Source organism: Idiomarina aquatica, assembly GCF_003987185.1.
Taxonomy (GTDB): Bacteria; Pseudomonadota; Gammaproteobacteria; order Enterobacterales; family Alteromonadaceae; genus Idiomarina; species Idiomarina aquatica.
This window is the reverse complement of sequence record NZ_PIPS01000002.1, coordinates 344,411-402,081: the sequence shown is the minus strand read 5'-3', so window position 1 is coordinate 402,081 and position 57,671 is coordinate 344,411. Positions and strand designations below refer to the sequence as shown.

The following is a 57,671-nucleotide window of genomic DNA, read 5'->3' as shown; positions in this document are numbered from 1 at the left end:
AATTCAATCTTAGGACCGTAGAAAGCCCCCTCACCCGGTAAATAATCAAACTCGATGTCGTGCGCTTTGAGTGCATCCACCAGTGCTTTTTCACTGCGATCCCAGGTCGCGTCATCGCCAAGACGTTTTTCCGGACGCGTTGACAACTTCACATCGATCTTATCAAAACCGAAGGTTTCGTACGTTTCGTAGACCATCTTAATGCAAGCGGCGACTTCTGACTGCACTTGTTCTTCGGTACAAAAAACGTGAGCGTCGTCCTGCGTAAAGCCCCGCACCCGCATCAGGCCGTGTAACGCACCGGACGGCTCATTACGGTGACAGGAACCAAACTCGGCCATACGCAACGGTAAGTCACGGTATGACTTAAGCCCTTGGTTGAAGATCTGCACGTGGCCCGGACAGTTCATCGGTTTAACCGCATATTCACGATTCTCCGAAGCAGTAGTGAACATCAGTTCGGAAAATTTCTCCCAGTGCCCGGATTTTTCCCACAGCACGCGGTCCATCATCATCGGACCTTTAACTTCCTGGTAGTCGTATTCGCGCAGTTTTTCTCGAATAAAGGTTTCTAGCTCGCGGAAAATGGTCCAGCCGTTGTGATGCCAGAACACCATACCCGGAGCTTCTTCCTGCCAGTGGAACAAATCCTGGTTCTTACCAATTTTACGGTGATCGCGTTTTTCCGCCTCTTCCAGGCGCTTCAAATAAGCTTTTAATTGCTTTTTATCCGCCCATGCGGTGCCGTAGATGCGTTGCAGCATCTTGTTATCTGAATCACCACGCCAGTACGCACCCGCCATTTTCATCACTTTAAAATGCTGGCAGAACTTCATGTTCGGTACGTGCGGCCCACGGCACATATCGATGTATTCCTGGTGATGATACAAACCCGGCTTAGCGTCGGTCGGGATATCTTCGTCTAAAATTTCAACTTTATACGGCTCGTGGCGGTCGACAAAGGTTTCACGCGCTTCTTTCCAACTGACTTTTTTCTTAATGACCTCATACTCGGTCTTTGCCAGTTCCTTCATCCGTTTTTCAAGTTTTTCTAAATCTTCCTGGGTGAAGGTGTGGTCAACATCGATGTCATAATAAAAGCCGTTATCAATCACCGGACCAATCGCCATTTTCGCGTCAGGCCACAACTGCTTAACCGCATGGCCAAGCAAATGCGCACACGAGTGACGGATGATGTGCACCCCATCGTCATCTTTGGGCGTTACAATCTCGACCTTCGCATCGTGCTCAATCACATCACAGGCATCGACCAACTCGCCGTCGATACGACCCGCAACGGTCGCTTTCGCCAGACCTGGCCCGATATCCATAGCGATATCCATGATTGAGACCGGTTTATCAAATTCGCGTTGACTTCCGTCAGGGAGAGTAATTACAGGCATGAACTATCCTTTCCAACCAGTGGTGACACCTACCAAGTGCCACGTGCTCTATTTTGGCTCAGCTGAACATCGCAGCCGAACCCTACGAAACGTGTTGCGTTCGGTACCATCGAACGCGCATCGCTACTATAATCGACCGCTTACATTTGAGCAACCACAGAGCCTGTTTTGATGTCAGAGATGATCGGTCAGTTCGCCGCCTTGTTAGCCGCCAGTTTTTGGGCGGTTGCCACGCTTTTATATCATCGCGCCGGCAGTCACTTTTCACCGTTGCAGATGAATCTGGTGAAAGGCGTTATTGCCACCCCGTTATTATTTTTAGTGAGTTTATTACTCGGCACTTCATTGCAGCTAAGCGCCGGTGTGGTGATCCTGGCCCTGAGTGGAGTCATTGGTATCACCATTGGTGACAGTTGCCACTTCGCTGCGCTGAGGCGGCTCGGCCCCTGGCACGCCATGCTGCTGGAATACCTGGCACCGCCGTTAGCGGCATTTATGGCTTGGGCCTTTTTAAGTGACCGATTATCCATCATCGAGAGCACCGGCGCCGTGGTGACCTTAAGCGGCGTCTTGTTTGTGGTCACCGAAAAGGCACCGGACAACCAACCGGCGCTCTCGCTGTCGGGCATGTTATTCGGCAGCGGCGCGGCGCTGTGCCAGGCCACTGGACTGGTCATGGCATTTTCGGTTTTGCAAACCGAGTCGCTCCATGCCATCGACGCCGCCTTTGTCCGGTTAGCCGCGGGGTCGGTGTTACTTGCGGTCATCGTCGGCTTGTCAAAACGCAACGCTTACGCCGCGATTATTCGCCAGTTTAAATCGATTAACCCTCTGCCATTACTCGGCGCCATCGTCTTTGGTACCTTCCTGGCGATCTGGTTGCAACAGGTTTCCATTGCGAACATTAACCCCGGCCTCACCCAAACGCTGCTGTCGACCGCACCGCTTTTTCTTATTCCAATTTCTTTATTGAAAAAACAAAAGATTACACCACGTTCCGTCATCGGCGCCTGCATTTCATTGGGCGGAATCGGCATTCTTTTTCTATAGTTTGAGTAAGCGTGCAAGGCGTAACGGTGTCGTTCGCCTGGAGCTCGGTGGGGCTGACACAGACACACGACAAGTTCATCCATGAACGCTTATCTCAGGCCATCCCTGGCCTTCGATAGTCTGCCCCCACCGAACTCCTGTGCGAGAACGGCACCGCTAGGCTTTGCGGAAACATCTTTCCAGAGGAACTCTCATGCACGAAGAAGATCTTAACAGCGTTGTGGTTCGTTGCCCGCATTGCGGGCAGACAACACAACTGGATATTGATACCTCAGCGGGCAATCAGGATTATCAGGACGAATGCGCTGCCTGCGGCGATTTAATTCACGTGCAATTGCAGGTTGACGAAATGAATCAAAAAACCCGCGTACGCATTGACGGCAACGACGAGCAGTTTTATTAGTTCGCCGACTCGCCGCGCTGTTTTAGGATACGCTCTACCGTTTCAACAATGGTAATGGTTTGCTGATCAAACTCGATATTAAGCTGGGTTCCTGGCTGTGCCTGCGATAAATTGGTGAGCCGCAGGGTTTCGGGTATTAAGTGCAGACTAAAACGGTTGTCTTCGACGGTGCCGATCGTCAGACTGGCGCCGTTCACGGCAATAAAACCTTTGGCAAACAGGTAAGGGGTAAACGGCTCGGGCACTTCAACCCAGCCTGCCCAGTTGGTATCGCTTTGTTCCACTTCCAGCAATGTTCCCTGACAATGGATGTGTCCCGATACATGGTGACCGCCAATTTCATCACCCACTTTCAACGAGCGCTCCAGATTAACCAGGCTACCTTTGCCAAGGTCACCCAAATTGGTCAGTCGCAACGTCTCGTCGATAACGTCAAACTCAACCGTATCTTCGGTATAGTGAACCACCGTTAAACAGCAGCCGTTTATAGCAATACTGGCACCTATCTCTAAATCGCGCAGAAACTGCGGTTCGACCCGCAGCGTTAAGTGACGAAAGTCGTCATTGTCTTTAATATGGGCAACTTGTGCTTGTGTCTGAACAATACCAGTAAACATAAAACACCTAAGCATAGTAAGGATTAAGCAATGCGTGGCAGTGTACTGAGGATTGGCAAAAGTTACCAGCGTTTGCGGGCATTTCAGGCCGGTTTATTGATCGTTGCCGGACTGGTCGTTGGTGCCTGTTCGCGTCCTCAGACAGTGGTCGACTCGGTACATACGCTCAATCAACGAATTGCCAACACGCTCTCCTCGGAAGCGGCACAACTGAGCTACCAGCCGCGCCCGGCACCCATGCCGACGATACGTTCATTGAAACCCGTTGGCGAGCCAGCGGCGATGAATTTTTTAACCAGCCTGCGACTGGGTCATTGCGAGGCCGGACAACTGATCGCTCAACGTAACAGCTCACTGGGTCGACTGGAGGACGGGCTGATGCGCTATCACGATGACGTGCAGCTATTGAGCGCATTAAGAACGTGCGCGCAGCACCCGCAGTCTGAAACCATCAAAGCAGAGTTGCAACGCGCCATAGCCGACAAACACGCGCAACTGAGCTTCGATAAGGCACACGCGATCGCCACCGACAAAGCACTGCGGCACGCCCTGAGCATCGGAGCCAAAAGCTTAGTAACCCTTGATGACAACGTTTTTAACCACCAGTTAAACGCCCTCCTGCAACTGGTCGAATGGCTTGCTCAGGCTCCACAGCAACCAGCGCCTGCCGAAACTAGCTTAGCCCGCTGGCGACAACAGCTCGCACAAGCGGATTACCTACCACGATTGCTGCGCAGTACCATCGAGATGCGGTTGCTGCTGACTCAGTTACAGCAACAGTTGCCCCCGTTGACCGCAGCTGCGGGCTGCGACGGCAAAGGAGTGCCTGAGCGGGCTAAGGTTCTGCAACGGGTGTTTATGCGATTTTTTATTGACGCAACGCAGTCAAAGCTGGCGCAATTAACCACTCAGTACCAGCAACTACAACCGGTGTTACTGACGCTGGCCGAAGCGGTGCCGCAGCCGGCGCTGCAAGACTACTTACGCGAGCTGAGCCGGCAGGGAGAAAAGCTGAACCAAACCAGTAAAGCGTTTGTACAACCATGGCAGCAGTTGTTTATGGACTGTGGCTTTACATCCGGCCAAAACTCGTTCTAAGCTTAGGTTATCCAAACAGGTCAGGCCGGAGCGTCAACCTAATGAGTAAGCAACAGCACAACTATTATGCCCAAACCCACGAGGTGACCAATCAGCCGCCGGCACTGGAGAACTATAACCTTTATGCCGAGGACAAGGCGTTGCAGGAGGCCGTGCAGCGCGAGGGAGCAGCCTGGGCTGAACAGGATATTGCCCGGTTTGGCGCGGAATGCGGACTCAGTGAGCGGATTAAACTGGGGTTTGACGCCAATGCCAACAAACCACAGCTACAGACTCACGACCGTTTTGGCCATCGCATCGATCAGATCGACTTTCACCCCAGTTATCACCAACTCATGGATATCGCCATCAGCGAGGGCCTACACGCCAGTCCTTGGCGCAATCCCCGCAGCGGCGCGCAGGTAGCGCGAGCCGCTAAATATTACTTGCACACTCAGGTTGAAGCGGCGCATGGATGTCCGATCACCATGACCTTTGCGGCCGTCCCGGCACTGAAACATCAGCCGCAACTGTTTGAGCAGTTTGGTCACAAGATCCTGGCGCCCTACTACGACCCCGAAAATATTCCCGACACGCGTAAAAACGGCCTCACGGTTGGTATGGCTATGACCGAAAAACAAGGTGGTTCTGATGTCCGAACAAACAGTACTGTAGCACACCCGGTCGGTGCCGAAGGTCCGGCGCAAGTCTACGAGCTGGTGGGTCACAAATGGTTTGTCTCGGCCCCCATGTGTGATTTGTTTCTGGTGCTGGCACAAGCTCCGGGCGGGCTTTCCTGTTTTCTGGTGCCGCGCTGGCGACCTGACGGTAGCAAAAACCCGCTGCAGATCCAGCAACTGAAAAATAAAATGGGCAATGTCGCCAATGCCTCCAGCGAATGTGAACTGCGTGGTGCACTCGGTTGGATGGTTGGCGAAGAAGGACGTGGCATACGTACCATCATTGAAATGGTCGCCATGACCCGTTATGACTGTATGATTGGCTCCTCGTCGGGAATGCGCCAGGCCAGCGCTCAGGCGCTGCATCACTGCCACTACCGTCAGGCCTTTGGCGCGCGGCTCAGCGAACAACCACTGATGCAGAACCTGTTAGCCGATCTGGCACTGGAAAGCGAGGCGGCGATGACGCTGACTCTGCGTATGGCGCGCGCGTTCGATAACCAGGATGACGAACATGAGCAACTTTTAGCCCGAATCGCCACCCCCATCGGCAAGTATTGGATCTGCAAACGCACACCCAACCATGCGTACGAGGCAATGGAGGTGATCGGTGGTATGGGGCTAATGGAAAACACCATCATGCCAAGGTTGTTGCGCGAATCTCCGGTAAACGCTATTTGGGAAGGCAGTGGTAATGTCCAGTGTCTGGATATTCTGCGGGCGATACAAAAGGAACCTCGGGTATTAGACGCGTATTTTAGCGAAATCAGCAAAGCCAGCGGCCGTGATAAACGACTGGATGACTTTGCCAATGCGTTAAAGCGTGACTTCAAGCAGACGCCCCGCGACCACTGGCCGTATCAGGCTCGCCAGTTTGCCGACCGCATGGCATTGGCATTGCAGGCCGCACTGCTGTTACAACATGCGCCGGATTTTGTCAGCGAAGCGTTTTGTGCCGGTCGCCTGGCGCCACGAACCCACATGAACTATGGCGGACTGCCGGCCAATGCTAACGTTGTTGGCATCATCAACCGGGCAACGCCGTCGCTTTAATGAGCAACACAGCACCATCTGTCTGAAAACTAGCCATTTGAATCACTGACGCTGAAAAAAGTCTTGCGTCAGTGATTCGAAATGAATAATATAGCGCCCGTCTTCACGACACAGCACTTCAAAATGTGCGTCCTTAGCTCAGTTGGTTAGAGCGCTGCCTTGACATGGCAGAGGTCGGTAGTTCGAGTCTACTAGGACGCACCACTTTTTCTTCCCCAAAAAACCATGTAGTCAATATTGGCATCAAAATCACGTCGGCGGCAATTATTTTCCGCAGTTATCTAACTATGTGATTCGTTGTTTGCTTTCAAATAAAAAACGAAGGCAGTCGCCTCCGTTTCTTAACTAACTGTATGTACATTCAAGAATTTATGACGTTGGCTTTTGCCGTTCAATCACTTCGTTTTGTGCCTCAATCGCTTTATCAATTACCCGAGCATACACGCGCTTCTTATCGCGCGATTTTGCATTTCGCACGAATTCTGACAGGTTCGAATTTTCAGGTGCTTTGCTACCAAAAAGACGACTAAGCATTTGTGTTTCCTCAATATTATTGCTGCGCTAACTGTATCCACACTATTACATGGCACAAACACGACTTATGTTATCAACTGTTCCAACTCATTGCGAGTGAATTTCTCAGCAAGCAAATTTTCAATGTCCGTAACGTTATCGTGATAGAACCGTGTATGGCCTCGGTTATTCTTGACCAATAAATCTACCTGAATTCGACCACCAAACTTCCTTTTCAGTTTCCGAACAACTTCCTGAGCCCCCAAAAATTGCTCAATAAACGTTTCAGGAAGAATTCGTCGCCCCTCTTCTTTTTCCCGAGCTTGAACAAACTCCCAGGCCATTGCTGGCGATTGATAAACAAACAAAATCAAAACGCTCCGTTTACGATCAAGACAACGTTGAATATTTTTCTCAGCAATGTCCAACTTTGATAACGTGCCGTCTAGCAAGAATGATTGTTTCCCTTGGAATGCAAAGTCTAGTGCTCGTTCGATAACCACCGAAATCGCCCGTTGAAACAAGTATGAGTTTGAGCCGTTATACCCAGGGAACTGGCACCGAAGATCGTCTGGATCCAGTCGAATTACGCTATCCGAACCAATCTCTTTCAGAAATATTTTGGATGATTCCGTTTTCCCTGCACCTGGCGAGCCACACATAAATACTGATACCGGATCTCGCTCCTTCGCGTAGATTGTTTTATCAGTAAGTTGACGTGCTAACTTCGTTTTATGTTTCTTTGCGTAAGCTACTGCTTGCAGCTCTACTTCCTTGTCCTCTGCCAACACGCATAGTCCTTGATGCTAAACCTAACACAATGTTAGCTCACCATTTTAAGTTAAACCAATTTCTATAAGCTTCGTTTAAACGCCTGGTATACGCCATTGCTCCACCCAAAGCCCAGTTGTACTTCATATTCGCCACCAGTTGCCGCTTTACGGGGATCACACACGTCATACTTCTCCAACACGACGTGATTGGCGTCATAATAATCAGCAACCAAATTAACCCAACGTTGTTTGATATCCTGCGCTAGCGCATTAACACCGTAATGTTCTAATCCTTTAACGGCAAACCACTGCAACGGCGCCCAGCCATTCGGCGAGTCCCATTGCTGCTGCGTTGCCGTTAAGGTGGTAACCAAACCACCCGGGCGCAAAAATTTGGAGAGGTTATCGGCCACCGCATCGGCTTGATGTTGGCTCGCTAATTGAGTGAATAACGGCACCACCGCTGCCAGCGACCATATCGGCGTCTGCCGTTGTTGTTGATGGTCGTAGTCAAAATAAAACCCCTGTTCGGCGTTATAACAATACTGATTAAGCGCCTGCTGACGCTGTGCCGCGGCTTCGGCATAAGCTTGCTGCTGCGAACTCTCGTCAACCAGTTGGCTTAATCGGAACTCCAAACGATACAACAGTGCATTTAAATCAACCGGCACAATATCGGTGGTTTTAATGCTGGTAAAATCATTGGCATCAGCAAACCAGCGAGAACTGAAATCCCACCCGGATTCACAAGCGGCACGGATATGGCGCATAAACTCATGAGCCCGGGTGTCATTTAATCCACTCACTGCATTCAAATCTTCGCGATAGGATTCCGGGCGTGGAGTCGCGTCATTATCGTAGTAGCGATTTAACAGGCTACCGTCGGCCAGTCTCAGCGCTCGGTTTTGCATCCAAAACTGATGTTCTGCCTGCAACCCTTTAATCGCCCGCGCCCGCTGAACCTCATTTAACTGGTGTTGAACCAAATCAAAAATGAGCACCAGCACCGGCGGCTGACTGCGGGTGTGGTAATAAGCACGATTACCGTTGGGGATACAGCCGACCTGCTCCTGAATATCCAGGAAGTTTTCCAGCATACTGACCACCACATCACTGTGGCCGTCGCACAGCAGGCCTTCGGCAGTGAAATAGCTGTCCCAGTAATAAATTTCACGGAACCGCCCACCGGGTACCAAATACCGGTGTTGCAGCGGAATTAAGCTATCATGCTGGCGCTGATCCGGCGCTCGCTGCAATACCGACCACATGGCCGCGATGTACTCATCGACATCATCACACTGAAGCGCGCTAAGGTCCGGTTCAGCCGGCAGTTCGAAGTGCTGTTCAACAAACGCCGCCAACTCAAAACCCGGTTGCTGACATTGCTGTCGGTAGTGTTCACAAATGCTCGCTAAGGGTTGTTTACCAATGGCATCAGCAAAGGTTTTGCTGTCCTTAAACAACCCCGCCATCTGCACATCATGAAACAGCTCGCTGTTAAATAATGTCAGTGCTTCGGTCCATACGCTGGTGGTCATGCCAGTTCCCCCTTCGCCTTAACCTGCAGCGATGAACGACGGAAGAAAAACAGCGTCACCATGATCAACGCAATCGGCACCAACAATAAGTAGAACGCCTGCTGACCGCCCATGGCATCAAAAATCAGTCCGGTAACAATGGACCCGGTGGTGCCACCCAGCGCGGAAAACACTACGATCAAGCCAGTCATTGGCGCATGTTGGCTTTTCGGCAACGAACTTAGCATCACCGAGTTGATGACCGGGTAAATCGGCGCCATAGTTAGGCCGATCAATGGCACCAGAAATGCCGCCAGCGGCGCGTCCAGCCAGGACGCAATTGGCGTGTCGCCAACGTGCTGTGCCAGCGGCAGACTCAGTAACATGGTTGCGCCCATCGCGATCAGGCACAACATTAAAAACGGATACCAGTTCATCCGTGCCAGCACCGCACCCGCAGCCAGCCGCCCAATCGCCAGCGATACCGCAAAAATGCTGGTGATCTGCACACTGACATTCACCGGCAGCCCCAACACCTCACGGTTAAACGTCGGTAACCAAGAACCGATGCCCTGCTCGATTAAGACGTAAAGGAACACCGACAGAATGAAAATCAGTACCAACGGCTGATAAACCATCTTCAACATGGTCACGAATTCCAGCATCGCCTTAGCTGGCTCGGCACGGGGTTTTTCTACCGGTGCAATTAACACCAATATAAAGGTTACCGCCACCACGGCAGCCAGCAAATAATACACATTAAGCCAGCTCAGCGACGCTGGGTTAGCCTCGTCTATAAACGCTGCAAACACCCAATAGCCGGACAACACCCCGAGCATGAAAATGCCTTCGATGACATTCATCAATGACGAGTGTGAGCGCGTATCCGGGGACAACTGTCCGATGATGGCGTAAACCGACACCTTTACCAGCGCAAACGCGGTACCGACACCGGCAAACAACAACTTCACGGACCAGAATTCCGCAATACCCGGCGTTATCGCACACAGCACCGCAACCAGCCCCAGTCCACAGAGCAGCGCCAGTTTATAGCCGACCCGCGGGATAAAAGATGCAACCAAAAAAGACACTATCGCAATTGAGAGATCTTTAAAGCCTTCTAAGATGCTGGCCTGAGGTTTCGATACCTCAAAACTGGTGATCGATTGTAAGATGACCGTTCCCACACTGTTCAACAGAATGGCAAACACATAATAGCTCGCTGCAATCGCAGCTATAATCAACAATCTGGACATTAGAAAGTAACACTTTGTTAACGATAATCGCTGAGTCTATCTTTCGGCATGAAAAAATGCAAACGATTGCATAATCCATTTACTGAGCGGTTGAGCGACGCACAATCAAACGAGTTTCGACCACTTGCGAAGCTGCACTCTGCCCTTCCAGCTGTTTGATCAGTTCGTTAACCATCATCTCAGCAGCCTGTTGGGTATTCTGCCTTACGGTGGTTAACGAGGGATGCATCAGCTCTGCTAGCGCAATGTCGTCATAACCAACAATGCTGACGTCCTGCGGAATACCGACATAGCGTTCCTTTAGGGCTTTAAGTGCGCCCAACGCCACCATGTCACTGACACAGACAATGCCGTCAAAGTTAAGCCCGTGCTCGCGAATGTGTTGATTAATAAAATCATAAGCGGCGGTTGAGGTAATATCGATGCTGGCCGTGAGTGCCGGGTCGGGCTCAATGCCATGCTCTGTTAATGCGTTGAGGTAGCCTTGATGACGGTGACGCATTTCCGCATGCTCGGGGTCGCCAAGAAACAAAATACGGCGGCAACCATGGTTAAGCAGATACCAGGTACTCTCGTGACCGCCAAATAAGTTATCACCGCCAACCACCGGATAGCGCGCCGCCGTTTTCGGTTCACCCCAGACCACCAGTGGCACCCCGGCGTCCGCGGCCGCATCAATTTTGGCGCTGGTTTTACCCTGACCGATAACAATGATGCCATCGGCACGCTGACTTCCGATAAAATAGTTGGCCCAGTCGTCGGTAGCCATAAACGAGTTCGACAGCAACAACTCGTAGCCGCGCGCGTTAAGCGCCATATTCAGATCGCCGACAATCTTCAGCAAGAACGGATCGGTAACGCTCTGTTCAGTATGTTCGATAAGGTTAAGAATTACGGCGATAACGTGAGTTTTACGCGTGCGCAAGCGGCTGGCCGCTGTATTGATACTAAAGTTATGCTGGCGTGCCAGCGCCTTAACTTTGTCACGGGTCTGTTGTTTGATCAGCGGATTGTCTTTGAGCGCCCGCGAGGCGGTAGAGGTAGACACCCCTGCCAGCTCAGCGAGCTTCGCCAACGTCAGTCTTGATTGCTTTTTGGCCATTCGTCTTTATCGTTGTTTTTTCTTCACTATAGCGGTTTAATCCCGCTGTTCCTAGCCTGCACGGTTAGATTCGCGCGGCAGTCCGGCTCGGTTATAATTTCATCAACCTATGTAAACGATAGTTAACAACATTGAAACAAAAAAGATGCAATCGTTTGCATTTTTGTTCTTGCAAACGATTGCAAGGCATTCTATGTTGGCCTCACGGTCAAGGTGGGCGACCAAAAATTAAGCAGATAAACGCCACCAAACAGAATAACAACTAAACGAATTCGAGTCAGGAGCACACCATGAAGACGATGTTCTCAAAAGGTTTACTTGCGACCGCAGTTTCTGTCGCGCTCGCAGGTACTGCAACCGCCCAGGACACTAGCTCAAACCAAACCGATAACGGCAGCAATAATCAGGCTGAAAAGCCTGAAGTCATCGTCGTTAGCGGTACTCCCGGCGGCGCCGGCATCCGTAAGATCGATGCCAGCTTTGCCGTTACCAACATCGACAGCGTCGATATCGACAAGATTTCCCCTAAATCGACCGCTGACCTGTTAAAAGCTATACCCGGTGTCTGGGTGGAAAGCTCGGGCGGCGAGTCGGGTGCTAACGTCTGGGTGCGGGGCTTTCCCGGTGGCGGTGATGCGCCATTCCTGACCATCGCGCTGGAAGGTTCACCGGTCTACCCACCCTCTACACTGTCGTTCTTAGAAAACTCGCAAATATTCCGCATTGACGAAACCATTGAAATGGTCGAAGGCCTGCGCGGTGGGCCTAACCCTATCGTCAGCAACGGACAACCCGGCTTAACCACCAACTTCCGTTTGAAACGTGGCAGTGACATGACCGAAGCCGTGGCTAAATACTCGGTTTCTGACTATGGGCTTAACCGCCTCGATCTGGTGATGAGCGGCGAACTCGCTGACGACCTGTATTACATGGTCGGTGGCTACGTGAAAAGCTCAGAAGGCATTCGTGAAGCCGGTTTTAACAGCGAAGAAGGTAATCAATTTACCCTTAACCTGACCAAGAAATTCGATAAAGGCGAACTGAATGTTTATACCCGCCAAACCGATGACCACGGCACCTGGTACCTTCCCACTCCGCTAAACATTGATGGCATCGATGCCAGCTACACGCAAATCGGTCCGCTAAATCGCCAGGCCAATATCAGTTACGGCCCCGATAACGGCACCACCGAAATGTTCGACTTTGGCAACGGTCGTGGCTGGGACGGTCACATCAGCGGCGGTAGCCTGAAACTGGAATTACCGAACGGCTGGCGTTTGATTGATCGCTTTAATCTCACCAAGGGTGAAGCCAATACCTACGGCCTGGTGCCGGCGGGCGGCGCAACCACCGTCGCTGCGGTTGCCGATAATGGCGCCACCGCAACCGGCACCGTCACTGGTAATGAGTACGCCGGCGACACCGCGGTGCAGCAAATTGGTCGCTGGGTGGTATTGAAGGACATCCAGTCGTTTACGAACGACTTGGCTATCTCTAAACGCTTTGACTTATTCGATGTGTCTTTTGGTCTTTATACCGCCAACACCAAAGCCGACGATTGGTGGAGTATTGGTAACGAAGCCTACTACGTATTGCAACCCGGTGGCGAAATGCTGAGTGGCATTGCCTGTAATGACGACCCGACGGTAAGTTGCGGTTTTGACTACGACATCAGCTCGGTTGGTGACGCCGACACCACCGCTTATTACGCAACCGGTTCTTGGTTTGCCACCGACGATCTGACCATCGATGCCGGCCTGCGTCGCGAGAACCACCAAGTTAATTACACCGTTGATGAAGGACTGGACGGCAGCATCAACAAGCCGGTTGAATACGATGAAGACAAAACCTCCTGGACGGTCGGTGCTAATTACGCACTGAACGACTTCAGTGGCGTATTCATTCGCGCCAACCGCGGTTACAAAATGCCGTATTTTGACGACTTCCGTGATAATTACGGCGCTTACAGCGACGGTAACCCGTTGATCAAAGAAGTCACTCAGGGTGAATTCGGTTATAAATTTATGAACGATGACATTCGCTTCTTCGCGACCGCCTTTACCAACGAAGTCAAAGGCGATACCTTCGTTCGTCGTCCGGGTGTGCCGGCCGAGATTCTGACCAATGAGGCCTATGGGATCGAACTGGACGGCCGTTATGATCATCGTTCGGGTTTCTCGTTAGCGCTTAACGCGACCATTCAGGAAACTGAAATCACAGAAAGCCCAACCAATGAAGGCAATGAAGCACAGCGCCAACCGGGCTGGCAACTGCGTGTAACGCCGAGCTACGCGTTTGATTTAGCCGATATGCCATCATCGGTTTATGCCACACTGACTGCCGTTGATGACCGCTACGGTAACAACGAAAACACGGTAGTGCTGGAAGGTTACGAGAAAATCGATTTCGGTTTGATGGTTGAGCCGACTGACGCACTGCGCCTGCAATTGGCGGTTGATAACCTGACCGACGAACTCGGTGTTACCGAAGGCGATCCGCGCAACCCTGATGCGCCAAACGGACGTTACATCATGCCTCGCAGCATCAAACTCAGTCTGTCGTATCAGTTTATGTAAACGGGGTTAGGTAGCTTGCGCCTTTGGCGCAAGTTACTTTTTTATCCTTTCTCGCTTGCGCCCGAGGCGCAAGCGAGTTACTGAGACATCACAACCACGGCCAAAAGCGCCCCCAAAAAGATACCGGTCACCAACGCCACCATTAACGGCAACGCCTGTAACCACAGCGGCTTATCGTTACCCACATGGGTTGTTTTTTCCGCAGCAATCACCTCATCACGTTGCCTTAGCTCAATCGCCAACACCGCATTTAATGCCTGCACGGTTTCATTCGACGCTTGTCCGTCACGCTCTACGCGCTGAATGGTACGCAAGCTGACCCCGCAGGCATCGGCTAAATGCTGCTGCGTCCAATTGCGACGTTTTCGCTCATCAGTAATTAGGGTTTGATCAACTTGCATCGGCTACCCCATAACCATCAGGACGGCTTTGGCGGCGAAAAACCCGCTTACCAATCCCAAACCAAACAGCAACGCCACCATTTTAATTAGGTCGCTTTTCGTTTCAATCGAGCGTAAATGTTGCGAATCAATCACTTCACCATTTTTGATCAGCTCACAGGTCACTTCACAAAAAAATGACCCGGTGACGATAAAGCGGATTTTATACTCCACGCCATCCAACTCAAAGTTATGCTCACTGCGTTTCGCGATAACCCGCTGCTCACTCATCAGGTTACCGTCGACACGCACGACTTCGTTACCGGTCATGCTATTGCCTGACGCGGTGATGGTGTGTCCGTTGTGCTCAAAACGAAAATTAAATCGAAAAGTCAGTTGTTCTAACGTGCTACGTTTCATTGTTTTCTCTCGCTGGTGAATGTCGGCAAAACATTACCAAGCAGATGGTAGCGTTGATACGACAGTTTTGCGACTGTCAGGTGGCGGGCGGCTTTGACAGGTGAGTTGTGCTTAGAACGCAAGCTACCCACGCGTTCAATCACACGTTATGCTAACGGCACACAATAATGACGTTATAAGGAACAACATGACAACTTATAAAGCGATTAATCTGGTTAAGCGCCCGGAGCCGGGTCCGGTGAGTGCCGATATTTTTGAAGTGGTGGAAAAAGAGCTACCAACGGTTAACGACGGTCAGTTTTTAATTAAGCAAACTCACATGTCGTTAGACCCGGCCATGTTTGGCTGGATGAGTCCCGATACCGAAAGCTATATTCCGCCGGTTGAGCTGAATACCGTGATGCGCAGCTCCGGGGTTGGCGAAGTCGTTGAAAGCAAGCATCCCGACTTTGCCAAAGGCGACCGCGTCATGGGCATGATGGGCTGGCAAGAATACGCGCTAAGCGATGGTCAGGGCATCAATAAAGTCCAGGCTGATGTGCCTGACGAGATGGTGCTGTCGGTATTTGCCCTACCCGGCTTAACGGCCACCCAGGGTTTGTTTAATGTCGGCGAACCAAAATCTGGTGAAACCCTGGTAGTCACCGGTGCCGCAGGTTCCGTCGGCTCTATCGTCGGCCAATTGGCTAAAGCTGATGGCCTGCGGGTAATCGGTGTGGTCGGCAGCGATGAAAAAGCCAATTGGATAACCAGTGAATTAGGCTTTGATGGCGCGATTAACTACAAAACCGACGACTTAAGCGCCAAATTAAACGAACTCACACCCGATGGCATCGATTTGTATTTTGAAAATACCGGCGGCCCCATTCAGCATCATGTGATGCAGCACATGAACGCGCATGGTCGAATCGTTGTTTGCGGCATGATCGCCGACTATGACAAGGCCGAACCCGCACCCGGACCAAGCTGGATCCCGATTATTAAAAAGCGCCTGAAGATCCAGGGCTTCACCATGCCGGATCATTTCCACGAGGTGCCTAGCCTGCTGGAGAAACTCACGCCTTACGTGATGTCCGGCAACATCAAATACCGCGCGCACACGTTAGAAGGGCTGGAATCCGCCATTGACGGACTGAACCTGTTCTTTAGTGGCGATAATAAAGGTAAGTTGTTGGTTAAGCTTTAAACAAAAACACGACCTTGCGCCTAGCGCGTAAGGTCGTGGTCAGCGCGGGTTCTCTCGCGGGCAACGAACTAACTTTTGTCAGCCAGAATTGGTTTCTTTGCTTAGGCGCCCGACGGCAATTTTGCGTTTTAGTTGTTAATTATTAATTCTCTCTTTAAAAGTAAATAATAGTTAACCTCAAGAGAGCTTCACCTACCCCCACTCCGCCAACTGCTGGATATCTTTAATGCGGTCGCGTTGCAGCGCAAAGGCTTCGAATACGTCGTCAAAGCTTTGATTACTGTGGTGTAAGTTGGGCAATGCCAAATTGGCTTGCGTAAAAAACTCTCGGCGGTTGTCACTCCAGCCTTGTTGCCACCAATGCAGGATGAGTTCGCGCGACGACAACAGTTTGTCGCTGCTTGGCAGGCGGTCAGATTTGTTCGCGTTTACCGCTGTACGGGTGGGCAGTAGATTCCATAAGTCGTTATTCGGCCAGCGGGCAAACGGGAAGGCATGATCCACGGCGTAGTCGCTGGGTTTGATGTGTTTGCCGGACCAACAACAGGCGACGTCATCGCTGGCGAGCAGTTCGTTAACCCGATGGCGAACGCGGTTGGTGCTGCGGGTATCGTCTTTCCAGTCCAGCGCCTCTAAATAATCATTACGGTTAAATTGTTGTCGATTGACGTCGTAACTGTGCATCAACGCCGCCCATTCGTTCACCAGCGCCGGCTCTATCCACACGCTAAAGCGGGTTAACGAGTCCCAAATGTGTTTGGGCACATAAAAGGTGCCGAGTGAGGCTAAAAACGGCCGATCCAGGGTCAGCCCGGCGGTTGGTTTGGTGGTGCGATTAAGCTCAACCTCAAATACGGCGGTATTGCTACCGGGCAAAGTGGTGTAAGTCGCCGGATTCTTTTTAATGGTCGCGGCAATGTCTTTGAGTGTCTGATACAGCGCTTGTGCCTGCTCTGCGCCACTGTAGTACGCGCCAATAGCGTAATCGGCGGCCGTGGTATGTTGTAATAACCGCCATCCTCGCGACTGCACAAAGCCCAGTCCGGCCGACGTATTATTGTTCTGGTGCATGCCATAATGATCCACCAGAGGCTTATAAAGCTTTAGCCAATACAGAGCCACCAGTCCCATCGGCAGTGCGATATGATCTTCGGTTTGATCCAACACCGCACCAGGATGGCCTTCGGCGATGCGCAGCAGACTTCTTAACAGTGCAACTTTGTAGGTGGAGGTCTTTCTGTCATTAACGACGATGTTGCGCAGCAGCGGAAAGGCACCGGTGCCGTCATCGGGTAAGGTCAGCAGCACGGTTTGCCAACTGACATCGCCGCGGCCGAGTTCGTCGGTTTGTTGTTCGGGCGTCAGTAACTGATAGGTTAAGCCAAAGCGGCTGGCTAATTGCGCCAGTTCGTCGGCAGAAACTTCGTACATGGTGCGTTCGTCGTGGCAGGCACCGTGACGCAGCGAAATCACCAACTTGCCGTTGGGTTTTAACAGAGAGCTTAACTTGCGCAGGCTGCGATCGCGTTGTGACAGCGGGATGTGCATCCATACAGCGCTTAATAAAATAAGATCAAACTTGGTTTGCAGTGCAAACACCTGGCTGAGATCGGGCAGGCTGTCGTTAAGCCAATGCACCGGCTTGCCGACGGTGTAGCCTTGTGCGACTTCACGAATACCCTCGGCAGGCTCTACGGCAATGACGTTTAAACCCTTGGCGGCCATAAAACGTGCATCGCGCCCGGATCCGGCGCCGACATCCAACACCATGCCCTCTTTAGGCAGCTCGTGCAGCCAATCTTTATGCACTGACTCAAACGGCACACTGTTGTAATTGTCCGCCAGGGTTTCGGCGTTTTTGGAGTAGTAGGTGATGTTTGTGGACATAATCCTTTTCCCGTTTACCCGTGGCTTGCGCCTAAGGCGCAAGTTACGTCACCTTATACCCCGGTGCGATGGCCAGGTTACTGGTATTCATTAAACTGGTGCGGTTGCGCAGCCAAAGTTGGTATTCGGGACCATTGAGACTGGCATCTTCGGTACAGTCGACGTTCCAGCGTCGCAGCAAATAGCCGGCCATGGCGGCGCGCACGTCGATGGTCAGCACACCGTCGGTCATACCATAGTCCATCTCAATGGCTTTGCTGTGGGTCACATTATGCGGATGAGTAACCAATTGTAACGGGATCTTCCGATGCCATTCATGATCACTTTCACTGCCTTCCTCAACACCGGCGTTATCGGTAATTTCCGCCTCGCTGATGCGAGTCAGCACAAAGTCACGGAAGCTTTCGGTTTTGCGATCGTAACCCCGTACGTGCCAACGCTGACCGTTATCCACAATGGTATGCGGCACCACTTCGCGGCGACTTTCACCACTCGACAGCGATGTGTAACGGATCATCACAGCTTGCTGCTTAAGCATCGCCTGTACCAGCCGCGCAATCACAAAAATGTCCGGCACATTGAGGCTGGTCGGCGCTTCCACCGGAAATTGCACGTCGCCGATGGCATCGAAACCGTCGCTGATGTCGTTGGCCAGTTTCACCAGTGTGCGTTTAGGATCGTGTTCGAATACCGGCTCAAAGCTGTCGGTTTGAAAATAACGTTTTAATTGATGATCGTACACCAGATTCTGCGGAGCGACTTCTTTGTAGAGATTGAAATCGCGCGAACCGGCCGACAACCCTACCTCAAATCGCTTAATCAGATCGTTGCGATAAATTTCGCCTTTAAACAGCAAACAAAAATCGATGTAAGCCAACCGCTGGCGTTGGGCATAAGACAATTTTTCCAGCATCGACTCGTTAATGCGTGTTTTAGCAGTTTCTGACATCGTTAACTTGTTATTTTTATGTGAACTCTTGCGCTAGTGTGGTTTGTTTTGAAGTGGATGTAAAGGGGGTTAATTGCAACGAATTTACTGCGACATAAAATGACGCTCCTACCGGTAAACTGGCTTTAAATTAATAACTTGGTAGGAAGATGGAAATGCTTAAAAAGACACTAAACGGGATATTTAATCACCTCCTCGAACTACCTTGGTACGTCAACATCATAGTGGGTATTGCCTTCAAAGTTATTTTAACCCTGTATCATGCGCAATTATTCCCGCACGAGCTCTGGATTAGCGAGCTGTCGCCCTACTCGCTTAGCGAAAAATTGGCTGCGGGGGCGTTGGGTGCGGTTAATCTGCTGGTGCCGTTTGTCTTTATTTGGGCCGGCGTAATAGGTTTGATCTTTAAATTGCGTGAAAAATGACGCTGTTCCTGAAGTTAAGCATGAACCAGCCGCGCAGTGTAACGATACTGGCGGCTGAGTACATTTAGTTAACGCTATGCGTGGCAGGGCGATTTTTATCGGCACTGCTTTTGCTATCCAACATTTGCAAATTTCGCACGATAATCTCCGTGCTGTATCGGTCAGTGCCGTTATCGTCTCGCCATTTATGGGTCTGCAACTGACCTTCGATATAAACCTTACTGCCTTTATGAAGGTACTCACCGGCGACTTCCGCTAACCGCCGATACAACACGCAGCGGTGCCATTCGGTTTGCTCCCTGGTTTCGCCGGTGACTTTATCCTTCCAGGATGCAGAAGTCGCGACATTGAGATTGGCAACTGCGGTATCATTTTGCGTCTGGCGCAGTATCGGGTCTGCGCCTAAATGACCCACAATAAACACTTTATTTATGCCTTTTGATGACATCAGCTTTTTCCTTTTTTGATGAAAGTGAAAAAGCCTAGCCAAACACGGGCGCATTGCTATTAACGATGGCGCAAACAGTTGTAAGCCAACGATAACGCGCTATGTTTGCTTTTAGCGATTGTTTGTCCATATTTATATGCGCGTGGTTAATCAATGAATTATTGAAGAGCAGTATGGCCCGCTATAACACTCAATCGAGTCACAAAAAAGCAGCTAACGTTAGTGCTTGAGTTTTTATCGATACTGATAATTATCGAGTGCTTGCTGCAGGTCGTTGATGATACTGGTGCGCAGCGATGCTGGCTGCAGAATTTCAATTTGCGCTCCCATGGATTTTACCCACCAGTCCAGTTGCCACGAGTCGGCAACAGTGGCACTTAACAAGTGCTTATCCCCATCCGTGGTGATGTGCTGATCATCACTGAGCGGTGTTTCGGTTAAGTGCATGGCGAGCTTATGATCAATTCGCGCTTTAAGTTGCAGCGTATTGCCATCGGAAAACTGCAACCCGCCTTGGTCGATATAGTGTTTTAAGGTAAAGCCCGGCGGCGTCTTTACCGATTTATCGTCGCGCGGCGTGGCTTGCTGCATACGGTGCAAGGCAAACAAGCGGGGATCATCATAGGGGTCAACACAAGCCACCAGATAGGTACTGACGCCACGTTGTACCATCGCTAAAGGGTGTAACGTGTAGCTTTTCAGTGCATCCGGCTTGGCGCCCGGTTGATAGCTAACGTCGATGCATTGGTTGTGCAACAGTGCCAGTTGTACGTTGCTGAGCACCTCATCACTGAGTTTCGGGGTTTGCTGTTGCAATGTGGCCGGCACGTAAGCCACTTTATTTTGCCAGTCGCCGAATGACGCCCCTTGCTGCAGCTTCGTCAGTTTGTCCTTAGCCTGGTTTAAACGCGGTGCCATCGATTTCAGCACGGTCGTCGGAACCAGTGGTTTTAACACTTTTTCGACCATCGTCAATGACAGCGCTTCGGCTGCGGATATTGCCGGCATGTCAGCGCCCGCGCCTTCCATCCAATGCCAGCCGTAGGGCTTGCCTTTGTCGTTACAGATCAGTGCGAAGGAATGCGACAACTGCTCAAGGTCACGCTCAACCTGTCGTTTAGAAACTTCAAAGCCTTCGTCATTGAGCTGCTGACAAATGTCTTTAGCGGTCATTCCCGGTGGCCGGGTAGGCAATAGCTTTAGCATTTCCCACTGCCGAACTAATGTTTGTCGTGAACCCTGTGAGGACATAGCAAACTCCTTTTGCGTGTTTCTTCTGACAACCATGACAGCTTATCAGATGGGTACAGAATAATACCATTGTTTGCAGCGCGTGCTCCGATCAGCTCAGTCTGGCCGTTATGCGCAACATCGATGTCACTGCCGCAGTATAAGCTGAATCTTTTATCCGCAAAAGGAACCTTTATGCATCTGTCACCCTTAACCAAAGTCGCTTGCGCTATGGCGCTGATCTTAACGACCAGCGACACCATGAGTGCGGTTGAGACTCAGCCCGCCAATACCTCAGTACCTGAAGGCGAAATGCGTTATAAGGTATCGGCGTTTCCTGATCGCGTGGCGCTGATTGCGACGGCCTCCCCCGCCCGCAGTCAGACTTTCAGTTGGCGTACCCAGGTAATGTCCGAACCTGCGCTTTTACAAATTACCGCGGCGACACCCTCGCCCGGCTTGCATCTTAAGGCAACGGAATACAGCGCGGAACACGTTCGTCTAACCAGCGCTAACGGCAAAGCACAGCACCACCGTGTCACCGTTGACGGATTAACGCCGGATACTTTGTACGCTTATCGTGTCAGCGGCGACGGTACCTGGAGTGATTGGTACCAGTTCCGAACCCCAGCGGCAACGTTCAGCCCTTACACCGCGCTGTATTTTGGCGACGCGCAAAATGCGGTTTATTCTCATTTTTCACGGACCGTAAGAGAAAGTCTGCGCACCGCGCCTCGGGCCAAGGTCATGTTATACGCCGGTGATTTGGTGAACTCCCGTGATGGCATTCACGATGACGAATGGGGCGAGTGGTTCGCAGCCGTGGACTGGATGGCAGCTACCGTTAACCAGCTACCGGCAGCCGGCAATCACGAATTCAGCAGTGATGATGACAATCCGATTCGTCACCTGCTGCCAAACTGGACAGCACACTATCCGGTGGCGGGTAACGGCCCAGACGCGTTGTCTGACACCGTTTATTTCAGCGACGTCCAGGGCGTGCGATACATAGCACTGGATTCCACCGAAGCGTTACAAGATGAAGCACACGCCAAGCGTCAGGCTGAGTGGCTGCAGAACGTATTAGCCGACAACCCCAACCGCTGGACCGTGGTGTTTCATCACCACCCCATTCAATCGGTATCGAAAGGTCGTGATAATCCGCCTTTACGTAAATACTGGCAGCCCATTTACGAACAATTCGATGTCGATTTTGTCTTGCAGGGACATGACCATACGTACGGACGCCACAGTCAATTGTCCGACCATTCGGGGCCTGTTTACGTGGTTTCGGTTGCCGGACCGAAAATGTATTTGGTCAGCGATGAAGCACAACGGGTGATGCACCGTACCGCGGAAGACACGCAATTGTTCCAGACGCTGGCGTTTTCCGAGCAACAGGTAGCGTACCGTTCTTACACCGCCACCGGAGAGCTGTACGATGCTTTTATATTGCATAAGCGCGCTGACGGCTCCAAGCGCCTGACGGATCAAGTGCCGGATACGGCTGAACGTCGCTGTCAGAACCCAGCGCCAGCACGTGACGATCGCTGCTGGAACGGCACCGACGTTATCTACGCACAACCGATTAAAAAATAGCGCGTTCGAAACCCCACAAAAAAACCGGCTCGAAGCCGGTTTTTTTATGCCGAACCAATAACACCGGCTCAGAGCAGATCGATGATCGCTTGCAGCGGCACCAGCTTCAGGTTTTGCCCGGCTTCCGGCATCCGGTTGCGACCGTCCTGAACAATGAACGCGCCCTGTTCAAAACCTGCGCCTAATGAGTGTGTGGTTACCTCGATACCATCGGTTTCCGAAGCGCCGTCCAAGCCCAACTCAATGTTAGTGCGGATGCGATAATGGGCGCGCTGCGCCCACGGCGCCTGCGCATCGAATACCATATAACTGTCATTACCCTGACTGGACACAAACAGCATGGGCTCTCCGTTAATACGGGCAAAGGCGAGGCCTTCGATGTCATCCACCAGTTGCGGATGATCCGCTACCCGAATAACGATGTCACCGTCGCTGCCGCCGTCGGGTTTAGCATCGAACAACCAGACCGCCACATCTTCCTCACCAACAAACAAACGCTGGCTGGCGTCATCGACCACACAACCTTCCGGTTGCGTCGGCACCTGCATTTCTCGCGCTAACTGCAAACTGCCGTCGGCATTAACCAGGTAATGCTGAATGCGACCGGATTTACCGTTGATGTAAACGGACGCTTGCTCAGTGTTACTGTCATAACCCATGCACAGCCCATAGATTTCTTCGATGTCCGTGGTTTGGTTAGCGGCAGGTGTCAGCACGCCGTCGTCGCTGATGGAAAATAACTGAATGCTGTTGTCATCTCGCAATGTCGCAGCGGCCAGGTTGCCACGCACATCAACGTTGTTTAAACGGCCGACGGCCAACTCCTGCACAATGTTACCCTGCATATCATACACATACAGGCCGGTGCGTTTATCGGTGCCCAATATCCGGCTCGCCGCGGGCTTATTGGGGTGTACCCATACCGCTGGATCATCAATCGCATCACCACGGCGCGGTGATGGCTGCGTTTCCAGCGTCGCCGCAACCTGGGCGACCGGCTGTTGCGACCGCGGCTCTGTCGCAGCCGCAACGTCGATCTGCACAGTCTGCATCGCATTCAGGTTTTCTTCGGTTAGCAACACATCACCATCAGCCGTCAGCGAAATATCGGTAAGCGCGTTAATCCCGTCAAAGCTCATCGCGCGCTCAAATTGATAGCCATTATCGTCGGCACGATAAAGCAACAGCCGCGGTGCTTCTTCTTCCAATGCCAGCAGACTGCCATCGGACATCAATTCCAGCGCTTTCAATTCGGCTTGAATGTCACCGAACGGCGCTTTGGCCGCGATTAAGTCACGTCCTTCGTCGACCTCGGGTTCAGCATTGTATGCCCAGATGGCCTGATCGGCTTCAGCCACATAGAGTTTACCCTGTTCTTGCGATACGGCGCAGGCCGTGCTGTCAAAAGGGACATTCATGGCGCGAATGGTCAGCGGCTGTGGCAGCCATTGACCGTCCTGTTGCAGTAAGCGCTGCTCAGCACCGCCACGGCCACCGAGCAAAAATACCGACAGTTGCCGATTTTCACGACTCTCGTAAAAACACAAGTCTTCAACCACACGAGTAGTAATTTCGCCCTGCCATAACGGCTCTGCTTTGCCGTCTTTAGCCTGCCACAGATGCAACTGCTGATCGTTACCCTCAACGGCCGCAAACACAGTCGCCCCGGACGTTAATTGCAGCGCTTTTAAGTGGAAGAAATCTCCCTCTACCAGTTGTTGCTCGCCGTAATAAACACCGGTATTCGTCGCCACCACGGTGCTATCCCCGACCACAGCCTGATGACGAATCGGTGTCTGTCCGGCATTAGAAGCGCAGGCGGATGTCAGCATCAGCGCCGATAAAACGGCGCCGGTTATCGTATTAAGTTTCACGGTTTTTCCTAATCGGTTTGTCATAATGTCGTTCATTTACCAGTTGATCAGTTGAATACCCAGGGTGTAGCTACGGCCATAGCGCTCGTATTGCGCGTTATAACGACGCTGGCCGGTGTACACATAGAAAGGTTCGTCGGTCAGGTTGTTGGCCGCGAAGCTGACATTCAGGTTGTCATTGATGACCCATTTCGCCGAGAAGTCGACGGTCAGGTTATCGTCTTCCATGATGTCGTAGCGGCTGTCCTCAACGTCGCCCAGCTCCGCCAGGTACTCCGACTTATAGTTAGCGGCCAGACGCAGGCTTAGGCGATTGGTTTCATAACCCAGTGCCAGGTTGGCGGTGGTGTCTGACTGACTGGGTAACGCAATGTCACGGGTTTGCAGTTGCCCGTCATCCAGCCAGTCGACCGTGGCTTCCGAGTCGGTCAGGGTGACGTTGCTGCTGATGAGGACGTTATCCAGCCAGTTATTGAAGCCCGATAATTGGTGCACCACGTTCAGCTCCAGGCCATACAGATAAGCGTCATCGCCATTGATGAAGGTCACCGCTTCGTCGAAGTTTTCATAACCCGGACGACCTGCCAGATCCGCCTCATAAACGAAATTCTCAATGTCCTTATAAAACGCCATCAGCGATACCACACCCAATGACTCATCATAATGCTCGACACCCAGATCAAGGTTTTGCGAGGTCAGCGGTTGCAGTGCCGGGTTACCAAACTCAGACTTTAAGTCGCCGTCGTCGTTTTCCAGGAAGTAACTTGGCCGTACCTGTTCGAAGTTTGGACGCACCAGGCCGGTGCTGTAGGCCATACGCAGGATAGTGGCATCAGTTACGTCATAGCGTGTAACCAGGCTCGGTAGCCAGTTGGCGTCACTGAATTCTGCGTATTCCGGGGTAAAGGTTTCGGTTTCATCGTTATAACGGCTGCCGTTTGCGCTGCGCTTTTCATGTTCATAGCGCGCACCGGCGATGATCTGCCAACGATCAACTCCGATATCAAACATAAAATAACCGGCACTGATGTCTTCTTCGATGCCATAACTGGCAATACGCGATTCTACCTCGTCGAAGAATTCATCCCGCTCCAGCGGTTCCAACATCTGCCACAAAGCACCGGCATTGATACCCGGCCCAAAGCGATCGAGCCCGTAATCAACCTCACCCGTCTGATAATCCGCGAGAGTTAACCCACTCACCCCTAAGTCCGCAAAGTCCTCGTAGATGTATATGTCTTCACGGGCGGTTTTTTCCCGTTGGCTGACTTTTACCCCGGCTTTAAAAGTCGCCTGATAGCTTGGCTGCATCCAGTCGTAAGCAATGTCCACTTTCGCATTGCTTTCGGTTTCCTCAGTATAGGCGTCGCTAACTTCAACTTCGTCTATGTCATAACCGCCGGTCTGATAAGCCGTATCCGGTGCCAGCAACTGCAGTTTTTTCACCCCACGATAGCCGAGGCCGTCGTCAAACTCCTGCACAAACTGAGCGCCACCGATGGCAAAGGGCTGTGACTCGCTGGCTTCACTGGTGCCCGCTTCCACCGTCAGTTGCCAGTCACCCATGCGTTGTTCCGTACCCAGTACATAGGCCTGAATTTTCTGGGTTTCTGTGCGATCCTTCAGTTCACGCACCACCTCACCGGCCCCGGTTGAGCCTTCAGCCAGAGGATCGGCAAATTCAGTAATGATGCCTTGACGGATTTCAGTGTCAGCAAACTCACTGTAGAGCGTGCGTAGGTAATACTCGGCATTTTCAGTTGGCCGATAGTCGAGGTTTAGGGCTAAGCCTGTCCGTTCACGAGTGACGGCATAGGCACGTTGTTCAAACTCTTCCAGACCCGGTTCATCAAAGTCCCAGTTACCGCCGGTTTCGACATTATCCGTGGTAAACGAGCGTTCCTGATGGCTACCGGCGAAGGCAACCCCAAAACTGTCGTCGTTGCCGCCGATATCGAACGTATTGCTGATTACACCAGAAACTTTAGGGTTGGTTTCTGACGCCTGCTGGTTGTAACCCAGATCCGCGCCCAATGAGTAGAACGCTCCGTCACGATCAAAGGCGGTCATGCTTTTCAGTTCGATGTTGCCACCGAGGCTACCGGCAGCAATGTCCGGCGTCAGCGTTTTATTCACCACCACCGATTCCAGTAAGTCCGACGGGATAACATCTAACGCTACCGCACGGCGACCGGCCTCAGGCGCAGCCAAAACGGTGCCATTGTAGGACACCGAGTTAAGATCCGGCGCCAGGCCACGAATGCGGATGAAGCGGCCTTCGCCTTGATCGCGCTCCACCGATAAACCGGGAATGCGCTGCAAGGCGTCACTGACGCTGTCATCCTGCAGTTTTCCCATGTCGTCCTTTTTCAGCACGTTAATGATTCCGCCTGATTCGCGCTGCTGCTGAACGGCCCGCTTAACCGAGTCTCGGTAACCTATGGTCACCACCTCTTCCAGCACCTTCTGCTCGGCTTCGGAGCTTTGTTGTGTTTCGTTTTGCTGCATAGCGGCCTGCGCGGTTCCTGTCGCTGCACAGGACACGGCAATGGCATAGGCCAAATACGACGTTTTCATGATCATCCTCACCTGAGTTGTTTGGGTTAACGCTTGCTACCCTAGGCGGCTTTCATGACACTACAACGGTTGCCGGTTAGCCATTCCGAGCTGTTCTGATTCGGGTCGTATTAGCTCAATCCTGCCATCAGGGTGTCACCGCTTTGTCATTAACGCAGGTTATGGTTACAGCAGTTTTGCACGGTTAACGGAGCCCGAGGTGTATACGAAACAACCATCATGGATAACACAGTTGGCTCACTGGAGAGTGGCATTAATGGTTCTGGTGATGGCTCTGGCGGTGCTGATCAGCTATCAGTTAGGTAGCGCCAAAGCGCTGGTAATCATTGATTTTTATGATGTGCTCGGTGAAGCATCAACCCTGATACTTGCGGTGCTTGGTTTGCTATTGATGGTATCAACACGCCCGCAGGGGCGGGTGACGGATCATTTTTACAGCGGCGGCCTCATTCTGGTATTTTCCCTGAGTCTTGACCTACTTGATGAATTTGTTCACTACCCCGACGATTTACGCCTGGTAAGCTGGCTCGAATCGCTGCCTCAGCCGCTGGGCCTGATGTTAATCGCCATCGGCGCACTGGAATGGCGCAAAGAACACCTGCTGGTTACTCGGCAACTGGCAACACGGGAAAAAGTGTTGCGCGAACACCAATGGCTGGATCCACTGACGACGCTGTATACCGCACGCTATTTCCATTATTTACTGCAACGCGAAATCTCTCATGCCGCAGAATCGGCACAACCATTGTGTATCGCTCACGTTAACCTGATCTGTTTTTCTCGCTTTAATCAAAGCTATGGCAGCCACGCCGGTGATAAGCTGTTGCATCACGTCAGCGAATTGATTTCATTGTTGCTGCGGCCCAGCGATTGCGTCTGCCGCGAACACAGCGACCGCTTTCTGATTCTGTTGCCAAATACCGATTACGCACACGCTCGCCAACTGCTGGCGGGGTTACCTAACGCCATTACCAGTGAACTGAATACGCCCGCTTATCTGGGTTGTCAGGTTACTTTGCACGAAGTAAAAGAACACAGCGCAGAACAGGCTCTTAATGCGCTTACTGAAGCCGCCGCACACACCAGTGCCGACGTCCAGCGAGGGATTACACGTGCAGCCCGGGCGCGCGCTTAACGCACCGCTGCTGTACGCTAAACCGTGGCTGGCAGCTCTGCAGCCGCTGCTGCGGCAGCGGGGTATCAACACTCATGAGTTGCTGCGGGACTTACCTCCCTATTACGACGACATAAAAACGGCTGACTACCGCATTTCCCATTACCAGTTGCAACAATTACTGGGGCAGGTTGAATGCCGGGTTAATGAGCCACAGATATGGCAATTGTTGGCCGAGACCTTTTGTCAGACGGCACTCAACCCACTGGTGGAGTTGAGTTTGCAGGCCGCCAGTCTTGCTGATGCGCTTAAATACGGTTATCGCTACCGCGATCTGGTGCTCCCCAACGTGGTGGTGTTACCGCATCGGCGGACGGACGATCTTGTCCTCGACATCATTCCCTTTTCGGGAAGCCGTAACAAAATGACGGCGGCGGCGCGGCGTGCCAGCATAAAACTGACCATTGCCTTGATGGTGTCCATTGCCAAGCTGCGTGGTCATGATCTTCATCATTGGTGTTTGCACCTACCGCCGGATATCTCTCCCCTGCCGGTGTGGCAAAAGTGGCGAGTACAGACCCATGTGCGCGAGATCCCCCGCCTGGTAATCCCCCGCCAACAATTGAATCAGAGCCGAACGGTGCAGCCCGGGCAACTAAAACAAGCCCGCTATTTCTGTCAAATACAACGGCAGTCTTTAGCAGCTCCCGCACAATTTGAACGTATTTTTCGCTACGTGTTGTTGCGGCTGAACCGCTCGGACGATGTCTCATTAAGCGAGTTGTCAATGGCCATGGGGCTTAGCGTATCATCCTGCAAACGCCTATTCGCCAGTTTTGGTCAGTCGTATCAGGTGTTTTATGATCAAGTGCGGTTGTATAAACTGCTGGATTTGTTGCAGCAACCCGGTGGCACCAACAGCGAACTTGCGCAGCAACTCGGTTACAGTAACCCCAACAATTTTCGGCGCGCCTGTAAACGCTGGCTTGGGCTGGCACCGGACCAATTACGCCAACGCCTGCTCAGTTAACGGTGCACCCGGTTACGGCCGGATTGTTTACCGCGATAAAGTGCTTTATCGGCGCGCCCAAGCAACTGGGTCCAACTATCGCCGGCTTCAGCGGTGGCGATACCAGCTGTAACCGTTATCGATAACGACTGGCCTCCTTGCACGGCGATCGGGGTTTGTTCGATGTTAGCACGCAACTGCTCGGCTATTTGCTCTGCCTGCGATAACGTTGTCTCCGGTAGCAGAATCGCGAACTCTTCGCCGCCGATACGGGCGCAACAATCACTGACCCGGGTTCCGCGTTTCAGCAGTTGAGCCATCGCAATGATGACGTCATCGCCCGTCGGATGGCCATAGGTATCGTTAACCCGCTTAAAGTAGTCGATATCGACCATAATCAGGGACAACGGTGTACCGTGCCGTTTGGCATCGGCTAAGGCTCGCTCTACCTGATCCGAGAAAAAGCGCCGGTTAAACAACCCGGTCATATCGTCGGTAGCCACCAACTTTCTTAGTTTAAGTTCGAGTGCTTTTTGCTCGCTGATATCTCGCACCGCGCCAATCAAGGTAACGCCATCGGCCTGCGGTGTGGCGTATTCCTCAACCCAGATATAGTGACCGTCGGCATGTCGAATACGGTGCTGATAACCTTGCACACCCTCTTCAATGGCGGTCTTTTCATGGTGCAAAACCGTGTCCAGATCGTCCGGGTGTACCAGCTCATTAAACAGTTCAACGCAGGGGGAAACCTTATTTGGGTCCAATCCAAGAATCTGATAAATCATGTCAGACCACATCAGCTCACCGGTTTCGACGTTTTGCTTCCAGTGTCCAACACGCCCAACCTCCTGTGCCAGGCGCAGGTCATCGTAGGCCTGCTGCATTTCTTTTTCGATGGTCTTGCGTTGTGTCGCGTCGGTCAGTATTCCGTACCAAGAGCTGACATCAGTGAGATGTTGCTCGGCGGCGGCATGCATCGACAGCCATTTGATCTGGCCACCGACTTCCACCCGGAACTCACACACAATGGTTTGCGCTGAGGTGCTTGCATCAGCAAAGCTCTGCAACAAGCTTTTGGCATCGTCCGCATGCACTCTCTCGAGCAATACCGCACCCTCTTCTTTTAACTGCAAGGGGCTAAGCTCAAGCAGTTCATTCACCTGATGACTGACGTAGGGAAAATAGAACTCTGTCGGCGAGACAATTTGCAGTTGAAAGAACGCTCCCGGAGCCACCTCAGTAAGGTGCTGTATGCGTGAGCGGGCTTTTACTTCAGCATCAATGACAACCAGGATACCGACGTAAAACTGCACGGATTGAGACACCGCATGTTGCTGGCGAAGGCTATCTTCGACCCATAAATAGCCGCCATTCTGATGCCGAAAACGATACTCTCGACGCAGTACGCCGTCAGCACCGTTTTCATACCATACTTGAAACTTTTTTAACGCAAGCTCACGGTCAACCGGATGGATATTGTCAAACCACCACTGTTCCAGATCATCCAGTTCAGTCGGGTTGTAACCCAATGTGCGCTGCACGTCTGCCGATATCGAAGCGCCGAGACTGGGGTGCCCAAACGCCAGGCGATAAACAATGGCAGGAATGTCATGAACCAATTCATTGAGTTCTGACGCAGAGTCCGTTGCAACCTGCTTCTCCATGGTTTACCGCCTTAGGTCATAACATTGTGCCGTCTAACGCGCCACGTGGCTGTCGTAGTGTGCCAATAATAGTGCGACAGCGTCATCCAATGGCGATTGACTGTTTAATATCGAGTCACTGTTCAATAATAACCGCACCATCACCTCGTTGTCTTCTTCATTTTGCCACATTTTGATGTAGGTACCGTCTTTGTAGCCACGCTGCTGACGCACATGGTTCAATGCGTTTTTGCCAACGTAACTGACATAGACCGCTTCGGCACTGCCGTAGGCTTGGTAAAGCATGCTCAGCAGTTGCGCCAAAGACTCGTTGCCAAAGCACAACGGACGATCAAGTTCGGGACGTCCCTCAAGCGCGGTATGACGTAACAGCCACTTGGCGTTACGGGCGTGCTCCGCATTGGCCTTAACGCTGGCTTCAAGCAGCTTTTCAGCGGCTCGCTCCAGCGGGTTGTCACTGCCTTCCTGCGCCAGCACTTCGATAACGTCGGACAACGCAAAATGCAGGACGTCGATGAGTTCCATATTGGCTTGTTCATGATCCGGCGTCTGTTTTTTCCACCATTTATAACCGAGGTGATCATAGCGCTCGCCCAACTCAACAATGACCGCCGCCATATCATCTCGGGGCAATGTCGGTGCGTGCGGCCAATTAGCGTCAAGTCCCTGGTTAAACTGCGTTTGCAACCTGACGATTTGCTGGGCCTGATTCGGCGAAAACTGCGTGTCTTGTGACATCCATACATCCTTTATTCGTTGTTATCGTGTTTGAGATGGCGTTAACGCCACTGGGCTTGTGTTTCTTTTGAATCGATCTCGGCATAAACCCGACCGCTGCCGTCTTCCAGTAATTCATAAACCACGTAGGGCTGGAAGCGTTCGTCATAATCCATACCGACCGAACCGATCGGCATAGCCGGCACCACCAGGCCTTTGCCATTGGCACTGCGCTCGCCGCCGGCGTAGGCTTCAACCAGTTTCGGCGGCACGTGGCCTTCGTATACAAAACCCTTGTCATCAACTGCGGTATGGCATGATGCAGCCTGCTGCGGTATGCCATACTCGGCCTTGACAGGGCTCATGTCCTGATGATTTTGCTCGGTGATGGTTACCCCATCGTGAAAACTTTCAATCCACTTAACGCAGCAGCCACAGGTCGGGCTTTTGTGCACCGTCAGTGATAATCCGGTGGCCATCGCCATACCCGGTAGCAACGCCAGCGCTGCCATCAACGTTTGTTTTTTCATACTGACCTCTCGTTAAAACCTTGCGGTTATCTTACCCGTTCGTTTCGACCCACAGCAATGGCACGCCTTGTAACCATTGTTGCAGCAATGCCCGCTGTTCATGCAACACCTTGTGATAGCGGCCGGCTTCTCCGGTTGTTTCCAGCGCCTTTAAAAGGTTCGCCTGGTCAATGTTAAACGCCTGTACTGATGCCTGCTGCGCAAACCAACTCAATGCCGGTGCAGCGATATGCGAAAACCCTTCGCTTTGGGCAATATGGAAGCCTTTAATATCCAGATCCCCAAAATACTTTAATGGCTTACCGCTTTTCCGCCATTGTGATAATAAGGCAGCCCGTCCTTTACCGTAGACGCTGTCCCCCCGGTAAACAATCAAAGACTGTGCGGTAATGGGCAGTTCAAAGTCGTTGAGCTGGTAAAAGCAATCCAGGTTTTCAACCACGATGATTTCGCGATATTGCTGCGGCTCAACTGAACGGTAATCCAGATCAATAATCTGCCAATACGAGCCGACACGTTGCGCCGTCAGAATACGATTCGCACGAGGTTGCTGACGAATGGACTTAACCTCAGCACCGCCCTGCTGTGCTTGTTGCAGACTACTGACGCTCTGATCCGCGGTAAAAGGCGCAACACCGAGTTGCGCTAACCGATTGTTGATTTGTTTCAACAACATGTTTGTGTAAACAAATACCGGCGCCTCTGCCGCGGCGGCGCTAATGAGGTCGTGTTCCACACACCACGATAGCAGTTCCTTATCCGTTGCATTAAGTCGGCATGTCAGTTCCATGCTGTAACGCAATTTATCATTGATGGTGCGCAGCCGTTGTCGTTGTTTCGGCGTTAGGTTATCACTCATCGCGATCGCTCCATATTTGCGCCAAGGGGGCAAGCTAGGTGTTAAAACTCAAGGTGATGTCTTCGATGACGATGACCTGATTATAACGACTTAGCGGCTGTTCACTGCGCTCGATGTTAAAGAGCTTTTGTTCGTGGCGCGGCAAGCTGTTGTATTCACCAATCACCTGGAACAGCCAGGCCTCGGCAGGCCATTCAAGTGACTGCTGGTACAGATAGTCCAGCGCCGAGAGCGGTGCTTCGCTGTCACAAACGGCAATAAAATACTGCATGGCGTCGTGTTTGAGTTGCTGTTGTCGCGCCTCGACCGCTTGCTGTTGCTCACGGTTATCCACCGCTTGAGTGTTTGAATCAGCGTCATTGGTTTTGGCTCTTATGGCCAGTTCTTTATAAAGGCCATGTACCATAGACGCAATATCAGTGTGCTGATCGCGACGATCCAATGCTACGGCTGCGGCCGGAATAATGGCGGTAGCCTGGTTTATCAGCGTTGGTACCCGGCTACGGTAGGCATAGTCGCCGACGGTAAAGCCCGGATGCTCACGCAAAAAGCCCGCCATACGCGTCACCAGTAAGCTGCGTTCCTGTTGCTCACGAAACCGTGTCATCAGTTCCACCAGACGCTTTTGTACTTCTAATAAGCTGCCATGATGGCCGTTTATCTGCGCTTGCAACTTAGTCACCAGGAGCTTACGCAGGGTCGGATTACCCTCGGCCAATTCGATCAATTCATCAAAGTCGATCAACGACAAACCTTCGATCAAGCGTCTTATTTGCTGTTGCGCCCGGCTATTTTCGCGGATTTTATCGCTTAAATTACTGACAAAGCCAAAGTTCGAATTCAGTCGATGCCAGAGGCTGAAGATCGCTTCTTCAAACTGTGACGTCAGATCGTAGACGGCCTCTTCGGTACGTTGTAGCTGGTTATCGGCGCGTATCACATCACCACTGCGCTGAGCTTCGCGAAACCCCTGCACAAAACCGCGAATGCTTTGCAATTTATCAGCGATGTCGGCATTCACCTGACGTCGGCTTTCGTCGGTAACCATCGCTGCGATAAGTTGTGTTACCGGGTGGCGCAACTTGAGTTCATGGCTGTCGTCGGGCTGATAAATGACCCGGGCGTTAATGAGTTTTTTAAGCGCTTGCTCACTCAAAGCCGAGGCCTCAATGCCACCGCTCAAATACCCCTGCATTAACACTTGGGCGTGGTTGCCGATCAGTTTAAGGCGTTCAACACCGACGTCGAACACATTGCTTAACAGCTGTTCGTCGTTTGTCTGGGCCATTTACAGCAGCTCCGCCTGGCTTGTGGTTTCATCGAGCGGAATGTTTTCTTCATCTTTGATAAAGCGAACCAATTCCAGCAGGTAATCGATCTTTCCGGTGACGATAAAATAAAGCCGGTTAGTGTGCGGTTGCAACAAATAGCCGTGCTCGACAAGGCGTTTAGCGACTTGTTTAGCCTGGCCGTCAACAGCGTCCGACTGTGAGTTAAAAAAGCGGTCATTAGCGAGGCTTTGCAGCCGTTGTCGCAGACTTGGGTTGTCCTCGGTTTTTACCGTCAGTTCCTGCAGTTTAAGGGTGTCGCCGGCGGTTAAAATGCCGTCACTACCCATGGCTTCCTGAATATAGGTTAACCATTCGAGCAAGGGAAGCATCGAGCCCATTACCACACTGAGCTGTTGTTTGAGGCACTCGCGGGCATCGTCATCAAGGTCGCGATAGGCGAGAAAATACACACTGCCCTCATCATTCGCTGCCAGCCGCCGGTTTAATGGTTTCAGATAGGCGTCTATGTTGTCACGGGTTTGCTCATCCTGCAGTTTGGTAAAATGCGCCTCGTCGGTAATCGCACAAATAAATTCGCCAGCCAACAGCTTTTCGATTAACGGTCCGTATACCGGTGAAATCATGCGTTAACCTCCTTGGTTTGCTGTTGCAGCGACTGCAGTTTCTGGCTCAATTCTGATATCCGCGGTTTAATGCGCTTAAGTTGGCCTTTATTGGCAAATTCCTTGTGCGGCTCAATCAAGTAACGGTGTTTAAAGAGCAGCAGCACATCCGATTCCGGATTTGGAAATGCGCCGACGATATCGATATTGTTGTGATCACAGGCCACAAAAAGCTTTTCCACATTGTGGTACGCCAGTGTGCCTATCTCGTCAATCGGCCAATGGATAGTGACGCCCGCTTGGTCGGGGCGCAGCAAGCGGGTAAAGGCTAACAGAAATTTACACAGAATCAGGTACGCCATGCCATGGCTGGACGAATCCGTCAGTTGCCGATCGTTTCGGATAACCACAGGCTCACCGTTTTCAACCAAGTTCAACTGCAACTTAATCAACGACTCAATACTGTATTCTTGATTGGCTTTTAACAACTCGGCGACATCGGTGAGATGCTCGATATACTCGTTCGGCGGCGTTAGTTCACCTGACTCAATCCATTGTCGATAATGCTGAGTCATCTGTTTCAACGGCTGCCAGAAACTCAGTTCGTCGATGGTAGAACTGATTTTGACTTCGGCTTTGTCAATGCCATCCAGTGTTAATTCATCAGTAACCGCTTGTGTTAAACGGCGACTATAATCCCCCACGCGTTTGTGAATGTCGTTAAACACCGTGAAGAACTTAAATAAACCATTACCAATGGTTTTACCCTGATCAATGGTTTGCTCCCGTTTACCCTCTAACACTTTCAGCAACTCACTGAGGGTATTCACCTGCACGTGCAGATCCGGCGCTTCGCCTTGCTGCGCTAAAGACTGGTCAATAAAGCGCAAAAACTGGGGGTCGGCGTCGGCGCGTAAATGGGTTTGTAACGCCGCAATGTCAGCTTCTAAACGTTTGTCGAGCTTTGTTAAGTCATCCAGTAACTTATAGCTACGGCCTAAATGTTCGCTGACGTCACCCTGAGCGGCAATGTCAGGCGCTGGCGGGTTTACTGCTGCGGGCAAGTCGACCATACGCTGCACCAGCGACTGCAAGTCAAGAACCACTTTTTCAGTGTTCTCGAATTTGTCCTTTAACGCCTGTAAGTTGGTTTTTAACCGCTGTTGCCGCGTTTTAAACTGACTTTCGTGTTGCTCAAGTTGACGGCTGACTTGGCGCAGTTCAGCCTTTGCCTGCTGCTCCTGCTCGAGCCACTGCGGCCGTTGTTTCTCCCAAGTTACTCGCATAAAGGTTTGGTATTCACTGTACTCATCACGACGACCGTCAGTATCACGAATGTGTTTTTGTAACTGAGATATCTGCTGTTTAATCTCGCGCAGTTTATTTTCATCAACCCCTTTATCTGCGAGTTTCTCACTGAACGCCTGCTCCAGTTGCTTAATTTTTTGCTGGGCGGCGTCCTGTTTGCGACCAAGCTCAGCATTAAGATCATCGATGGCTTCCTGCAGTAATTGCGCTTTTTCCTGAAACTCAGCAGTGACTTCGAGCACACGAGCGTTGTGATCCGCTTGTAACTCGGCCAGTGTTTCGCTGCGCTGTGCTTTGGTTTGTTCAAGCTCGCGCTCCAATTCCTCAATACGCTGGCGTAGTTGCTGTTTGCGTTGTTGTTCAAGCTTTTGCTGAGTATGTGCCAAGCGCGCCTTGTTATCTCGGGCGTAGTCAACGTCGCTGCTTAATTGGCGTTGTTGTTGCTTAGCAGCATCTAACGCCTGTTGCTGCGCTTTGGCGTGTTCAACGGCATCAGTAAAGGCTTTATCGGCTTTTTTCAGTTGCTCTTGCTGTTGTTGCCATTGTTCAGTCGCCAGTTCCAACTGCTCGCGTAAACGCTCTTCGCTGGCTGCATATTCAGGCAGTTCGATGGCGTGCAAATCAATCTCAATGCCAAACAACTGTTGACGATTATTGTCTGACACCCGTCTTGGCATTAAATCGGTGCGTTGCAGCAACGGTTCCGCCATCACGCGGCCAAAGGACTGTTCCCACTGTTCAACATGTTGCGTTAAAAACTGCCGCAAACTGCCGGCAGCCGGTTGCAAGCGTTGCTGCAGTTTTTCGATCTGTTGTTCGGCTTGGGCAACCTGCGTGCGAGCCTCTTTTAACTGACTATCAAGTCGTTCCCGCTCACGCAGTGCAACGTTCAACAACTCTTGTTGTTGGCTAACAACCTGCTGATGCGCGTTCAGTTTTTCCTGGGCTTGATCAACTCGCTCTTCCGCGATGCGCCTGTCATTGCGCTCATTGTCACTGAGGGTTGATAACTCACGTTGCGCCCGTTTCGTGGCTAATTCATTTTGTTGTTGTTCAAGTTGTGCTTCGTACTGTTCGCGAACCGCCTGCTGTTGTTGTTGCAACTGCTGATTCAGCTGTTTCGAGGCATCAAGCTCTTGCTGCATCACCGCGGTTTTCTGGGCGGTCTTTTGTTCAATTTTTTCGCGCAGTTTCGCGCCAAGTTGCTCAAGTTCTTCTTTAATGGCCAGTTTGTGACTTTGCAGCTTTTGCTCTTCATCCTTATGCGCATCCATCATCGTGGCGTGGTGCTGCTCCAGCCCCTGTAACTCATTGCGGCGCTCAGGCAAGGCTTCAAGCTCACGTCCGAGACGCTCGATATCGTTATCGCGGTAGTTGTCGTACTGTTGCTGAGCGTCATTAAGCTGTTCTTCACATTTTTTCAGATCGGATTCGGCATCACTCTTACGCTCGCGCAGCTCAGTACGCACGCTCTCATAAGCCACCTGCGCGTCGTTAATGTCGCACTTCAGCGTGTTAATTGCCGCTTCGGTATCCGCCTTTAGCCGTTTTTGTTCACTAAAGTCCTTCTCGACAACCGCTTTTAAATGCCACAGCTGTTCCAGTGTGTGCGTGCGTTCGCCACTGAGCCGCTCGATGTCTGCAAGACTTTTTTGTAGCCCTTCCACTTTTAAAAACTGCTTCATGTCGCGCAGCCAGGCGCGGATCTTTTCGCCGGTAAAGGTATTGTCCGGACGCCCGTACCCGTCCTCTTCCAAAATGGCCGCGAGCATACTTTTGAGGGTATCCATTTTGCCTTCTTTGGCGTGTACGGCAGACACCAGCTTCTCAATATGACGTAAACGGAAGCCGTCGTTGGCCAGCCCGTAACGTGCCGCCAACTGGCGGTATTTAAGGCTGTCACTGCGGTTACTGCGATCGTTTTTAATGTCGTTGAGGATGATATTGCGGTACTCGGTGGTGCTGGAAATTTTGGCGCTGATGTCGATGCCGCGGCCACGCATCTCCTGCGCCCAGTCGTTGTATTCCCGCGCGACCATACCGTCCTGTTTCTCATACAGGTAGTGTTCTGCCTGATAGCCGCAATCCACAAAACGATAATCAACGCCGTCAGCGCGTTTGCTCAGTACCACCTGCGCCAGTCCGTTAGCGGGGCGCTGGTATTCATAAATCACATAGCTGTTTTTATACGGTAGATAGTATTTATCGAAGTTGAGCCGGGTTTTCGGCACTACCCGATTGGGTAATTCGCCATAGAACACCGGTATCATCCGCTGCAACGTGGTTTTACCCGATGCGTTACTGCCGCAAATGTTGGTATGACCATCAAGTTCAAGCTCGACCACTCCGGGCAAATGGCCGTTAATCATGATAATTTTCAGCAGTTTCGCCATGTGATTCCCTATTGTTCTTATCGTTTCCACCAGCAACGAACAAGTATAACCTAATCGTTCCGGCGAGGCATCCGCCGGAACGCTGACGTATGTCGCGCTGCGAAGCTTGAGTAACCGCGTTTGTGCTACTACCGTTTGAGGTACACACACTGATACACGACAACGCGTATGGCTAATACGCGCTACCGAGGTGTTGTATGGGCATCAAGCTGGTCGCGCTGGCGGCGCTGTTTTGGGGAGTTTCCGGTGGTATTGCCGGGATACTTACCGGCAATGGCTGGGATCCACTGGTGGTGTCGTTTTATCGCGGTGCCATCGGACTGGTGTTTATCCTCGGCTGGCTTTGTCTTCGCCCCCGTTATTCCGGTTTACGTAAATCTCGGCTATGGTTCTGGGGAGTGCTGGCCGGGTTGGGCATCGCCGGCAACTTCGCCTTTTATTTTTACAGTATCGTCGAAAGCAGTGTCGCCGTTGCCTCAACCTTGATGTACTGCGCACCTATTTTTGTCTACCTGCTCTCATTTCTGTTAGGCATTGAACGCCCTACAACGGTTAAATACGGTGCGATTCTGCTGGTGCTGTTAGGTGTCGTGCTATTGACCCGCGTTTACGATGTCGGCGGCAGCGGTGTCACGCTCTGGGGAACCGCTGCCGGCTTATTATCGGGGCTGTCATTGGCACTGTTTATCTTTGGTTTTAAATACGCCGTACCCCATGGCAGCGCGCCCGCTATACTTACTATCGCTTTTGTTACCCTGGTAACGGTACTGGCCATTGCCAGCGATACTTTGCAATTGGGCGAGGTATTAACCTCCAGTGACGGGTGGCTGTTTGCGTTACTGGGCACCTTCGGTGGCGGGGTTGCCTTTGTGGTCTACCTGACCGGGCTAAAACGCACGCCGCCGGCGCTGGCCTCGATCATCGCCACCATTGAACCGGTCAGCGCCGCTCTATTTGGCGTTGTGCTGTTGGGCGAGAGTTTACGCCCGATTCAAATTGCCGGGATGAGCTTGATCCTGTTCACCGTCACAGCGCTTGGGGTCTACGCCAGTCGCAGTCGACATTAGTCGATGCGACATTGCGAACAACGTGACTGTCCGGTTAACAACCGGGAAATGCGATTGCGGTGCCTGGCGAAGCCCAGATAGACTTTATCCGCAAGCCAGCGAATTCCCGGCCAGCGCAACGGTGCTATCAGCCAACCTTTGCCAACCTCACGCCAGGCTGCGTGTGTCACATCCAGCCCATAAATCATGCGGCCATCGGCAAATTGCCCATGTAAGTAGGCATTGGCATCGTCAACGTTAACGTGCGGAAAGCGCTCAGCAAAGTCCGCTTCATTGATGTTTTCAAACTGAATGTGATTGCGCTCGTCGAGCTTTTTTAAATGGCGCATTTCTTTCACACACAGTGGACAGCCGCCATCGTAAAATATAATCAGTTGTGTCATTGGTTGGTCTGTTACTCCGCAAGTTACTGACAAATGTTGTTCACTTTCTAGTACGTAAGTTTTTGCTATAGTTATCACCAGAATGATAAAAAAGGCGAACCTTTATGCGCAAGCAACACATCGCTGCCCTGTTGTTGATGATACCAACGGCATTGGCAGCACAGGACATCGCAGAACCATACCGGCACCAACAATATCAGGGCGAGCTAGTGCTCAACGCTTCCGCCTCGTTGCCGCTGCAACTGAATTTGGGCGAGGATAAAGCCACTCTCGACAGCCCGGCGCAAGGCGCCTTTGGTATTCCCATTGATGAGGTCAATATCAACGCCGAGCAGTTGTCATTCAGCTCCGCCACCATTCAGGCTTCCTATAACGGTAAACGCGACGAGAATGCGTGTTACGCCGGCGAATTTACCCAGGGTGCGACATACCAGTTAACCTTATGCCCCGCGCAGCAACAAGCCGTAAAAACGCCACAGCAAGCGTTAGCGGAATTGCCGGTAGCGGTTGCCATTGTCTCCTACACGGATGGTCAATGGCAGGTTGACAAAGACGCGTTTAATATCGAAGCCGGTAAGCAATTTGAGATTGGTTCCGTCAGCAAAACACTGGTTGCCTGGCTACTGGCGGATGCCCTCAGCAAGGGCCTGATAACCGAAGATACCCGCCTGAAGGCTTATTGGCCAGAGGCCAATGAACAGGTTGCTGATATTCGTCTTGTCGACCTTGCCACGCATCATTCCGGCTTACCGCGATTACCGGAAAACCTGACCCTGACCAATATCAACGACCCTTACGTTGACTTTGGCATGGCCGACCTCAAACAAGCGGTTGCGGATGCATCGGTGTCGCTACCGGCGAACTATCAATATTCCAATTTTGGCTACGGTCTGTTGGCCGAAACACTGGCTAAGGTTTACGACACCACCTTTGCTGACCTGATGCAGGATAAGCTGTTTACCGAACTCGGTCTGTCTCAAAGTTACCTGGCGCTTGAGCCAGTGGATAACCCGCAATTAATAGCGGGCACCCGCATCGACGGTAAACCGGTGCCTCATTGGCATTTTGACGCGATGGCCGGTGCTGGTGCGGTGGTGTCCACTCTGGACGACATGGTGCGCTACGTGCAGGCGGTAATGCGGCCGGCGGAGCAACATCGCGAACTGGTACAACAGTTGCTCAAGCCGCGCGAAACGCTCGGCGAAAATAGCCAGCAAGCGCTTGGTTGGCTGATTGACCAGCAGGACGGCCAGCAGCTGATCTGGCACAACGGCCAGACCGCCGGTTTTGCCAGCTTTGTCGGCTTCAATGATAAGGGCACGCGAGCCGTCGTGATCCTAAACAGTCGTGCGCGCAGCGTCACGGAAATGGGTAAATCGCTGCTAACGTCGGATTTATCGCTGTAATACTGATACAATAGGGGTCGTTTCCTTCCTTATATACGCGATCTAACATGTCCGAACAGACCCCTGAATCAATTGGCTTTAACCAGCTAAGCTTAGCGCCGGCGTTGTTGTCCCAACTGGACGACATTGGCTACCACTCCATGACCCCTGTGCAGGCGCTAAGTTTACCGGTCACTCTGGCGAACACCGATGCGGTGGTACAAGCCAGTACCGGCTCAGGCAAAACCACCGCATTTGCCCTTACGTTACTGAACAAACTGGATGTCAAAAATTTTTCGCCGCAGGCTCTGGTACTCTGCCCTACTCGCGAACTGGCGCATCAGGTCGGTGATGAGATTCGTCGTCTCGCCAAGGGCATGGCCAACGTTAAATTGCTCAGTTTGTGCGGCGGCGAGCCGGCGCGGGTGCAGATCAACTCGCTGGCCTCCGGTGCCCATATTCTGGTCGGCACGCCCGGTCGTGTACTCGATCACCTTCAACAACAGCACCTGGAACTGAACGCGCTAACGACGCTGGTGCTGGACGAAGCTGACCGGATGTTGGAAATGGGCTTTCAGGACAGTCTCAACGCCATTGTTGAACAACTTCCAAGGGCACGGCAGACGCTGTTATTCAGTGCCACCTATCCGGACAATATCGCCGCCCTGGCACGCCGGGTCACCCACCGCTCCGTCACCATTAATGCGTTACAGCAACAGACCCGGCCGGACATTGAACAACGCTTTTATTCGCTCACCACTGAAGCAGATGCCGATGTTGCCGTGATGGCGTTGCTGAGCCACCATCGGCCGCAAAACTGTCTGGTTTTTTGTAATACCAAAAAGCAGGTAAATGCCATTTACGACGAGCTGAAAGCGTGTAAATTCAGTGTCCTGGCGCTGCATGGAGAGCTGGAGCAAAAGGATCGCGTTCAAGCCATTGTGCAGTTTAGCAACGCTAGCGCAAGGGTGCTGGTGGCAACCGATGTCGCCGCCCGCGGACTGGATATTGCTGAACTGGATTTGGTCATCAACGTTGCTATGGCCCATGACACCGATACCCATACGCACCGTATCGGCCGCACCGGCCGCGCCGGTCACAAAGGTCTGGCGATAACTTTGGTCACTGCGCAAGATGATTACAAGTTAAGGTTGCTGGAAGACCATTTAACGGCACCGATTACACTGATGCCGCTGCCTGAGCTGAGCATGGGTAAGCCGTTGCGCGCGAACATGGCAACACTGCAGATAAGTGGCGGCAAGAAAGACAAATTGCGCCCGGGTGATATTGTCGGCGCCCTGACTAAGGACAATGTATTACAAGCAACCGATATTGGTCGCATAAAGGTCGCCAGTACCTTTGCCTTTGTCGCCGTTAACACAGCCCTTGCATCACAGGCGCTTGAGCTTATCGCTAATAATAAGATCAAAGGCCGACGTTTTCGCGCAAAACGGCTGTGAGCAGAAGCGCTCTCAGCGGTTTTTGCACAACGCCACCAGCCAGTCGCCGAGTGCCCGTAAGCCTGGGTGTTTACCACTGGCTGAAGCGTACACAAAGTAAAAACTATCGTCGGTCCGAATACCATGAAACGGCAACTCGAAAAGGCTTTCTGCGCGCTCCTGTCGGGTTGTCATAAACTCATTGAGCAGCGCAATACCCTGTCCGTACTTAGCCGCTTCAGCCGCGAGCAGCAAATGACTAAAGTGATGAACTTTTGCGGTGCGCGGTAACCTCACTCCCGCTTTTTCAAACCAGCGCTCCCAGTCAGTTCCGGGCTGACCACTGGCAAAGGCGGAAATCGCTGACAGCAGCGGGAAACGCGTCAGCTCGGCGACCTCTGTCAGGCGACTGGCCTCGTTCCAAAGCGCCTTGGAACAATAAGGCTTTAGCGTTTCATCGTATAAATGGTAACGGACAAAACCAGAACCCGGCGGCATTGTTGTGATAAAACAATCCGCCCACCGACTGTCAAAATGACCATCCTGAGTAAGCATTTGCAGCGTCAGCTCGACATTCGGGTAACGTTCACGAAAATCGTCAAGGGCTGGAATCAGCCATTTTACCGCCAGCGAACCATGCACCGCCAGACGCAACTGGCGTGAGTCGTCCTGCTTAAGATTGCGGGTCGCGTGTTCGATGCTGTTCATCGCGTTAGCGACGTCGTTAAAATAACTTTCCCCCACCGCCGAGAGCAATATTTGCCGCCCTCGCCGGACAAACAACTCGGCCCCTAACTGTTGCTCCAACAAGCGTACCTGATGGCTTACTGCACTCTGCGAAACATGGAGCCGCGCTGCCGCTTTCGAAAAACTCTCGCAACGCGCAACTTCCACAAAATAATGAATGGCTCTGAGGGGTAAACTCATCTATCTAAGTACCTCATGCATTAATGATTATATATCATTTTAGTTAATAACTAGGCTGACCTAAAATACCGGTCCATGCAAGAGCTAGTGAGTGCAGTCAAGGAGGTAAGGCTATGGATCGTTCATTGGTGTGGGCTATTTTGCTGTTAGTGCTGGGCAATAACGTGGTGATTCTATCGGACTCGTTGATCAAATTATTGGACGGTTTTGAAGCCCCCTTTCAATTTGTGCTGTACCGCCAGTTAAGTGCCACATTGATGCTGTTACCGGTCATGCTGTTTTTCAAGCGCCCTTTGTTGCCCAAAAAGTTACGTTGGCACGCAACGCGCGCGCATATTTTTCTGCTGGGCACGGTTTTTATGGTGATTTCCCTGACCACGTTGCCGCTTGCGACGGCTAACGCCATTTTCTACGCGGCGCCGGTCATTACCGTGGTGTTGGCGCGGTGGCTGTTCAAGGAAAAGGTGACGGTGCTATCGCTGGCGACCGCCGCGCTTGGCATGGTGGGTGTTCTGGTCATCATTAATCCCACCTCGGCAAATATTTTTGCATTAGCGGCATTGATCGCGGCAACCACGTTAGCGTTGAACAACCTGCTGATTAAAAAGCTGCCGACCGAACACGGCATTATCGATACCTTATACCTAACCAATTTGTTGGGTGTCCCGACCGCTACTGTGTTAGCGATCGTTGAGGGCGCTGCGTTTGATCGGAATACCTTTATGATTGCGATAGGCTCAAGTCTGTTCGCCATGATCTATGCAGGGACTTGCGTTTACGCCTATCGGGCAGCAGAGAGCAATAAGGTAACCAGTGCTGAATACACCGGCTTGATAGGAGCAGTGCTGCTCGGTATGTTGTTCTTCGCCGAACAGCCTGACGCCCGTTTTTACATCGGCAGCCTGCTGATTGTGGTACCGCTGACTTTGCTGACGCTTAAGTCGCGAGCCTAACGTGCGCCGAAGGCGCACGCTAACAGCCGGATTGTAGCGTGCGCCTTCGGCGCACGCAGTGTCAGATGATCCAGCTACCGCCGACGCAGGCTACGTTCGGCAACGCGAGGTAGTCTTTATAGTTGGCTTCGTTGATGCCACCGGTGGGGCAGAAAGTGATGTCTGCGAGCGGTGCGCTGATGGCCTTTAGCAATTTAACACCGCCAACGGCTTCGGCCGGGAACAACTTGAATTCTGTGTAGCCATACTGCATACCGTTCATAGCCTCGGACACCGTCGCCACGCCCGGGATCAATGGGATGTCTGCAGCAGCGCCTGCTTTTAGCAAGGCATCAGTAGCCCCTGGGCTAATCGCAAATTGCGCGCCGGCGGCAATCACCGATTGCAGTTGCTCGTCGTTAAGCACCGTGCCGGCCCCCACCAGCGCGTGAGGCAATTCGCGACGCATTTCTTCGATGGCATGAATTGCCGCCGACGTCCGCAACGTTACCTCGAGCACTTCAAAGCCCTGTTTGTAAAGCTTGCGGCCAAGCTCTACCGCACTCTCCACGTTGTCCACGGTCATCACTGGAATGATGGTTGCGCGCGCAAAAATATCTTTAGCCGTTAATGTCATCTGTTTTACTTTCCTATGATTTTTGACGTTGCTGTAAGCGTTGTTTTAAATACTGCGCAACACCGCGCATACCGGCATGCTCTGCGGTAATCACATAACATGGGATGGACTCGGCGAGGTTACAGAACCGCCCTTTTTGTTCAAATCGCGCACGAAACTCAGACGCCGCCATCAATGGCAACAACTTAGGCACCACACCACCAGCGATGTAAACGCCACCGCGGGTATTCAGCGTCAGTGCAAGATTGCCGGCAAAGCTGCCTAAACTGGCAAAAAATTGCTCGACCGCCTCGACAGCAATCGCGTCACAGGCACTGAGTGCACGAGCGCCAATGGTTTTTGCCCGCAACGGCGGAACCGCGCGGTCGTGATACGCCGCAATGGCCTGGTACAGATTCTCCAGCCCTGGCCCGGACAACACCCGTTCCGCCGATACCCGACCGTCAAAACGACGCGACAGAAACTCGTATATTGCCCATTCTTTATCGTTAATCGGTGCCCAGTCGGCATGCCCACCCTCGCCCGGTAATGGCATTACATCGCCACCGGGGAGTGTGATCAAATGCCCGACACCCAGCCCGGTACCAGCACCCAAAACCGCTTTCGGCGCATCGTCCTGCTTAGCACCGCCACCAATTTTTTTCTGCTCGCTTTTATCCAGCGTCACCAGGCTCATGGCGGCGGCCGCAAAATCATTTAACACAATAAAGCTTTTCAGCCCCAGTGCGCGTTTGGTGCCCTCAACCGAAAATTGCCAGTGATGATTGGTCATCTGAATCGCATCGCCTTCAGCCGGACAGGCGATGGCAATGGCTACATGCTCCAACGCCACTTGTTGCTGCTCGCGGTAGGCGATCATCGCATCGGTCAGGTTCAGGTATTCCGCACAAGGGAATACCTGAATCCGGTCCATCTCAAAGGTACTTAAACAAATGCGTCCAAAGCGGGCGTTGGTACCACCGATATCCGCTACTACCGCAAAGCCCTCGCTTGGAGGCGTATGTTCACTGCTCACCATATTCTGAATCTTCCTTAAATAAGACACTGGCGCCCTGTTCTGCACCGCTGAAACTGGCGCGTAGGTTACCAAAAAGTTCGCGTCCCATGCCAAAATGGCTGTCGCTTAAATCAATACTTTCTGGTTCACGTTGTGCCAATTCCTGCTCATCGACTAATAACGACAGTTCGCCGGTAAGGAAGTCCACCTTCACCCTATCACCGTCGCGTACTTTCGCGATAAGCCCACCGTCGACCGCTTCCGGGGTAACGTGAATGGCAGCAGGCACTTTACCCGATGCACCGGACATACGTCCATCCGTAACCAGCGCCACTTTATAGCCACGCTGTTGCAGGACGCTCAGTGGCGGCGTCAGTTTATGCAGTTCAGGCATGCCGATGGCTTTAGGTCCCTGATACTTCACCACGACCACACAGTCCTTATCGAGTTTGCCCGCTTTAAACGCCGCATCGAGATCATGCTGGTCGGTAAACACCACCGCCGGTGCCGTTACCGGCTCAATGTCTTCCGGCAAGGATGAGGTTTTGATCACCGCGCGGCCTAAATTGCCGTCCAGCACTTTGAGGCCGCCGTGATCACTGAACGGTCGGCTACAAGGCCGAAGCACGTCGTCATCGAGCGACTCCTGACCCACTTCTACCCAGGTTAATTTCCCGTCATCGTCCAAGGTCGGTCGTTTGGTGTACATATCAAGACCACGACCTACAACCGTTTCAACGTCGTTGTGTAACAACCCGGCATCGCGCAGTTCGCGAGTAAGAAATGCCATACCACCCGCACGCTGGAAATAGTTGATGTCAGCCTGCCCGTTCGGATAAATACGCGTCAACATCGGTGTTACCGAGGACAATTCCTCGAAGTCACTCCAGTTAATCAAATAGCCGGCAGCTCGGGCGATGGCAATGATGTGCATGGTGTGATTGGTTGAGCCGCCGGTTGCCAGCAAGCCGACGATGCCATTGACCAGACTTTTTGCGGTCACGATTTCGCTGATTGGGCGATAATCACTGCCCAGATCCGTAATACGTGTTACATGTTGTGCGGCGGCGCGAGTCAGTTGCTCGCGCAGTTCACTGCCCGGATTGACAAAGGATGAGCCCGGCAGGTGCAGCCCCATTAATTCGACCACTAACTGGTTAGAGTTCGCCGTGCCATAGAAGGTGCAGGTACCGGCACTGTGATATGACGCCGCTTCTGCGTCCAACAACTGATCTTTACCCACTTTGCCTTCGGCGTAAAGTTCGCGAATGCGCGCTTTTTCTTTGTTAGGAATACCGGACGGCATCGGCCCTGCCGGAACGAAAATAAACGGCAGATGACCAAAACTCAATGCCGAAATCAACAAGCCCGGTACGATTTTGTCACAGATCCCCAGCATCAGGCCGCCGTCGAACATGTTATGTGACAAACTCACGGCACTGGCCATGGCAATGACATCACGGCTGAGCAGGCTTAAATCCATGCCGGGTTGGCCCTGAGTCACACCGTCACACATTGCCGGCACGCCGCCGGCCACTTGCGCAACGCTGCCAACCTCTCGAATCGCTTGCTTAATTTTATCCGGGTAATCGTGGTACGGCTGGTGCGCCGATAACATGTCGTTATACGCAGTAACAATGCCGATATTGGCTTTGATCAGACTGCGCAGTTCCTGTTTTTCCTCTTTGCCACACGCGGCAAAGCCGTGGGCCAGGTTACCGCAAGACAAGGCTCCGCGGTGCGGCCCTTTTTTGCGCGCGGCAGCCATGCGCGCCAGATAGTCACGGCGCGTCGCGGCACTGCGCTGTTCGATTCGTTGCGTTACGGCTTCAACCGTTGGGTTCATCATAACCTCCTAAGCAGCGCTGTAATAAACTTCCGTAGGGACAGCCTGTTGCTGTACAAATTCCCCTAACGGCAACGCCGGCTGTTGGTTTGCTTCAATTTGTTTAAACACCTGCAGTTTTTTCTCACCGCAGAAGTGTACATAAATATGCTGACTGTTGAGCAGTCGCGATTTGGTCAGGCTGACACGGGCATAGGGCGCACGGGTTGGGTGCGTTGCGATAACGGCTTCATCCGTGTGCAGCCCCTGTTCCAGTTCAGCGCAGTCCGGAAACAACGAGGCCGTATGTCCATCATCGCCCATGCCCAAAATGACTACGTCAAACCGTGGCAGCTCTGCCAACTGTTTTGACAGCACCGGCGCAGCATTTTCAGCTTGCTCATGGCCGGTGAATAAAGTGATGTAATTGGCCTTGGCGGCTTTATTCTTTAACAATACGGTTTTGATCAGTTTGTCGTTACTGTCGTTCGAGTCAGGCAATACCCAGCGTTCGTCAGCCAGCAAAACCGTGACATGCTTCCAGTCAATGTCAGTATGCGACAGACGCTGAAATAATGGTTTGGGTGTATTACCGCCGGAAACCACTAAATACGCATGACCCCGCTCGGCAATGGCGTCGCTCAACTGGTGGCTCACCTGCTTACAGAGGGTTTCAGACAGTTGCTCGTTGCTCTCAAAAGTTTTCACAGACATATCCTCGTTATTCATCCCATTCTCTGCCGTCTTGTGCTAATAAAGATACCGCTGCCACTGGCCCCCAGCTACCAGCCGGATACGGCTTCGGCGTTGCTTCCGTGGTTTCCCAGGCGGCGATGATGCTATCGACCCAATCCCATGCGTGTTCGACTTCCTGGCGATGCACAAACAGGTACTGGTTGCCGTGCATAACTTCTAGCAGCAGTCGTTCATAAGCGTCGGCAATACGTTTCTTTTTAAAGGTCTCGTCAAAACTTAAGTCGAGCGTGGTCGCCTTAAGTTGCATGCGTTTACCCAAACCCGGGATCTTATTCAGCATTTGCACCTCAACGCCTTCGTCGGGCTGCAAGCGAATGATCAATTTGTTCGGGGGAAGATCCGGCAGGGTCTCGTGGAAAATATTGTGCGGCTGTTTTTTGAAGGTGATTACGACTTCACTTCGCTTTTCCGGCATTCGCTTTCCGGTGCGCAAATAAAATGGTACCCCCGCCCAACGCCAGTTATCGATATGAGCCTTTAACGCGACAAAGGTTTCGGTACTGCTGTTTTCGCGCGCGTTCGGCTCGTCTAAATAACCCGGTACCTTTTTGTCACCGGCAAAGCCGCTGGTGTACTGACCACGCACCGTTAACTGTTGACTGTTGCTGTGGTTAATCGGTCGCAGCGATTTCAGCACCTTTAACTTCTCGTCACGAATGCTCTCGGCATCCAGTCGCGACGGCGGCTCCATCGCAATTAATGACAACACCTGCAATAAGTGATTTTGCACCATGTCCCGTAGCTGACCGGCGTCGTCGTAGTAACTCCAGCGCCCTTCAACACCGACTTGCTCTGCCGCCGTGATCTGCACGTGATCTACCGCATTGTGATCCCAGTTATTGGAAAACAGTGAGTTGGCAAAGCGCAGTGCAAGTAGGTTGAGTACCGTTTCCTTACCCAGATAATGATCAATACGATAGATTTGTGACTCGTTAAAGTGCGCACCCACGTGCTCGTTGATTTCCTTTGACGAGGCAAGGTTATGACCAATGGGTTTTTCCAGGATGATACGTGCGGGTTCGGCGTTCAGGCCGACCTCACTCAGCCCGGCACAAATTGCGGAATACAGTGCCGGCGGTGTCGCCAGGTAGTAAATCCGCTGGCGTTTTTGCTCAGTTGCGGCCTGCGTATTCAGTACAGTAGCCAGATTCTGATAACTTTCGGTATCGGTAAAATCCAGCGCGACAAAATGAAAGCGTTTACAAAAGCGCGCCAAACTATCGGTTTCAATGGCATCGGCAGCAACAAACTGCCGTACGATATCCTCAACCTTCTGATTAACTTCTGAGGCTTCGAACGATTCGCGGGCTACGCCAACAATACGACTGTCAGCCGCGATCAGTCCCGCTTTCTCCAGTTGATAGAGTGCAGGTATCAGTTTGCGTCGGGCGAGGTCGCCTAACGCACCAAAAAGCACCATGTCACAACACTTTGGGCAGTCTTTTGTCATTGGTTTATCCACTCGGGCTATGGCTTTTTTGTAATTTTACTACATTTCTATTCACACTTTAGCAACTTTTGCGTTAGGATGGCAAACATTAATGTAATTAAATTACAAATCGTATTTCAGGAATTGTGTCCATGAACATAGTGCAAACGGTGCGTGAACGCCTACCGGATTTAAGCAAAAATGAATACAAAGTCGCTCAGGTGGTACTGAATGATCCCGAGGCCATCATTCATACCTCGACAGCGACTCTGGCACAGACCGCCGCCGTCAGTGAGCCGACCATCAATCGGTTCTGCCGCCGCATTGGCTGCAAAGGTTTCCCTGACTTTAAGTTGCAGTTGGCTCAGCAACTCGCTAAAGGCACCTCTTACGTCAACTCACAGATCAATGACGACGATTCGGTGGCCGACGTCACCGATAAAATTTTTGCGGCCACACAATCAGCATTGGCCACAGCCCGCGAAAAAATAGACCGCGACGCAGTAGAGGCCACCATAAATTGCCTGGTCGAGGCGCGCAAAATCTCCTTTTTCGGTTATGGCGCATCGGCATCGGTCGCCCATGATGCCCAGAACAAATTTGCCCGCTTCACAACACCGGCCATTTATTCCGATGACCATTTGGTACAAAAGGTCGCCGCGATTAACAGCCTGCCCGGTGATGTGGTGCTTTGCTTTAGTCATACCGGACGCACCAAGATGTTGTGCGAGATTGCGCAACTTGCGCATGAAAATGGCGCGACAGTGATCGGCATCACCGCTAAAGACAGTCCGCTGGCTAAATTCTGTCATATCGTCGTCAGCACTGAGGTTCCGGAAGACACTGATCACTACATGCCAATGGCATCCCGTATCGCCCAAATGGTGCTCATCGATGCCATCGTTGCCGGTTTCGCCCTGGCTCACGGCGACGATATGAAACAACGTTTAGCTCGAGTTAAGGCTGGCTTGAAAGATTCGCGCTACCCAGCCAACCCATCAAATAACAAATAAGTAAGGACATCCCATGACAATTAAAGTTGCGATTAATGGTTTTGGCCGTATTGGTAAAAATATTGCCCGTGCCATTTTTGAAGGTGGTTTACAGGATCAGTTCGAATTGGTTGCCATTAACGACCTGGGTGATCCGAAAACCCTCGCTCACCTGCTGAAGTTCGACACCGTACACGGTCAATTTGCTGCTGACATCAGTGCGACCGACGACAGCCTATCGATTAATCAACATCAAGTGCGCGTTTTCTCGGAGCGTGATCCGGCACAATTACCATGGCAACAGCTGGACATTGATGTGGTTATGGAATGTACCGGGTTGTTTACCAACCGCGCCGGTGCCGAAAAACACCTCACAGCGGGTGCCAAAAAGGTATTGATTTCAGCTCCGGCAAAAGACGTCGACGGATTGTTTGTTTACGGTGTGAACCATCAGGATATGACCGCTGATATGCGCATTATCTCGAACGCCTCTTGCACCACCAACTGTCTGGCACCAATCGCAAAACCCCTGAACCAAGCTCTCGGCATCGACAATGCGCTGATGACCACTGTGCACGCCTACACCAATGATCAGTGTTTGCTGGACGCCTACCACAGCGATCTGCAACGCGCCCGCGCCGCAGCACAGTCTATGATTCCGTCGAAAACCGGCGCAGCCGCTGCCATTGGCCTGGTGATCCCGGAACTTGCCGGTAAATTTGACGGGCTGGCCGTACGCGTACCAACACCGAATGTGTCACTGGTTGATTTAAGTTTTATCGCCGGTCGCGACACCAGTGTCGACGAAGTGAATGACATCATCCGTCAGGCAGCCGCACAAAGTCCATTATCTGAGGTGCTAAGCATCAATGAATTACCACTGGTTTCCAGTGACTTTAACCACTCACCCTATTCCAGTGTTTTTGATGTTAAACAGACCCGTGTTAATGGTCGCTTGGTAAAAGTCATGGCCTGGTACGATAACGAATGGGGCTTTAGCCAACGCATGCTGGACAATGCGAGGTACTTGATCGGCATCAGTCGTAAATAATTTGATGCAATCTTTTTGCAATAATTTGGCTGCATTGATTGACGATGTTATTTTCTTGTTCTATTTTGTGAAAGCGCTTACATTAAATGTTTAAAAAACGCACAAAGCATCACTAAACAAGAACAAGAATGACTAACCAGGAATTCAGTTATGAAGCCAACAAATCTAACACGCACCCCACTGGCGCTCGCTTTTGTAGCGCTTGGTCTAGCCGGCTGTGGTGGCGACAGTGTTGAAACAAACACGCAGTATACGCAAATTGATACAACCGCCCCGGTCGATGAGTGGGAGCTGGTCTGGAGTGATGACTTCGAAGGCAATGCCATTGACGAGAACAAATGGAACTTTGAAGTCAACTGCCAGGGCGGCGGAAACAACGAACAGCAGTGTTACACCGACTCGTCGGAAAACGCTTATGTCTCGGATGGTACGCTAAAAATTGTCGCGTTGCCTGCCGGCGAAGATGCGGAAGGCAATTTGCCTTACACTTCGGCGCGCTTGAACAGCAAGAACAAAGGCGACTTCAAATACGGTCGCATTGAAGTGCGTGCTAAACTGCCGGAAGGACAAGGCTCCTGGCCGGCGGTTTGGATGATGCCGACAGATTCTGTTTACGGCGGTTGGCCGAAATCCGGTGAAATCGATATTGTCGAAGCGGTTAACCTAAAAACCGTTGACGAAGAAGGCAACGTTGAAAACAACGTACACGGTACCCTGCACTATGGTCGGGACTGGCCTAACAACGCCTCTTCTGGCAAAGCTTATCAACTGCCTGACGGCGTAAACCCAGCCGACGATTTCCATACCTATGCGATCGAGTGGCAAGAAGGCGAAATTCGTTGGTATGTCGATGGCTATTTGTATCAAACACAACGCGACTCTCAGGTTCGTTATAACAGCAAGGGTGAAGCCATTGGTCTGAACCACCAAGGCTGGTTTACGGAGTATTACGATCAGTCCACGGGTGAATTAAAAGTGGACTATGGCCCTGCTCCCTATGATCAGCGTTTTTATGTGATCATGAACTTAGCGGTCGGCGGCGACTGGCCGGAAAATACCAATAACCTGGGTATTAATGAAAGCGCTTTCGCTGAAGGCCAGACGTTAGAAATTGATTACATTAATGTCTACCAGTGTAATCAAAACCCGGATACCGGCAAAGGCTGTGAAACTCTCCGTGCTGGCTATGACGACGAAGAAACCCTCGTTACCGGTAAAGCTCCTATCCCTTCTCCACCCTCCACTACCGTAGAAAACCTGACCATTTTTGATGGCACACCGAATCCAAATTGGCCGGCGTGGGATTGCTGTGGTGGTTCTACCCCAGCGCTGATTGACGATGCCGATAAGGGTCAGGTCTATCAGTTTGTGGTTAACGACACGCCGACGGTAAACGGTTTTATTTCCCGTGAAGAGTTCATCACGGACGAAAACGGACAGCCGCAACCCTTTGACGCTAGCGGCATGATCGAGTCAGGTAGCATCAGCTTTGACATGAAGGTAACTTCTGCGCCCAGCGACGGTTCCGCAAGCTGGTTGTTCAAGGTTGAAAGTGACCGCGCCGCAACCTTTGCTGAATTGCCGATTACCGAGAGCGCCGAGGGCGTTGCTCCGGTCGTTGGTGAATGGCAGACCTATACCTTCCCACTGCAACAACTGGTTGATGCCGGCCTCGAGCCATCGGCCATTGATGCGTTCATGGTATTCCCGTCCTGGGGGTTGGGCGCAGGTGCTGAGTACCTGATGACCAACGTTGAAATCACTTCACCGGAAGCTGAATCACCGGAACTGGTACTGTTCGACGACCAGCAAAATCCGGACTGGCCACTGTGGGACTGCTGTGGTGGAACCACGCCACAAGAGGTCGTGGATGAAGAACGCGGTGTTGTTGGCGAATTTGAGATTGGTGCCACTCCAACGGTAGTCGGCTTTAAGCCAGCGGATGGTTCAGGCATTCAGTTTGATGCATCGGCGCTGCTCGTCGAGGGTGTTATCCAATTTGATATGAAAGTGGTTTCCAGCCCGAATGATCCAAACTCAGTATGGATGTTTAAGGTTGAGTCGAACGGCGCTGAAACCTTCGCCGAAGTTGAGCTGGCCAGCGGTAATGGCGGTCAGGCACCCACCACCGGCGAATGGCAAACTTACACCTTCCCGCTGCAACAACTGGCGGACGAAGGACTGGATGTGTCAGCCATCGACGTAATCATGATGTTCCCTGCCTGGGGTACCGGCGAAGGCGCGGTATTCCGTGTTGATGAAGCGCGCATTTACGATCCGAGCGCAGGTTCTGATGAAATCACCATCTTTGACGAAGAAGTGAACGCAGACTGGACACTGTGGGACTGCTGTGCCGGTTCAACGCCACAAGTTGTTGAAGCCGAAGCGCCCTACAACAACGTTGCCCAGTTCGAAATTCTCGGCTCTCCGGAAACTGTGTTAGGCTTCCTCGCCAATGACGGCGCCACCTTTGATGCATCGGCATTGCTCGCCAACGGCGCCATCAGTTTTGATATGCGTGTCGTCGATCAACCCAGCGGTGCTGACGCGCAGTGGTTAGTAAAAGTCGAATCGTCTGGTGCAGCGACAGCGGTGGAGGTGCCGTTATCATCCGGTAACTATGGCGAAGAGCCCGTTGCTGGTGAATGGGCAACCTACAACTTTACCCTGCAGTCGTTATTCGATGCCGGTCTGGATATCAGCGACATCAGCGTGATCATGATTTTCCCAACCTGGGGTCAATCATCAGGCGCTGTGTATCAAGTTGATAACCTGAGCATCGAAAACTTTTAATCGGTACGACAAACAGAAATGGACAAGATAATGAAAAAACCACTTATGTTTAGCAAAAGCCCAGTCGCGGCAGCCGTCTCAGTCGTACTGAGTGCCGGTCTGATCTTTCCTACGTTTGCACAAGAGCAGGCGGCAGAATCTGCAGAAACCGCACAAACAGAGCAACAACTGCAGGAACGTGAACAAAATGCGATGGAAGTCATCAACGTTCAGGGTATACGCGGCAGTTTGTCGCGTTCTACGGCCTTTAAACGCCAGTCCTCAGGCGTTGTTGACGGCATTTCCGCTGAAGAAATGGGTAAATTCCCGGATACCAACCTGGCGGAATCGCTGCAGCGTATTACCGGTGTATCGATCAGCCGTAACGACGGTGAAGGCAGCCAAATCACCGTGCGTGGTTTTGGCCCCGAGTTTAACCTGGTAACCCTGAACGGCCGACAAATGCCATCCACCGGTTACTCGCGCTCGTACAACATGGAGGCATTGTCCTCCGAAAACGTCACCGCGCTGGAAGTTTATAAAACTGCGCGCGCAGCGATGCCAACCGGTGGCCTGGGAGCGACCGTGAATATCGTAACGACTCGGCCTTTCCAGCAGTCAGAAGGTCAGTTTGTGGTCATGGGCAAAGCCCTGCACGACAGTTCCGTTGACACCGGCGACTCAGTAACCCCTGAGTTGGCGGCGATTTACAGTGACACCTTTGCTGATGATATGTTTGGCGTGGCTCTGTCATTGTCTCAGCACCGTCGTGACTTCCAACAACAGTATGCCAACATCCAGGGCTGGCAGGCGAACGTCGGCTTGCCCGATCTTGAAGAGGGTGAGTTTACCGACCCCCGCCCTATCGGTGAAGACGGCGAGCGCATTGGCAACCACTTCTTCCCGAAAGACATGAACTATGGTTTTACCGATGTTCAGAACGAACGTACTAATGGCCAGTTGACGCTGCAATTCGCGCCGACTGACAGCATGGTATTGACCGCAGATTACACGGGATCGCGCCGTACCTCGGGTCGAGTGGGTTACGGCTGGGGTATCTGGAATGAGTTTGGTGGCAACATCAATTCTTACATTCTGGATGAAAACGGTACCGCGGTGTATGCCGATATCGCCGGTAACGATGCCTCGTTTACCGCGAACTGGGACACCACGGAAATCGAAGCCGACTCTATCGGTCTTAACCTGAGTTGGGATCTTACCCCCGACTTAAACCTTTGGGTTGACGTACACGACTCCAGTAACAAAATTGACAATGGCGCCGATAAGGGCATTAACTCAACCGGCCAAATCATTCTTGGTTCGGATCAGTTGCGCACCAAAATCTACGATTATCGTACTGGCGAAATCCCGCAGGCAAGCGTGCTTTGGAACAACGGTACCAATGTGCTGGCACCAGGCGAAATCGACTCTAACTTCAGCCAGTTTTTGCGTAACCCAGGCGAAACCAACATCAAGCAATACCAAGTGGAAGCCACCTGGTACAACTCTGCCTGGAGCATTCCGCTGGTATCGATTAAAGGTGGTTTGAGCCGTACCGACCAAGATATGCAAGGCGCCAGCTATTGGAGTGGTTTGGTTGGTGGTCCGGGCTTTAACCCAAGCTATACGCACATTTTCCCGGACGGTATGTTCGAATACCACACCACCGATGGCTTTTTGGATGAGTTTGTCGGCGGCGGTAGTGATTTAGCGCAAAACTATTACTACACCTACGACATCGCAGAGGCGCTGGCTCGTCAGGCAAACTTCATCACCGATGGTGATAATGCCTTTATTGTCGGTTTGCCACCGGGCTCATTGGATGGCCTGACCGGCTTGAACGAAACCACCGACGCGGCGTTTATTCAATCCCAGTGGGAGTTTGACCTTGCCGGCTTCTTTACACAGGTGAATTTTGGCGTTCGTTACGAGCAGACCGATGTCACCAGTGTGGTTCGCCAATTGGTTGAACAGCAAGTTAACTGGACCAGCCCATCCGAATGGATCATGCAATACGAGGGTGGTGAACCACGGCTGTTAACACAGACGGGTGAGCACGACGTATTCCTGCCGATGTTCGATGTGAAGATGGACTTGACGGAAGACCTGGTCGGCCGTTTCTCTACCGGTAAAACCATCGCCCGTGCGCCGCTTGGCAAACTGGCAGGAGCTCGTAGCCTGAGCGGAAGTCCTAAACCGGGGGCTCGCAGCGGTAGCAATGGTAACCCTAACCTATTGCCGTTTGAGTCACTGAACTTCGACTTATCGCTTGAATATTACTATGGCGAAGGCAGTTACGCGTCCATTGGCTACTTCAAGAAGAAAGTCGATAATTACATTCAGGACACCATTACTGAAACCACCATTGAAGGTCTGCGTGACATTTTCGAAGGTCCGCGCTACCAACAAGCGATTGCTGATATTGAGGCGCGTGGTGAACAAGCGACTTCAACGGCTATCTTTGAACAGATGCTGGCCAATGGTCATGGCAACGAAAACGGTGTAATCGAGCCGAATGCCGATGATCCGCTGATGGTCTGGAACATCAGCCAGCCAACCAACACTCGGGAAAAGTCAGTTGATGGTTTTGAAGTTG

Annotated in this window: 46 protein-coding genes, 1 tRNA gene and 1 pseudogene (2 of these 48 running past the window's edge); 19 read left to right on the top strand and 29 right to left on the bottom strand. The window is 51.9% G+C overall.

The window, feature by feature from the left end:
- A protein-coding gene (gene thrS / locus CWE23_RS08745; RefSeq protein ID WP_126820035.1) for a threonine--tRNA ligase crosses the window boundary here: on the bottom strand, nt 1–1,403 show its 5' portion. It extends 511 nt beyond the left edge of the window; 1,403 of the gene's 1,914 nt are visible here — the first part of the coding sequence; the start codon lies at nt 1,401–1,403; the stop codon falls past the left edge of the window.
- Nucleotides 1,404–1,574: 171 nt separating this feature from the next.
- On the opposite strand from thrS, the gene CWE23_RS08740 reads away from it, so the two are divergent.
- Nucleotides 1,575–2,453: a DMT family transporter gene (locus tag CWE23_RS08740; RefSeq protein WP_126820034.1), complete on the top strand. Its 879-nt coding sequence runs from the start codon at nt 1,575–1,577 to the stop codon at nt 2,451–2,453.
- A 193-nt stretch (nt 2,454–2,646) separates the two neighbouring features.
- A complete protein-coding gene (locus tag CWE23_RS08735; RefSeq protein ID WP_105306505.1) occupies nt 2,647–2,856 on the top strand; it encodes a CPXCG motif-containing cysteine-rich protein in 210 nt (69 codons plus the stop codon).
- Here the strand turns inward: CWE23_RS08735 and CWE23_RS08730 are convergent.
- The gene (locus CWE23_RS08730) at nt 2,853–3,473 is read right to left on the bottom strand and encodes a riboflavin synthase subunit alpha (protein ID WP_105306506.1); all 621 of its coding nucleotides are present in this window, start codon (nt 3,471–3,473) and stop codon (nt 2,853–2,855) included. The genes CWE23_RS08735 and CWE23_RS08730 overlap by 4 nt on opposite strands.
- Before the next feature lie 30 nt (nt 3,474–3,503).
- On the opposite strand from CWE23_RS08730, the gene CWE23_RS08725 reads away from it, so the two are divergent.
- From CWE23_RS08725 to CWE23_RS08715, 3 genes are all read left to right on the top strand, one after another.
- Nucleotides 3,504–4,571, top strand: a complete 1,068-nt coding sequence (locus CWE23_RS08725; RefSeq protein ID WP_126820033.1) for a DUF3080 family protein — start codon at nt 3,504–3,506, stop codon at nt 4,569–4,571.
- 41 nt (nt 4,572–4,612) lie between these two features.
- Complete coding sequence (locus tag CWE23_RS08720) at nt 4,613–6,283, top strand: isovaleryl-CoA dehydrogenase (RefSeq protein WP_126820032.1); 1,671 nt, start codon at nt 4,613–4,615, stop codon at nt 6,281–6,283.
- Between the two features lie 127 nt (nt 6,284–6,410).
- Nucleotides 6,411–6,487 (top strand) — tRNA-Val (locus CWE23_RS08715).
- A 165-nt stretch (nt 6,488–6,652) separates the two neighbouring features.
- Here CWE23_RS08715 and CWE23_RS13860 read toward each other — a convergent pair.
- From CWE23_RS13860 to CWE23_RS08695, 5 genes are all read right to left on the bottom strand, one after another.
- The gene (locus tag CWE23_RS13860; RefSeq protein ID WP_198678821.1) at nt 6,653–6,817 is read right to left on the bottom strand and encodes a hypothetical protein; all 165 of its coding nucleotides are present in this window, start codon (nt 6,815–6,817) and stop codon (nt 6,653–6,655) included.
- 65 nt (nt 6,818–6,882) lie between these two features.
- Nucleotides 6,883–7,587, bottom strand: a complete 705-nt coding sequence (locus tag CWE23_RS08710) for a zeta toxin family protein (protein WP_126820031.1) — start codon at nt 7,585–7,587, stop codon at nt 6,883–6,885.
- Between the two features lie 62 nt (nt 7,588–7,649).
- Nucleotides 7,650–9,107, bottom strand: a complete 1,458-nt coding sequence (locus tag CWE23_RS08705) for a trehalase family glycosidase (RefSeq protein ID WP_126820030.1) — start codon at nt 9,105–9,107, stop codon at nt 7,650–7,652.
- Nucleotides 9,104–10,342, bottom strand: a complete 1,239-nt coding sequence (locus CWE23_RS08700; RefSeq protein ID WP_198678820.1) for an MFS transporter — start codon at nt 10,340–10,342, stop codon at nt 9,104–9,106. The genes CWE23_RS08705 and CWE23_RS08700 overlap by 4 nt, the downstream gene beginning before the upstream one ends.
- 79 nt (nt 10,343–10,421) lie before the next feature.
- Nucleotides 10,422–11,444, bottom strand: coding sequence for a LacI family DNA-binding transcriptional regulator (locus CWE23_RS08695; RefSeq protein ID WP_105306510.1), 1,023 nt, complete (start codon nt 11,442–11,444; stop codon nt 10,422–10,424).
- Between the two features lie 290 nt (nt 11,445–11,734).
- On the opposite strand from CWE23_RS08695, the gene CWE23_RS08690 reads away from it, so the two are divergent.
- Nucleotides 11,735–14,020 (top strand): TonB-dependent receptor, encoded by a 2,286-nt coding sequence (locus CWE23_RS08690; protein WP_105306511.1) that lies wholly within the window; start codon nt 11,735–11,737, stop codon nt 14,018–14,020.
- 77 nt (nt 14,021–14,097) lie between these two features.
- Here the strand turns inward: CWE23_RS08690 and CWE23_RS08685 are convergent, their stop codons facing one another.
- Entirely contained in the window at nt 14,098–14,421 is a 324-nt protein-coding gene (locus CWE23_RS08685; RefSeq protein ID WP_105306512.1) for a helix-turn-helix domain-containing protein, read from the bottom strand.
- A gap of 3 nt (nt 14,422–14,424) precedes the next feature.
- On the bottom strand, nt 14,425–14,820 hold the full coding sequence (locus CWE23_RS08680) for a hypothetical protein (protein ID WP_126820029.1): 396 nt from the start codon (nt 14,818–14,820) through the stop codon (nt 14,425–14,427).
- Nucleotides 14,821–15,007: 187 nt separating this feature from the next.
- On the opposite strand from CWE23_RS08680, the gene CWE23_RS08675 reads away from it, so the two are divergent.
- A complete protein-coding gene (locus CWE23_RS08675; RefSeq protein WP_105306514.1) occupies nt 15,008–16,006 on the top strand; it encodes an NADP-dependent oxidoreductase in 999 nt (332 codons plus the stop codon).
- A 192-nt stretch (nt 16,007–16,198) separates the two neighbouring features.
- On the opposite strand, the gene CWE23_RS08670 is transcribed toward CWE23_RS08675, so the two are convergent.
- Together CWE23_RS08670 and CWE23_RS08665 are read right to left on the bottom strand one after the other, a co-directional pair.
- Nucleotides 16,199–17,893 carry a class I SAM-dependent methyltransferase gene (locus CWE23_RS08670; RefSeq protein WP_126820028.1) on the bottom strand — a complete coding sequence of 565 codons (1,695 nt, stop codon included), beginning with the start codon at nt 17,891–17,893 and terminating at the stop codon, nt 16,199–16,201.
- Between the two features lie 43 nt (nt 17,894–17,936).
- Nucleotides 17,937–18,806 (bottom strand): WYL domain-containing protein, encoded by an 870-nt coding sequence (locus CWE23_RS08665; RefSeq protein WP_126820103.1) that lies wholly within the window; start codon nt 18,804–18,806, stop codon nt 17,937–17,939.
- A 191-nt stretch (nt 18,807–18,997) separates the two neighbouring features.
- Between CWE23_RS08665 and CWE23_RS08660 the strand changes: the two genes are divergently transcribed.
- Nucleotides 18,998–19,267 (top strand): hypothetical protein, encoded by a 270-nt coding sequence (locus tag CWE23_RS08660; RefSeq protein WP_126820027.1) that lies wholly within the window; start codon nt 18,998–19,000, stop codon nt 19,265–19,267.
- A gap of 103 nt (nt 19,268–19,370) precedes the next feature.
- On the opposite strand, the pseudogene ssb reads toward CWE23_RS08660, so the two are convergent.
- Both ssb and CWE23_RS08650 read right to left on the bottom strand, forming a co-directional pair.
- A pseudogene (gene ssb / locus CWE23_RS08655) lies at nt 19,371–19,715 on the bottom strand (single-stranded DNA-binding protein); the annotation flags it as partial.
- A 234-nt stretch (nt 19,716–19,949) separates the two neighbouring features.
- Nucleotides 19,950–20,966, bottom strand: coding sequence for a helix-turn-helix transcriptional regulator (locus CWE23_RS08650; protein WP_157982922.1), 1,017 nt, complete (start codon nt 20,964–20,966; stop codon nt 19,950–19,952).
- Between the two features lie 174 nt (nt 20,967–21,140).
- Here CWE23_RS08650 and CWE23_RS08645 point away from each other — a divergent pair, with 174 nt between their 5' ends.
- The gene (locus CWE23_RS08645) at nt 21,141–22,544 is read left to right on the top strand and encodes a purple acid phosphatase family protein (RefSeq protein WP_198678819.1); all 1,404 of its coding nucleotides are present in this window, start codon (nt 21,141–21,143) and stop codon (nt 22,542–22,544) included.
- 68 nt (nt 22,545–22,612) lie between these two features.
- On the opposite strand, the gene CWE23_RS08640 is transcribed toward CWE23_RS08645, so the two are convergent.
- Together CWE23_RS08640 and CWE23_RS08635 are read right to left on the bottom strand one after the other, a co-directional pair.
- Nucleotides 22,613–24,418 carry a phytase gene (locus CWE23_RS08640; RefSeq protein ID WP_241970593.1) on the bottom strand — a complete coding sequence of 602 codons (1,806 nt, stop codon included), beginning with the start codon at nt 24,416–24,418 and terminating at the stop codon, nt 22,613–22,615.
- Between the two features lie 36 nt (nt 24,419–24,454).
- Nucleotides 24,455–26,995: a TonB-dependent receptor gene (locus tag CWE23_RS08635; protein WP_241970592.1), complete on the bottom strand. Its 2,541-nt coding sequence runs from the start codon at nt 26,993–26,995 to the stop codon at nt 24,455–24,457.
- 199 nt (nt 26,996–27,194) lie between these two features.
- On the opposite strand from CWE23_RS08635, the gene CWE23_RS08630 reads away from it, so the two are divergent.
- Together CWE23_RS08630 and CWE23_RS08625 are read left to right on the top strand one after the other, a co-directional pair.
- Nucleotides 27,195–28,130 (top strand): GGDEF domain-containing protein, encoded by a 936-nt coding sequence (locus CWE23_RS08630; protein WP_241970591.1) that lies wholly within the window; start codon nt 27,195–27,197, stop codon nt 28,128–28,130.
- Nucleotides 28,051–29,139 carry a helix-turn-helix domain-containing protein gene (locus tag CWE23_RS08625; RefSeq protein ID WP_126820022.1) on the top strand — a complete coding sequence of 363 codons (1,089 nt, stop codon included), beginning with the start codon at nt 28,051–28,053 and terminating at the stop codon, nt 29,137–29,139. The genes CWE23_RS08630 and CWE23_RS08625 overlap by 80 nt, the downstream gene beginning before the upstream one ends.
- On the opposite strand, the gene CWE23_RS08620 is transcribed toward CWE23_RS08625, so the two are convergent.
- From CWE23_RS08620 to CWE23_RS08590, 7 genes are read right to left on the bottom strand one after another with little or no spacing between them, the layout of a single operon-like run.
- Nucleotides 29,136–30,782, bottom strand: coding sequence for a GGDEF domain-containing protein (locus CWE23_RS08620; protein ID WP_105306530.1), 1,647 nt, complete (start codon nt 30,780–30,782; stop codon nt 29,136–29,138). The genes CWE23_RS08625 and CWE23_RS08620 overlap by 4 nt on opposite strands.
- Before the next feature lie 33 nt (nt 30,783–30,815).
- On the bottom strand, nt 30,816–31,520 hold the full coding sequence (locus tag CWE23_RS08615; protein ID WP_105306531.1) for a dUTPase: 705 nt from the start codon (nt 31,518–31,520) through the stop codon (nt 30,816–30,818).
- Between the two features lie 41 nt (nt 31,521–31,561).
- Nucleotides 31,562–32,029, bottom strand: coding sequence for a DUF411 domain-containing protein (locus CWE23_RS08610; RefSeq protein WP_105306532.1), 468 nt, complete (start codon nt 32,027–32,029; stop codon nt 31,562–31,564).
- A gap of 31 nt (nt 32,030–32,060) precedes the next feature.
- Entirely contained in the window at nt 32,061–32,888 is an 828-nt protein-coding gene (locus CWE23_RS08605) for a DUF7281 domain-containing protein (RefSeq protein WP_126820021.1), read from the bottom strand.
- Between the two features lie 34 nt (nt 32,889–32,922).
- Nucleotides 32,923–34,176 carry a hypothetical protein gene (locus CWE23_RS08600; protein WP_126820020.1) on the bottom strand — a complete coding sequence of 418 codons (1,254 nt, stop codon included), beginning with the start codon at nt 34,174–34,176 and terminating at the stop codon, nt 32,923–32,925.
- A complete protein-coding gene (locus tag CWE23_RS08595) occupies nt 34,177–34,803 on the bottom strand; it encodes a hypothetical protein (protein WP_126820019.1) in 627 nt (208 codons plus the stop codon).
- Nucleotides 34,800–38,483, bottom strand: a complete 3,684-nt coding sequence (locus tag CWE23_RS08590) for an ATP-binding protein (protein ID WP_126820018.1) — start codon at nt 38,481–38,483, stop codon at nt 34,800–34,802. The genes CWE23_RS08595 and CWE23_RS08590 overlap by 4 nt, the downstream gene beginning before the upstream one ends.
- 197 nt (nt 38,484–38,680) lie before the next feature.
- On the opposite strand from CWE23_RS08590, the gene CWE23_RS08585 reads away from it, so the two are divergent.
- A complete protein-coding gene (locus CWE23_RS08585) occupies nt 38,681–39,550 on the top strand; it encodes a DMT family transporter (RefSeq protein WP_126820017.1) in 870 nt (289 codons plus the stop codon).
- Here the strand turns inward: CWE23_RS08585 and CWE23_RS08580 are convergent.
- Nucleotides 39,547–39,933, bottom strand: a complete 387-nt coding sequence (locus CWE23_RS08580; protein ID WP_126820016.1) for a thiol-disulfide oxidoreductase DCC family protein — start codon at nt 39,931–39,933, stop codon at nt 39,547–39,549. The two genes, CWE23_RS08585 and CWE23_RS08580, sit on opposite strands and share 4 nt — an antisense overlap.
- Before the next feature lie 104 nt (nt 39,934–40,037).
- Between CWE23_RS08580 and CWE23_RS08575 the strand changes: the two genes are divergently transcribed.
- Nucleotides 40,038–41,339: a serine hydrolase domain-containing protein gene (locus CWE23_RS08575; RefSeq protein WP_126820015.1), complete on the top strand. Its 1,302-nt coding sequence runs from the start codon at nt 40,038–40,040 to the stop codon at nt 41,337–41,339.
- Nucleotides 41,340–41,386: 47 nt separating this feature from the next.
- Complete coding sequence (gene dbpA / locus CWE23_RS08570; RefSeq protein WP_126820014.1) at nt 41,387–42,778, top strand: ATP-dependent RNA helicase DbpA; 1,392 nt, start codon at nt 41,387–41,389, stop codon at nt 42,776–42,778.
- A 12-nt stretch (nt 42,779–42,790) separates the two neighbouring features.
- Here dbpA and CWE23_RS08565 read toward each other — a convergent pair whose 3' ends face one another.
- A complete protein-coding gene (locus CWE23_RS08565; protein WP_126820013.1) occupies nt 42,791–43,684 on the bottom strand; it encodes a LysR substrate-binding domain-containing protein in 894 nt (297 codons plus the stop codon).
- Nucleotides 43,685–43,797: 113 nt separating this feature from the next.
- Between CWE23_RS08565 and CWE23_RS08560 the strand changes: the two genes are divergently transcribed.
- Nucleotides 43,798–44,637 carry a DMT family transporter gene (locus CWE23_RS08560; protein WP_126820012.1) on the top strand — a complete coding sequence of 280 codons (840 nt, stop codon included), beginning with the start codon at nt 43,798–43,800 and terminating at the stop codon, nt 44,635–44,637.
- A gap of 61 nt (nt 44,638–44,698) precedes the next feature.
- On the opposite strand, the gene eda is transcribed toward CWE23_RS08560, so the two are convergent.
- The 5 genes from eda to zwf are packed head-to-tail and all read right to left on the bottom strand — an operon-like array spanning nt 44,699 to nt 50,281.
- Complete coding sequence (gene eda, locus CWE23_RS08555; protein ID WP_126820011.1) at nt 44,699–45,253, bottom strand: bifunctional 4-hydroxy-2-oxoglutarate aldolase/2-dehydro-3-deoxy-phosphogluconate aldolase; 555 nt, start codon at nt 45,251–45,253, stop codon at nt 44,699–44,701.
- A 13-nt stretch (nt 45,254–45,266) separates the two neighbouring features.
- The gene (gene glk, locus CWE23_RS08550; protein WP_105306544.1) at nt 45,267–46,271 is read right to left on the bottom strand and encodes a glucokinase; all 1,005 of its coding nucleotides are present in this window, start codon (nt 46,269–46,271) and stop codon (nt 45,267–45,269) included.
- Nucleotides 46,258–48,096: a phosphogluconate dehydratase gene (gene edd / locus CWE23_RS08545; protein ID WP_105306545.1), complete on the bottom strand. Its 1,839-nt coding sequence runs from the start codon at nt 48,094–48,096 to the stop codon at nt 46,258–46,260. The genes glk and edd overlap by 14 nt, the downstream gene beginning before the upstream one ends.
- A 9-nt stretch (nt 48,097–48,105) precedes the next feature.
- Entirely contained in the window at nt 48,106–48,783 is a 678-nt protein-coding gene (pgl, locus tag CWE23_RS08540) for a 6-phosphogluconolactonase (protein ID WP_157982920.1), read from the bottom strand.
- Between the two features lie 13 nt (nt 48,784–48,796).
- The gene (zwf, locus tag CWE23_RS08535; RefSeq protein ID WP_126820009.1) at nt 48,797–50,281 is read right to left on the bottom strand and encodes a glucose-6-phosphate dehydrogenase; all 1,485 of its coding nucleotides are present in this window, start codon (nt 50,279–50,281) and stop codon (nt 48,797–48,799) included.
- A 131-nt stretch (nt 50,282–50,412) separates the two neighbouring features.
- On the opposite strand from zwf, the gene hexR reads away from it, so the two are divergent.
- The 4 genes from hexR to CWE23_RS08515 all read left to right on the top strand — a co-directional run.
- On the top strand, nt 50,413–51,273 hold the full coding sequence (gene hexR, locus CWE23_RS08530) for a transcriptional regulator HexR (protein WP_105306548.1): 861 nt from the start codon (nt 50,413–50,415) through the stop codon (nt 51,271–51,273).
- A gap of 13 nt (nt 51,274–51,286) precedes the next feature.
- Entirely contained in the window at nt 51,287–52,303 is a 1,017-nt protein-coding gene (gene gap, locus CWE23_RS08525) for a type I glyceraldehyde-3-phosphate dehydrogenase (protein WP_126820008.1), read from the top strand.
- Between the two features lie 150 nt (nt 52,304–52,453).
- Nucleotides 52,454–55,096, top strand: a complete 2,643-nt coding sequence (locus tag CWE23_RS08520) for a glycoside hydrolase family 16 protein (protein WP_105306550.1) — start codon at nt 52,454–52,456, stop codon at nt 55,094–55,096.
- 30 nt (nt 55,097–55,126) lie between these two features.
- A protein-coding gene (locus CWE23_RS08515) for a TonB-dependent receptor (protein ID WP_105306551.1) crosses the window boundary here: on the top strand, nt 55,127–57,671 show its 5' portion. It continues 437 nt past the right edge of the window; the window shows 2,545 of its 2,982 coding nt (coding positions 1–2,545); it begins with the start codon at nt 55,127–55,129; its stop codon lies off the right edge, out of view.

Excerpts from the sequence above, each read along its gene's own strand:
- CWE23_RS08740 (WP_126820034.1), top strand. The coding sequence starts at position 1,575 with ATGTCAGAGATGATCGGTCAGTTCGCCGCCTTGTTAGCCGCCAGTTTT.
- CWE23_RS08735 (WP_105306505.1), top strand. The coding sequence starts at position 2,647 with ATGCACGAAGAAGATCTTAACAGCGTTGTGGTTCGTTGCCCGCATTGC.
- CWE23_RS08730 (WP_105306506.1), bottom strand. The coding sequence starts at position 3,473 with ATGTTTACTGGTATTGTTCAGACACAAGCACAAGTTGCCCATATTAAA.
- CWE23_RS08725 (WP_126820033.1), top strand. The coding sequence starts at position 3,504 with ATGCGTGGCAGTGTACTGAGGATTGGCAAAAGTTACCAGCGTTTGCGG.
- CWE23_RS08720 (WP_126820032.1), top strand. The coding sequence starts at position 4,613 with ATGAGTAAGCAACAGCACAACTATTATGCCCAAACCCACGAGGTGACC.
- CWE23_RS13860 (WP_198678821.1), bottom strand. The coding sequence starts at position 6,817 with ATGCTTAGTCGTCTTTTTGGTAGCAAAGCACCTGAAAATTCGAACCTG.
- CWE23_RS08705 (WP_126820030.1), bottom strand. The coding sequence starts at position 9,107 with ATGACCACCAGCGTATGGACCGAAGCACTGACATTATTTAACAGCGAG.
- CWE23_RS08700 (WP_198678820.1), bottom strand. The coding sequence starts at position 10,342 with ATGTCCAGATTGTTGATTATAGCTGCGATTGCAGCGAGCTATTATGTG.
- CWE23_RS08695 (WP_105306510.1), bottom strand. The coding sequence starts at position 11,444 with ATGGCCAAAAAGCAATCAAGACTGACGTTGGCGAAGCTCGCTGAGCTG.
- CWE23_RS08690 (WP_105306511.1), top strand. The coding sequence starts at position 11,735 with ATGAAGACGATGTTCTCAAAAGGTTTACTTGCGACCGCAGTTTCTGTC.
- CWE23_RS08685 (WP_105306512.1), bottom strand. The coding sequence starts at position 14,421 with ATGCAAGTTGATCAAACCCTAATTACTGATGAGCGAAAACGTCGCAAT.
- CWE23_RS08680 (WP_126820029.1), bottom strand. The coding sequence starts at position 14,820 with ATGAAACGTAGCACGTTAGAACAACTGACTTTTCGATTTAATTTTCGT.
- CWE23_RS08675 (WP_105306514.1), top strand. The coding sequence starts at position 15,008 with ATGACAACTTATAAAGCGATTAATCTGGTTAAGCGCCCGGAGCCGGGT.
- CWE23_RS08670 (WP_126820028.1), bottom strand. The coding sequence starts at position 17,893 with ATGTCCACAAACATCACCTACTACTCCAAAAACGCCGAAACCCTGGCG.
- CWE23_RS08665 (WP_126820103.1), bottom strand. The coding sequence starts at position 18,806 with ATGCTGGAAAAATTGTCTTATGCCCAACGCCAGCGGTTGGCTTACATC.
- CWE23_RS08660 (WP_126820027.1), top strand. The coding sequence starts at position 18,998 with ATGCTTAAAAAGACACTAAACGGGATATTTAATCACCTCCTCGAACTA.
- CWE23_RS08650 (WP_157982922.1), bottom strand. The coding sequence starts at position 20,966 with ATGTCCTCACAGGGTTCACGACAAACATTAGTTCGGCAGTGGGAAATG.
- CWE23_RS08645 (WP_198678819.1), top strand. The coding sequence starts at position 21,141 with ATGCATCTGTCACCCTTAACCAAAGTCGCTTGCGCTATGGCGCTGATC.
- CWE23_RS08635 (WP_241970592.1), bottom strand. The coding sequence starts at position 26,995 with ATGAAAACGTCGTATTTGGCCTATGCCATTGCCGTGTCCTGTGCAGCG.
- CWE23_RS08625 (WP_126820022.1), top strand. The coding sequence starts at position 28,051 with ATGCGCTTACTGAAGCCGCCGCACACACCAGTGCCGACGTCCAGCGAG.
- CWE23_RS08620 (WP_105306530.1), bottom strand. The coding sequence starts at position 30,782 with ATGGAGAAGCAGGTTGCAACGGACTCTGCGTCAGAACTCAATGAATTG.
- CWE23_RS08615 (WP_105306531.1), bottom strand. The coding sequence starts at position 31,520 with ATGTCACAAGACACGCAGTTTTCGCCGAATCAGGCCCAGCAAATCGTC.
- CWE23_RS08610 (WP_105306532.1), bottom strand. The coding sequence starts at position 32,029 with ATGAAAAAACAAACGTTGATGGCAGCGCTGGCGTTGCTACCGGGTATG.
- CWE23_RS08605 (WP_126820021.1), bottom strand. The coding sequence starts at position 32,888 with ATGAGTGATAACCTAACGCCGAAACAACGACAACGGCTGCGCACCATC.
- CWE23_RS08600 (WP_126820020.1), bottom strand. The coding sequence starts at position 34,176 with ATGGCCCAGACAAACGACGAACAGCTGTTAAGCAATGTGTTCGACGTC.
- CWE23_RS08595 (WP_126820019.1), bottom strand. The coding sequence starts at position 34,803 with ATGATTTCACCGGTATACGGACCGTTAATCGAAAAGCTGTTGGCTGGC.
- CWE23_RS08590 (WP_126820018.1), bottom strand. The coding sequence starts at position 38,483 with ATGGCGAAACTGCTGAAAATTATCATGATTAACGGCCATTTGCCCGGA.
- CWE23_RS08585 (WP_126820017.1), top strand. The coding sequence starts at position 38,681 with ATGGGCATCAAGCTGGTCGCGCTGGCGGCGCTGTTTTGGGGAGTTTCC.
- CWE23_RS08580 (WP_126820016.1), bottom strand. The coding sequence starts at position 39,933 with ATGACACAACTGATTATATTTTACGATGGCGGCTGTCCACTGTGTGTG.
- CWE23_RS08575 (WP_126820015.1), top strand. The coding sequence starts at position 40,038 with ATGCGCAAGCAACACATCGCTGCCCTGTTGTTGATGATACCAACGGCA.
- dbpA (WP_126820014.1), top strand. The coding sequence starts at position 41,387 with ATGTCCGAACAGACCCCTGAATCAATTGGCTTTAACCAGCTAAGCTTA.
- CWE23_RS08565 (WP_126820013.1), bottom strand. The coding sequence starts at position 43,684 with ATGAGTTTACCCCTCAGAGCCATTCATTATTTTGTGGAAGTTGCGCGT.
- CWE23_RS08560 (WP_126820012.1), top strand. The coding sequence starts at position 43,798 with ATGGATCGTTCATTGGTGTGGGCTATTTTGCTGTTAGTGCTGGGCAAT.
- eda (WP_126820011.1), bottom strand. The coding sequence starts at position 45,253 with ATGACATTAACGGCTAAAGATATTTTTGCGCGCGCAACCATCATTCCA.
- glk (WP_105306544.1), bottom strand. The coding sequence starts at position 46,271 with ATGGTGAGCAGTGAACATACGCCTCCAAGCGAGGGCTTTGCGGTAGTA.
- edd (WP_105306545.1), bottom strand. The coding sequence starts at position 48,096 with ATGAACCCAACGGTTGAAGCCGTAACGCAACGAATCGAACAGCGCAGT.
- zwf (WP_126820009.1), bottom strand. The coding sequence starts at position 50,281 with ATGACAAAAGACTGCCCAAAGTGTTGTGACATGGTGCTTTTTGGTGCG.
- hexR (WP_105306548.1), top strand. The coding sequence starts at position 50,413 with ATGAACATAGTGCAAACGGTGCGTGAACGCCTACCGGATTTAAGCAAA.
- gap (WP_126820008.1), top strand. The coding sequence starts at position 51,287 with ATGACAATTAAAGTTGCGATTAATGGTTTTGGCCGTATTGGTAAAAAT.
- CWE23_RS08520 (WP_105306550.1), top strand. The coding sequence starts at position 52,454 with ATGAAGCCAACAAATCTAACACGCACCCCACTGGCGCTCGCTTTTGTA.